We start from the raw sequence: 55,666 nt of genomic DNA, 5'->3' as shown, positions 1-55,666 counted from the left end.
TTCTTTACAAAGATACAAAATATTTTTGGTATAAGCAAATATAAATAGTTAATATTCAATAAGATACAACATTAATATCTATATGTTAAAAGGTAAAAAGTTTGATGCGTTTGCCCTGGTTCGATACTTTAGAACACAAGTTCGATACTTTAGAACATAAGTTCGATACTTTAGAACATAAGTTCGATACTTTAGAACATAGATTTTTATGACTATAAAAGAACATTTATTATAGTCATATTCACAGTTGACTACTTATGCTGAGTAGCGGCAAACATGATTTAAATATATAAAAAAACAAAAAAAGAATGATTTTTGAGTTTTTTATGTTACTTTTGCAAGCTGAAATGAGAATCAAGAAATTAGATATATTCATCGCGAAGCAATTCGGACTGCTTTTCGTGGGAACATTCTTCATCTGCCAGTTTGTGCTGATGATGCAGTTCCTGTGGAGATACATCGACGAACTGATAGGTAAAGGGTTGTCGGTGGAAGTCATGGCGCAGTTCTTCTGGTACATGGGACTCATGCTTGTACCACAGGCCCTGCCTTTGGCCATTCTGCTCTCTTCGCTTATCACCTTCGGCAACCTGGGAGAAAGTTCTGAGCTGACAGCTATCAAGGCCGCAGGCATCTCGCTGATGCAGGCTTTCAGGTCGCTCATCATCATCACTGTCCTTGTGATGGTCAGCTCGTTCTACTTTCAGAACAACATCGGACCCAGCTCCAACATGAAGCTGGCACAGCTTCTCATCTCGATGAAACAGAAGAGTCCTGAGTTGGAAATCCCTGAGGGAATCTTCTATGACGGAATCCCCAACTGCAACCTCTACGTACAGAAGAAAGACCTCAAGACGGGCAAGTTGTATGGCATCATGATCTATCGCATGACCAACAGCTATGAGGATGCCGCCATTATCCTCGCCGACTCGGGTATGCTGCAGAGTACGGCCGAGAAGAAACACCTTGTACTGAGCCTGTACAGCGGAGAATGGTTTGAGAACATGCAGAGCAGCGAGCTTGCCAACAGCGCCGCAGTGCCCTACCGAAGAGAGACCTTCATCTCGAAGAAAATCGTGCTCGACTTCGACAACGACTTCAGCCTCACCGATGCCAGTTCGCTGTCAAACAATGCCAAGGCGAAGAGTCTTGCCAAGATAGAACACGACATCGACTCCATCAACCAGTCGTACGACTCGATAGGAAGAATGTACCTGGCTGATGCCAGAATAAGATACTATCACCAGCCATTCATGAGCAAGCAAGACTCGCTACAGGCTGTGAAAAAAGCTGCTGCAACAAAGGTGAATATCGACTCTCTGTTCGAGAAGATGCCTACAGAGCGCAGGCTGTCGGTAGTAAACTACGCTTCATCCGACGTGCAGCAAGCCATGAACGACCTCGACTTCAAGAGTATGATCACCAATGTGGGCGACCGACTGATAAGAGACCACAAGATAGAGGCCATCAACAAGTTCACGCTGGCGTTGTCGTGCCTCATTTTCTTCTTCATCGGAGCACCGCTGGGTGCCATCATCCGAAAAGGAGGATTGGGATTCCCTGTCATCATCTCGGTGCTGGTTTTCATCACCTTCTTTATTCTCGACAACACTGGATACCGAATGAGCCGAAGCGGAATTTGGGCTATTTGGTTTGGAAAAGGACTTGCCACTGCCGTACTGGGACCTTTAGCGGTATTCGTCACCTACAAGGCAACCAACGACTCGACGGTGTTCAACATAGATATGTACAAAGAGTTTATATTCAAGCTTTTGGGAATACGACTCAAACGACATATCTTTGGCAAGGAGGTCATCATCAACGACCCAGCATACACTGAGGACGCCGTCAAGCTGAAACACATCAACGAAGATATCGAGGCATACAACAAGGAGCACAGACTCAAAAAATGGCCCAACTTCATCAATGTGTTCTTCAAATATCAGCCCGATCATGAGATAGAGCGCATCAGCAACGAACTGGAAGCAGTGATAGAAGACTTGTCGAATACAAAGAACAAATATATCCTGCACAACATCAACCAGTATCCCGTACTCTCGCCCAAGGCTCACACACGTCCATTCGAACGTAAATGGCTCAATATCCTGGCAGCCCTCATCGTTCCTTTAGGCACTGTGCTCTACCTTAGAATGTGGAGTTTCCGCCTACGACTGTACAGAGACCTGAAAGTGGTGACGCAGGTGAACAACGACATCATCATGAGAACTAAAGAAATGTAACTATATATATAATAAGGTATCAATTAGAAAATGGAAGACGTAAGATTGAATAGCATAGAAGAAGCCGTAGAAGACTTCAAAGAAGGAAAATTCGTTATCGTAGTAGACGATGAAGACCGAGAAAACGAGGGCGACCTCATCATAGCAGCAGAGAAGATTGATGCAGACAAGGTAAACTTCATGCTCAAGCATGCACGTGGCGTGCTCTGCGCACCTATCACCATCAGCCGATGCGACGAGCTGGATCTGCCTCACCAGGTTTCAGAGAACACATCCATGCTTGGAACTCCATTCACCGTCACCATCGACAAACTCGAAGGATGCAGCACTGGAGTATCTGCTCACGACAGAGCTGAGACCATCAAAGCCCTTGCCGACCCCAACTCCACATCCAAGACCTTTGGACGTCCAGGACATATCAACCCACTATATGCACAAGACAACGGAGTGCTGCGCAGAAGCGGACATACCGAGGCCGCCATCGACCTTTGCAAGATGGCGGGACTCTACCCTGCCGGCGCACTGATGGAAATCATGAACGAAGATGGCACCATGGCCCGCCTGCCACAACTCCTGAAGTTTGCTAAGGAATGGGGTTTGAAAATCATCTCCATCAAAGACATGATAGAATACCGACTCAAGAAAGAGTCGCTGATAGAAATAGGTGAAGAGGTAGACCTGCCTACAGAATACGGTCACTTCCATCTCATTCCTTTCCGCCAGGCAAGCAACGGACTGGAGCACATGGCCCTCATCAAGGGAGAATGGAAAGAAGACGAGCCTATCCTCGTACGTGTTCACTCATCTTGCGCCACCGGCGACATCCTGGGAAGCAAGCGCTGCGACTGCGGTCAGCAGCTTCACAAAGCCATGGAGATGATCGAGAAAGAAGGCAAGGGAGTACTCATCTACATGCAGCAGGAAGGAAGAGGCATCGGTCTGATGAACAAGATTGCCGCCTATAAGCTTCAGGAAGAAGGCTACGACACCGTGGACGCCAACACCCATCTGGGCTTTAAACCCGATGAGCGCGACTATGGCTGTGGAGCACAGATGCTGCGCCATCTCGGTGTACACAAAATGCGCCTGATGACAAACAACCCCGTAAAACGTGTCGGACTGGAGGCCTACGGACTGGAAATCGTAGAGAATATCGCCATCGAGACCACTCCCAACAAATACAATGAGCGATACCTCAAAACCAAGAGAGACCGCATGGGACATGTGCTTCACCTGGGTTAAACATGGCAGAATGTAACAATTTAGATACAAAAAGTTAAATAATAACATGTTTCTTTCCGCAAAAGAAATAAAATAATTACTTTTGCAGTCGAATTATAAACATTGATATAAATTATGGCACAATTATCAGATCGTCTTAACAGATTGGCACCATCAGCAACGCTGGCGATGTCGCAGAAAAGCAGTGAAATGAAGGCTCAAGGAATCGACGTGATCAACATGAGCGTGGGAGAACCCGATTTCAACACACCTGACAACATCAAAGAGGCAGCCAAAAAGGCTATCGACGAAAATTACTCTCGTTACTCTCCTGTTCCAGGATACCCTGACTTGAGAAAAGCAATTGTTGCCAAACTGAAAAACGAGAACAATCTTGACTATACTGCCAATGAGGTAATCGTAGGTACTGGCGGCAAGCAGTGCGTCTGCAACGCAGTACTCGCCTTGGTAAATCCTGGTGATGAGGTCATCATCCCTGCACCTTACTGGGTAAGCTATCCACAGATGGTGAAACTGGCTGGCGGTGTACCTGTCATCGTAAACGCAGGTTTCGACCAGGACTTCAAAATGACAGCCGAGCAGTTGGAACAAGCCATCACTCCCAAGACCAAGATGCTCATCCTCTGCTCACCAAGCAACCCTACAGGTAGCGTCTATTCTAAGGAAGAGTTGGCAGCACTCGCTGATGTACTGAGAAGACACAAGGAAGTTTTCGTATTGGCTGATGAAATTTACGAACACATCAACTATATCGGCAAGCACCACAGCATCGCACAGGAACCTGACATGAAGGAACAGGTCATCATTGCCAACGGTGTATCAAAGGCTTATGCCATGACAGGTTGGCGTATCGGATTCCTCGCAGGTCCTGAGTGGATCATCAAGGGATGTAACAAACTGCAGGGACAGTACACCAGCGGTACATGTTCTGTGAGCCAGAAAGCAGCCGAGGCAGCCTACACACTCGACCAAAGTGCCGTAGAGAACATGCGCCAAGCTTTCGAACGCCGTCGCAACCTCATCGTAAAGTTGGCTAAAGAAGTACCAGGTCTTGAGGTGAATATGCCACAGGGAGCCTTCTATCTCTTCCCAAAATGCAGCAGCTTCTTTGGCAAGAGCACAGGCGACCGTACCATCAACAATTCCACAGACCTGGCTATGTATCTCTTGGAAGAGGCTCACGTGGCTACAGTGGGAGGTGACGCTTTCGGAGACCCAGATTGTTTCCGTATGAGTTACGCCACAAGCGATGAGAATATCGTAGAGGCAATACGCCGAATCAAGGAGGCGTTGGGCAAGCTCAAGTAATCGAAAAGAAACAACAGCAAACGAATAAGAAATCGGTAAAAACTCGCAATAAAAGCGTAGAAAACGACTTAAATAACGAGATATTGATTAAATACATTCAATATCTCGTTAAAACTTCTTAAATGCGTTTCGTGTTTTATTTTTAATTATTATCTTTGCCCTTAGTAACAGAAAAAACCAAACTTTGTCTTGACACAAATAAGGTCTACAAAACATTAGAGAAAAAACATTCAAATAATTTATTAACTAATAATTTAAAAAAAGTAAAATTATGGCAACTACAAAACAAGCAGCCCCTAAGAAAAAATCTGAGGGCTTTCAGGGAGTAAGAGGCGCATTCTGGATCATCGTGGTATGTGCTATCATCGCATTCACTTTGTTCTTCACATGGTTCGGAAACGACATGCACTTCCAGGATCCAGGTGTACAGGATCACCCAGCAGACATTTGGGGTACAATCTACAAAGGTGGTGTTATCGTACCTGTAATTCACACATTGTTGCTCACCGTATTGGCAATGACTATCGAGCGTTGGATGGCCCTCAAGACCGCTACTGGTAAAGGTGCTCTTCCTAAGTTCGTTGCAAACATCAAGGCAGCTTTGAACGCTAACGATTTCGCTAAGGCTGAGCAGCTCTGCAACAAGCAGCGCGGTACTGTAGCCAACGTTGTTATGGCTTCTTTGAACGCTTACAAGTCAATGGAGTCTGGCGCTAACGCTTCTTTGAAGAAGGCTCAGAAGGTAGCTAAGATCCAGCAGGCTCATGAGGAGGCTACTCAGTTGGAGATGCCTACTCTGACAATGAACTTGCCTATCATCGCTACAATCGTAACTCTTGGTACACTTACTGGTCTTCTCGGTACTGTAACCGGTATGATCAAGTCTTTCCAGGCCATGGGTGAAGGTGGTGGCGCTGACTCAGCAGCACTTTCTGTAGGTATTTCTGAGGCGTTGATCAACACCGCATTCGGTATTTTGACATCTTGGTGTGCTGTTGTATCTTACAACACATTCACCAACAAGGTTGATAAGTTGACATACGCACTCGACGAGGTAGGTTACTCAATTGCTCAGACATACGAAGCTAACCACGCAGAAGAGGCTTAATTTTTGCTAACCCTTTAAAATTTTATCGCTATGGGTAAAGTAAAAATTAAGAAGAGTGACATCTGGATCGATATGACGCCTATGTCAGACGTTATGACCCTGTTGCTTACCTTCTTCATGCTCACCTCTACTTTCGTAAAGAATGAGCCTGTAAAGGTAAACACACCAGGTTCTGTGTCTGAAATCAAGGTGCCTGAGAACGGAGTCTTGACTATCTTGGTAAATCCTGAAAAGGACAAGGCTGGTAATCCTACCGGCGAGGGCCAAGTATTTATGAGTATTGATAATACTGATCAGCTGGGTGCTTCACTGAGCACTATGACTGGTGCTTTCGGTGTGGAGCTGACACCTAAGATGATAGAGACATTCAAGAGTGAGGGTACATTCGGTGTCCCAATGAGCGACCTGAAGACTTACTTGGCTATGAATGCTTCTAAGCGTCCACAGTATCTCCAGCAGAAAGGTATTCCTCTCGACAGTATTAATGGTGGTATGAGCGAGTTCCAGCAGTGGGTAAACGCTGCTCGCCAGACAAACGAGGACATCAAGATTGCCCTCAAGGCTGATGCTTCTACTCCATATAAGACAGTTAAGAGAGTGATGAACGAACTCCAGGATATGGACGAGAGTCATTACTATATGATTACACAGTTAAAACAACAGGGGGACGAATAAATGGCTAAGAAAGAAAGCAAACAAAAGAAAATGAATGTCCGCGTAGACTTTACGCCTATGGTGGATATGCTTATGCTTCTTATCACGTTCTTCATGCTGTGTACATCTTTGAGCAAACCTCAGACTATGGAGCTGACAATGCCAAGTAATGATGAGAACCAGAACGACGAGAACAAGAATGAGGCTAAAGCTTCTGAGACTGTGACACTCTATGTAACTGCAGACAACAAGATTTACTATGGTGCTGGTATCCCTAAGTACGACGATCCTACATGGATTAAGGAGACAACATGGGGCACCAATGGTGTCCGTAAGGTCTTGAGAGAGCATGCTACAGAGAACGGTACACGTCCAGTAGAGAGAATCTCACTCGCTGTTAAGGAGTTAAACATGGAGCGTTCTAAGAATCCAAAACAATATCCTGACAGCATCTATCAGAAGAAATTGAGTGACTTGAAGGCAGGTAACTTAAAGGATGGTAAGATCCCAACCCTGACTATCGTCATCAAGCCTACTGACAATGCTTCGTACAAGAATATGGTTGACGCACTCGATGAAATGCAGATTTTGAACATTGGTACGTATGTCATCGACAAGATTAGCGCTGACGACGAGAAGCTTCTCAAGTCAAGAAACGTTAAGATGTAAGATGATTGCTAACAATTAAAACAAGAAAGAAATGGCAAAAATAGATCTATACGATCCTAAATGGGTCGAAATGGTTTTCGCCGGAAAGAACAAGGAGTATGGTGCTTACCAGCTCCGTAAGGGTACTTCTGGTCGAAACATCAAGGCTCTTCTGATCTTGGTCATCGCTGCAGCTCTCGTAGGTGGATTCTTGGCTTGGAAGGTTATCGAACAGAAACAGGCCGAAGAACAGCAAGCATACATGGAAGCTATGGAGTTGGCTAAACTCCAGCAGCAAGCTAAGAAAGAAGAAAAGAAGAAAGAGCCAGTGAAGCCAAAGATTGAACCTAAAAAGGAGATACCTGTGGCTCGCGAGACTCAGAAGTTTACTGCACCTGTCATCAAGAAGGATGAACTCGTAAAAGAGGAAAACCAGGTAAAGCAAATGGATAAACTGGATGAGAAGGTGGCCGTAGGTACTGAGAACAAGGAAGGTACTAAAGACCGTCTGGCTGAAGCTGTAAGAAGCGATATCGCCGTAGCAGCTCCACCACCACCACCAGCTCCAAAGCCTGAGGTTTCTAACAAGGTGTTTGATGTTGTAGAAGAGATGCCTCACTTCCCTGGCGGCGCAGCTGCCTTGCAGGCTTTCCTCTCAAGCAACACAAAGTATCCTGTTGTCGCTCAGGAGAATGGTGTACAAGGTCGTGTAATCGTATCATTCGTTGTAGAGCGTGATGGCTCTATCACTGATGTAAGGGTTGTGCGTTCTGTAGACCCATCACTCGACCGCGAGGCTTCTCGAGTTGTAAGAAGTATGCCAAGGTGGAGTCCAGGTAAGCAGAATGGTTCTGCCGTACGTGTGAAGTACACAGTTCCAGTTGTATTTAGATTGCAGTAATAGAATGAAAAGAACATCTTATATTTTTATAGGATTAATATCACTATCAATGGCTTTCTTCTCATCATGTGGTGAGAAGAAAGCCAAAGATGGTAGAACAGATACTCCTACGTCGGGCACTATTGAATTCTATGCAGACGAAAGTCTGAGCCCTATCATCGACGAGGAGAGAACACAGTTTGAGTTTGAATTTCCAAAGGCAAAACTCAAGCCCATTTATTCAGATGAAGTCACAGGACTTCAGATGATCAAAGATTTCAAGACTACTCTTTTATTCACAACTCGTCATCTGAAAGATGGCGAGATTGCATACTTGAAATCGAAAAGCAATGTTATTCCTTCAGTCTTCCCTATCGGATACGATGGATTGGCTTTTATCGTCAACAAGAACAACCAAGATACTTGTATAACGGTAAACGACATCAAACGTGTCCTGACAGGAAAAGCCACAAAATGGAGCGACATTGTTCCTGGTTCTAAAAGAGGAGACATCGAAGTCATCTTCGACAACACTCGCTCGGCTACTACCAACTGGGTTGTTGACTCAGTATTGCATGGCGAAAAGATGGGTGCCAAAATCATGGCAGCCAAGACAAGCAAGCAGGTAATTGACTTCGTAGACGAGACTCCAGGCGCTATCGGTGTAATTGGTTCTAACTGGTTGAACGACCGTCGAGATTCCACCAACACCACCTTTAAGAAGAATATTCATGTCATGCGAGTGTCTATCAAAGACAAGGCAACTCCATCGAACAGTTGGCAACCCTATCAGGCTTACCTTCTCGACGGAAGATATCCATTCGTAAGAACATTATATGCTATAGTAGTAGACCCACACAAGGCGCTCCCATGGAGCTTTGCCAACTACATCACGAACCCACGAGGACAGTTGATTGTATTCAAATCAGGTCTGCTTCCCTATAGAGGCGACATAACCTACAAGAAAGTAAATATTAAAAAATAAGAATCCAATTAAACTTTCTGGATGAAGGTGTCATCTAATGAATAAAAATAGTAATCACACAAATAAAAATTGAGATTATGAAAGCAATTAAATATTTAGTGGCTGCCGCATTGATGATGGGTTTGTCAATGCCAGCAATGGCTCAGGATGTCAACTATAAGGACATGCTGAAGTCGATAGAGGCAAATATCAAGTCTGGTAACGCAACCTCAAAGGATTTTGATAAGTCCCTGAAGGAGTACCAGAAAGAGTTTAAGAAAGACCCGAAGGCTCTTGTAGCTTTGGGTAACATTCTTGCTATCAACAAGCAGTATGACAAGGCTATGGCTGTAGCAGATGCTATCACCATGAAGTTTAAAAACTTTGGTGACGCCTATATCCTGAAAGGTGATATCTACGCATTGCAGGACAATGGTGGTGATGCTGCTGCAAGCTACAACGACTGTATCGTCATGGATCCTAAGAATCCTCAGGGATACATCAGCTATGCCAATGTATATCAGAAGATTGACCCTGTAAGAAGTGCAGAGACACTGAAGAAGCTGAAGGAAGTGAACCCAGAATATCCTTACGAGGCTATGGCAGGTTACACATTCTACAGCAATGGTAAGTACGACAAGGCTTACGATCTCTTCAAGCAGACTGACCCTAACAAGTTGGAGGAATATATCTATGTAGCTTACGCTATCACCGACTATATGGTCAACAAGAAGGATGAAGCATTGACACTCTCTGAGAGTGGATTGCAGAAGTTCCCTAAGGATGCTACCTTCCACAGAGTTGCTGTATGGTCTGCTGTAGATATCGAGAAATTCGATGTAGCTCTCCAGCATGCACAGGTCATCATGGGTACAGACTCTATCAAGAAGACATCAAGAGACTATACCTACTATGGTATGGCATTGGTAGGCAACAAACAGTACGATGAAGGTATAGCTCAGTATGAGAAGGCATTGCAGCTCAAGGCCGACGATCCTAAGCCATTGCAGTACATCTCTGAGGCATACAAGCAAAAGGGTGATGAGGACAAAGCGTTGGAATACAGCCAGCAGTATATGGACAAAAACCCAGATGCAGCTCCTACAGACTTCATGAAGTTGGCTGAAATCTATGTCAACAAGGCTAAGAAGAATGCAGAAACTAAAGTTCAGAACATAGAAAAAGCCATTAGTGTTTACGACAAACTTGCTGAGAAATATCCTTCATTGAAGGCATTCGCCAAACTACAGGAAGGTAACACTGCATTCCAAAGCGAGTTGGACGATATGGCTATCCCAGCATATGAGGAAGTAATCAAGGAGCTTGAGGCAAAGCAGTGTGACGCTGACGAAGTCGGCTACTTGAAGCAGGCTTATCAGTACATGGGCTTCATCTACAACTACGACAAGCAGGACTTTGAAAAGGCAAAACCATACTGGGAGAAATTGCTCCAGTTGGATCCTGAAAACAAATATGCAAAGGATGCCATCGAAAAGGGCACAAAAGCTACAGCAGAATAATAAGAAACAAGAAATATTCAAGAGCGGAATTCCAAAAGGAGTTCCGCTTTTTTTATACTCGTTTGAGTTATAAGATTGAAGTGAAAAGGTATTATAATAAAATATACACCTACGAGTGAACCTTATAATAAAGGCAGGAATAAAAAATAGATTTCAAAACAAAAGAAACAAAAAAAGAGCGACTCAAAGAGCCGCTCAAGATGTTTTATGTAACTAAAGTATCTTTCCTTAATAATTAAGGAAGACTGATAGCCTCGTTAGGACAAACATCAGCGCAAGTGCCACACTCTGTGCAAGCATCTGGGTCGATAGAATACTTCTCGCCCTCAGAAATAGCACCTGATGGACACTCATCAATACATGTACCACAAGCGATACAATCGTCACCAATTACGTAAGCCATAATAATAAAGTTTAAATATTAATAATGTTTTGTTCAATCTGTTTTAATCTATACCTATTAAGTATGGTGCAAAGATAACAATATTTTTTCAAATACCTACATGTAGGTATCATTTTTTTTGTAATTTATACTCTTTCGAAATAAGTTGAGGGCAATAAGAATCCATGTATTCCGTTATAAGAATATGAAAAAGAAGATATTTATCATCATATCCCTTATCGGATTAGTACTCTTCCAGGCACAGGCTCAGGAACGTACCGTAGAGAATCGTCCTTATACCGACCTTCGTACTTTCCACTTTGGTGTATTGGTAGGCACACACCTGCAAGACTTAGAGTTGGTGAATACGGGTCATCAAACCTATATCAACGAGGAAGGTCAAGAAGTAGAATCATGCGTCACCGTCGATCAAGACAGATGGGATGCAGGATTCACCGTAGGCGTACTGGGTGAACTTCGTCTCAACACCAACTTCCAACTACGAGTAGCTCCTGCCATGTATTTCGGCACCCGTCATCTTACCTATCGCAACCTGCTGGAGAAAGATGCCAACGACCGGCCTACCGAGAAGATGCAAGAGATGAAAACAGCCTATCTCTCTACAGCAGTAGACCTCATCTTTGCAGCTCCTCGCTTTAACAATCACCGACCATACATCATGGCGGGTATCAATCCGATGTTCAACCTGAACAACAGCAATGACGATTATATCAAACTAAAGAAAACAGACCTGTTCTTAGAAATCGGAGTAGGATGTGACTTATATCTTCCGTTCTTCAAATTAAGACCGGAACTGAAATTCATGTATGGAATTAGCAACACAGTTGACAAAGGGCACATTAATAATATAAAGGATAAAAATATGCTACCATATGCTATGGCTTCCCAGAAAGCACACAGCAAAATGATAGCATTAACTTTTTATTTCGAGTAATCCAAGACTATCTTGCCCACCCAAATGGCATTCTTGCCATTTTGGTCGACAGGAACAAGCTTTCCGTCCAAATCCTTCACATATCTCAATTCCTTGAAATAAGTATGTGAATGACCTCCCAATACCAAATCGAGATAGCGAGTGCCGGGTATTGTCTGGACATCATCTGTATTCTCCACATTCCATCCCAAGTGAGAAATACAAATAATGATGTCGCATTTCTTCTTTTTCTTTAAGAAGGTAGCCGTTTCCAAAGCTGTTTTTATAGGGTCAAGATACTTGATCGGCCCATAATTGGCAGCAGTGACAAGTCCTTCCAACTGAGGTCCCAAACCAAAGACTCCGATTTTCACTCCCCCGCGTTTCAATACAACCCAAGGCTTAACAATGTCCTTCAAAGGCGTACCAGTGAAATCATAGTTGGAACAAACTATAGGGAACTTAGCCTTCTTGAAAAGCCGAACCATGTTATCAATACCAAAATCAAACTCATGATTACCTATCGTGGCAGCATCATATCCCATCTCATTCATCAGTCCCACCTCTACATCACCTTTAAAGAGTGTGTAATAAGGTGAACCTTGTGAGAAATCACCACTATCGAAGAGCAGAAGGTCTGGATTCTTCTGTCTTTCCTGCTTCACCATGTTCACCCTACGAAGGAAACCACCTCTGTCTGCAATAGCCGTATCAGCCAAATTTGGATTCAGAGGCATCACACAACTATGTGTATCATTCGTATGCAGCACCACCAACTGTTTCTGTGCCCAAGAACTGAAAGTAATGCAACACATTACCACAGCAAAAAAATATTTCTTCATCATAGATATTATTTGATAACTATCCGACCTTCCACTTTAGATTCCACACACATTCCTTGTGCAGCCTGTTCACGAAAATAATTCATGATAATGAAGCGCACATTATTCTCTCTCTGTTTGGGCGCAAAGACATCCGTTCCTTTCTTAAAGGCAGTCAACTGGTCGTTGCCTTCAGCCAGATAATCAAGCGTTGCCACCCGGTAAGAAGCCTTCTCGTCTATAGGTTGTCCGTTGAGTGTAGCATCCAAAAGCTTCCCATCTTTCGAGATATCCATTTTTACAGCATGACTTACGCCCTCACCACCACGCATGGCAATCTGAGAAAAAAGTTCAAGCACATCCTTACCCGTCAAAGTAAGGAAACATATCTTATTCTCGAAAGGAGCCATATCATTGACATCACCAACCGTTTGTTTTCCCTTAGCCAAGGCTGCACGAATACCACCCATATTATAAACGGAGAACACAGGCTTCTCTTCGAAATCCTTACCAGCCCATACCAAAATATCACAAAGCAGGTTGCTCAATTCACTCTCTGGACGACCAGTAGCCATATAGTGAGCAGTCTCACCCACAACAGGACTCATAATACTGTCCACCTTATGCTTATAAGGTGCTATAAAGACAGCTGCCTGAGCATCAGGATTCTGATCAAATCTCTTATCCACCAAAATACGGGAACGCTGCACCTTTGTAACCTTGTACTTCTGAGCCACGCAAGGAGTAGATATACCCCAAGTAGCCAAAAGAAATGCAGTAATAACTAAACATTTATTTCTCATGATTCAACTTGTTTTATTTATTATTGCAAAGATACACTAAAAAAACAAGAAGAACAAAAAAAATATCATATAAAAATAAAGAAAGTAATTGAAAATTTGGAAGATATAAGAAAAAGTTGTAACTTTGCACCCGCTTTTCGGCGTAACCGCTGGCATGGGCTGACGAGTGGCTCGTCTATGTTGCGTTGGAACGACAAACAATATTTAATTATAAAACAAAATGGATTTAATTAAAGTTGCTGAAGAAGCATTTGCAACCGGCAAGAAGTTCCCTGAGTTCAAGGCAGGTGATACTATCACAGTCGCTTACAAAATCGTCGAGGGTTCTAAGGAGCGTATCCAGCTCTACCGTGGTGTAGTTATCAAGATTTCCGGCCATGGCGACAAGAAGCGTTTCACCGTTCGTAAGATGTCAGGTACAGTAGGTGTTGAGCGTATCTTCCCTATCGAGTCACCTGCTATCGATTCTATCGAGGTGAACAAGCATGGTAAAGTACGTCGTGCTAAGTTGTACTACCTCCGTGCCCTTACAGGTAAGAAGGCTCGTATCGCTGAGAAGAAGACTATTCAGAAGAACGCTGAATAATTTTACTCCGCTTACAATCCTAAGTAAAAAGATAAAGGAGACTCACAATACACATTGTCGAGTCTCCTTTTTCTATATCCATACCTGCAAAGGTTTTCCTTCGGTAACATTCTGACTTAAATATCATCATAGTTGGAGGGATCCGATTTCTTCTCCTCCTCCACTTCGTAATTGAGATTTCCGTCATCATCTCCATGCAGAGCCTCATGGAAATCATCCCAACTCTGATACCCCACAAAAAGCGCCAACTTGTTCAGTGTTTTCTTGGTTGGTTTTTCCTTTCCACTCACATAGTTCCACACCTTATGAAGCGCATCAGCATTCAGTTTGATGTGATGCTTGATAGCAAAGAAAGAGGCCAATTTCTCAAAATCAGCTCCAACCGGAATCTTCTTACCAACCTTCTTTTCGATTTCACTTGTGAGATGAGTCAAATCATTTTTCATAACCTAACGTGTTTGAAATTCTCTATTTTGGTTGCAAAAGTACAAAAAAGTTCTTATGAATGGTACAAAAAGAGAGATTTTTTGTAACTTTGCAGCAAATTCTTAACAAACAGAACTTTGCAATGAAAGAATTAGCATTAAAGTACGGTTGTAATCCAAACCAAAAGCCATCTCGAATCTACATGGAGGATGGCAGTGAACTTCCCCTCGAAGTTATTAATGGCCGCCCTGGCTACATCAATTTTCTCGATGCTCTCAATTCATGGCAGCTCGTCAAAGAGCTGAAGGCAGCTACAGGCATTCCAGCAGCAGCAAGTTTCAAACACGTTTCTCCTGCAGGAGCAGCCATTGGTCTTCCACTGAGCGACACACTGAAGAAAATCTATTTTGTCGATGACGTCAACATCGAACTGTCACCATTGGCTTGTGCCTATGCACGTGCACGCGGTGCCGACCGTATGTGTTCTTACGGCGACTTTGTTGCTTTGAGTGACACATGCGATGCAGCCACAGCCACCCTCATCAAACGAGAGGTTAGCGATGGCGTGATAGCTCCAGACTATACTCCTGAGGCAATAGAAATTCTGAAGGCAAAGCGCAAGGGCACGTACAATGTCATCAAGATAGACCCCGACTTTGTGCCAGCACCTATCGAGCACAAGCAGGTATTCGGCATTACCTTCGAGCAGGGCCGCAACGAGGTGAAACTCGACGATCCAGCCTTGTTTGAGGACATCCCTACCAAAAACAAGACATTCACAGCAGAGGCAAAGCGCGACCTCATCATCTCTCTCATCACATTGAAATACACACAGAGCAACTCTGTATGCTATGTGAAAGATGGTCAGGCCATCGGTATCGGTGCTGGTCAGCAGAGCCGCATCCACTGCACACGTCTGGCTGGTTCCAAGGCAGACGAATGGTGGTTGCGTCAATGTCCCAAGGTGATGAATCTTCCTTTCAAAGAGGGAATCCGCCGTGCCGACCGCGACAACACCATCAACGTATATATCAGCGATGAATGGGAAGACGTGCTGCAGGATGGTGTATGGCAGAACTTCTTCAGCGAGAAGCCAGAGCCATTGACCCGTGAGGAAAAGAAAGCATGGATTGCCCAGAACACAGGTGTATCTGTAGGCAGTGACGCCTTCTTCCCATTTGGTGACAACATCGAACGTGCCCACAAGAGTGGAGTAGAATATATTGCCCAGGCTGGTGGCAGTATCCGAGATGATAATGTTATCGAGACCTGCGACAAGTATGGCATAGCCATGGCATTCACCCACGTACGACTCTTCCACCACTAATCAGTGGTGGGAGTCTGTAACTACCGAGAGAAGAAAAGATTTTTTAAAAACAACATCAACACCATTTAAAGACAAAAGAATATGAATGATATTGATGATATTATCATGGGTGGCATGGTATTCAAAGCCGGAGGAGGCCCCAAGAAGGAGGACGACGGCAAGGTAAAGACCAAGGCCAAGAAAAAGAAATATATCACTGGCGCCCACGGCAGCGGATCTGCACGACAGAAAGCTAAGTATCGCCAGCAGCGGGCCAATCGCCACAAGTAGAATTTCTTCTTGAGACAAGACCACAAAAAAAGAGAGGGCTACCTTCCTCACGGAGGATAGCCCTCATATAGGTCATATCAACATAAAATTATAATTTATATAAGAGAGATTCGATTTGACACATCTTTACAACAAACCCTTGATTTCAGAAAGAGGTTTCTTTTCCATGTTACCGTTCTGGTAAGTTACTGTAAAGAAGTCATGTACTGACTTACCTCCCTTAAACTGTACCACGGCTACACCACCATCGCGAAGCTGCAATGTAAAGTAACCCTCACGTTTGCCATTGACATACTTTCCGTGCCACTTTTCCTTACCATTCTTGTAGTAAGAAGTAACTTCTCCGTTGAAAACGGTGTTACGGTCATCACCCAAGTCGATGAAGCTATATCCGCCCTCGGCTCTGAGGTTTCCATTCATATAAAAGTCCTGGAAGACATTTTTCTTGGTGATGCCACTTCCTGTTGTCATCAAAATACGATAATAAGCAGCCTGATCAGCATTTGCCACATTACTCATATTCTCAGCATAAAAAATGGTGTCAGCAACTACTGTTGCATTTTCCACGTGCTTACGACCAAAACTTGCGATGGTCACGAGCATCATAACTGACAAAAATATAATTCGTTTCATTGTTACTACGTTTTAAAGGTTTATATCTTTTTTCTGATGCAAAGATAGTAATAATTTGAGTAAGTTGTATTTTTCCTTAACGCAATTTTATCATATTTTTTGAGGCTATTTTATTTTGCAATTTGTAACGCACACAAAGTAAGAATTCAAAAGTTTTTCCACGTTTTACTTACACTTTGTCAATTACTACTCCACACATTCTTCTTTACACCCTCTATTTACTAACACTTTGTAAACATCAATTAATCCTCCAGCAAAAATCAAGCAGGAAGATTACAAGCGGCATAAACAAAACAGAAATGATAAGCGAGTAAGTCACCAGCCATATATTATACTGCAGAGCCTGCACTTCCCTGCATCAAGCAGGATACGCCCTTACTGTTTTTAGAAAAATATATCCTCTTTTTTGTATGAATCTACGATATTTTTTGTAATTTTGCAACATTATAATAAATAAGTACGCACGCATGAAACATTATATATATAGCATCCTGTTATGCATAATAGGCGCCACCCTCACTTGCTGTAACAGCAGCACAGAAGAATTCTATGCTGATATAGAGCAAGACCGCGACAACGATGAGATAACAAGCGACGACTATGAATACCAGATACCCGTGATATTCCACGTCCTCTATCAAGACAGTCAGGACAGGAAACAGTATGTAGACTATACTAGAATCAAAGAACTCGTTGCCCATGTCAACGAGCTCTATCAAGGCAACGTCTATACATATCAGGAATACGACAACAGCGAGAATATCCACGTCCGTTTTGTCCTTGCCGAGAAGAACGAGCAAAATCAAACCTTAGCACAACCAGGAGTTGAATATATCAAATGGACTGGCACCTACCCCATTGACTGCGAAAAGTTCATGGGCGACAACTCACGCCGATACACCAAATATGTATGGGACCCCAACGAATACATCAACGTGATGGTATACCCCTTCGAACAGACAAAAGACGAATCTTCTATCACTTTGGGCATCAGCGTGATGCCCTATCAGGGAGCAGGCTATCCCCAGATAGAAGGTCTCAATAACACCAAGCGCACCAAACTGTCCAAAAGCAATCTGAAATACGCTCACTGCCTCTGCATCAACAGTAAGTACATCTACTTTGAGAGCAACCGATACAAAGGCATAACTTCAGAATCCGAGAGCACCGAAAATCTCATCTACGATGCCAATGCCACACTTGCCCACGAGTTAGGACATTATCTTGGTCTGCATCATGTCTTTGCAGAAAAAGACAACAAACCCATCGAGTCGTATGCCGATACCGATTATTGCACCGACACAAAGAGTTATAACCGACCAGCCTACAACACGTGGCTTTCCCAATATATAGAAAACAAACGACAAGAAGCCGAATCGGCAGGTAAAGATGTCATCGTCCTCCTGTCTGATATGATTTCTCGTCAAAACGACACAGGCGATACTTGGAGTTCCATCAACCTGATGGACTATTCCATGAGCCTGAACTATCAGTTCACTGCCCAACAGCGTGAGCGCATACGCCAGGTACTCTACTACAGTCCCCTCATTCCTGGCCCCAAAAAAGAGCGTCCTAACACTCGCTCCACAGAGACAGCTACCGATGAGCCTCTCGACTTACCAGTAATCATCGTCAAATAACACAGAAAACAAAACATAACATGACATATATCATTCAAGCACCCCAACAGATCAACAGTACTATCCAGTTGCCAGCCTCCAAGAGTATCTGCAACCGCGCCCTTGTCATCCATGCTATGGCAGGCTGCACCTTTCCTCTTAGCCATCTGAGCGACTGCGATGATACAGAAGTAATAGTAGCCGCACTTCGTGACATGCCCGAGACCATCAACATCAAGGCAGCAGGCACCGCCATGCGTTTTATGACCGCCTATCTGGCAAGCACACCAGGCTCGCATACCATCACGGGAACCGAGCGCATGAAGAACCGTCCTATAGCCATTCTTGTAGATGCCCTCCGCCGTTTGGGAGCCGACATCGAGTATGTAGAGAAAGAAGGCTTTCCCCCACTCCGCATCGAAGGCAAACCTCTCGAGGGTGGCCAGATAGAGGTAGTAGGCAGTATCAGCTCGCAGTATATCTCTGCCCTGCTGATGATAGGTCCGGTGTTGCAGAAAGGTCTCGAACTGAAACTCACAGGCGAGATAGCCTCCCGTCCTTATATAGACCTCACCCTGTGGACCATGCGTCAGTTTGGTGCCGATGCCAAATGGACTGATATCGACACCATTACCATAGCACCCCGACCCTATGCCAAGATAGAAGACTACACTATAGAAAGCGACTGGAGTGCATCGTCATACTGGTACGAGATCATGGCCCTCAATGCCAATCGTGACTCGGAACTGCAGTTGGATGGTCTGTCAGACTGCACCAAGCAGGGCGACTCTGTGGTGAAATACATCTTCAGCCTGTTGGGAGTGAAGAGCGATTTTGAGTTACGCGACCGTATAGCCCCACTCAAGCTGAAGGCCCACCGCTGTACATTACCACGCCTTGACTACGATTTCACGGGTTCTCCAGACCTGGCACAAACCATCGTAGTAGCCTGTTGTGCGATGGGAGTACACTTCCGTTTCACCGGTCTTGCCACATTGAAGATCAAGGAGACCGACCGTATAGAGGCATTGAAGCGAGAGCTCAGAAAAGTGGGTTATGTCATTCGCGACGAGAATGACAACACCCTCATCTGGGAAGGCGAGACCTGCGAGCCTACCCTTGAGCCTATCGACACCTATGAAGACCATCGCATGGCAATGGCCTTCGCACCTCTGGCATTCAAGTTTCCACAGTTGCAGATCAATCATCCCGAGGTCGTCACCAAGTCATATCCCCACTTCTGGGAAGATCTCCGCTCTGTAGGTTTCATTATCACCGAGAAGGCATAATTCCCTTGTCTTCTCACAAACAGTAAGAATCTATCCGTACATCCCATGCTATATCTCATCATATCCCTCGTGGCCTTGGGCATCATCTCTGCTCTATTAGGCATCTTGAGCCATCGCAATGGTCCCGAATCACCTATTCAGGAAGGAGTTTCCTGCAACACCTGCAATGGCGATAATGCCAAATGCGAGCAAGAATGCCTGATGGAAGCATCGGTCAAAGAAATCGAATATTTCGACGATGAGGAGTTGGACCGTTTTCGAGGTCGCGAGTCCCATGACTATACACCCCAGGAAGTAGAAGAATTCTCCGAAGTCCTCTATACCATGCATCCCGAGGAAGTGGCAGCCTGGAACAGAAGCCTCATTCTCCGGGGCATCAACCTTCCCGACACGCTGAAGGACGAAGTCATAGCATTTATACAGGAAAGCCACGTAGCCTCATGAACATACTCGAATATACATTTTTCCAAAACGCCCTTGCAGGAGCTTTCCTGGCAAGCATCCTTTGCGGTTTCATAGGAACCTACATCGTAACCCGCCGCCTTGTCTTTATCAGTGGCGGTATCACCCATGCTTCGTTTGGAGGCATAGGCATAGGAGTGTTTGCCGGCATCAACCCCATCCTGTCTGCAATGATATTTGCCATACTCAGCGCTTTCGGCGTACAATGGACTTCCTCACGCAAGGACATACGTCAGGACTCCGCTATTGCCATGTTCTGGACTCTGGGCATGAGTGTGGGCATCATCTGCTGTTTCCTTACTCCAGGTTTCATGCCCGACCTGCCATCTTTTCTCTTCGGCAGCATTCTCACCATCGGCACAGGCGATCTCTGGCTGTTGGGCATTCTCACGGCATTTGTCTGCATACTCTTTACTCTTTTTCTACGACCCATCCAAAGTGTGGCATTCGACCGCACCTTTTCTCTTTCGCAGCATCTTCCCGTCGCCCTGATAGAATATATGATGATGGCACTCATCGCCATGACCATCGTCGCCACCCTCAAGATGGTGGGTATAGTCCTTGCCATCAGTCTGCTTACCATTCCACAGATGACGGCCAGTATCTTCACCTACAGTTACAGGCGGCTTATCCTCTACAGCATCATCGTGGGCTGGTTCGACTGCCTCATCGGGCTCCTCGTCAGCTATCAGTTCAATGTTCCCTCAGGAGCCACCATCATCTTTGTAAGTATCCTCACTTTTGCCCTCTGCAAGACAATAAAAGCAGGCATATCTCAGTTTTATAAGAAATAAAAAACATTTATAAGAAACAAAAGCCATCAACGTGAAACAGCATTCTGCCCTTCATATTATCCTCATCCTCGTCATAGCCCTCATCGCCGTGACAGGTTGTTCTACGCAGAAAAATACTGCGCGCAACAGATGGCTGCATGCCTTCCACTCCAAGTACAATATATACTATAATGGCACCTTGGCTTATATCGATGCCTCGCTCGAGAAAGAGCAGGGCAACAAGGACAACTATACCGAAATCATCCCCCTTTATACCGTAGGCAACAAGAACAGCCGCGAATTGGGCAAGGGCAACTACGACCGTGCCATCGAGAAATGTCAGAAAGCCATCCAGCGCCACAGCATCAAGCAGCGCCCCGAATGGAACAAGAGTCGCCGAAAGACAGCCAAGGACATCGAGTGGCTCAACCGCAGAGAGTACAATCCCTTCATCTGGAAGGCTTGGATGCTGATGGGCCGTTCGCAGTTCTATCAAGGCGACTTCGAGAATGCCGCTTCCACCTTTGCCTATATGAGCCGGCTCTTCGAGACCCAGCCTGCCATCTACGGCCGTGCAAAGGCATGGTTGGCTAAATGCTATATCGAACAGAACTGGATGTACGATGCCGAAGACATCATCCGCAATATGCAGCGCGACTCCATCCACTGGCGTGCCCAAAAAGAATGGGACTACACCTATACGGATTATTACATCCACACCCAGCAGTTCGACAAGGCCATCCCCTACCTGCGCAAAGTCATCAAGCATGAGATGCGCCGCAAACAGAAAGCCCGCGAGTGGTATCTCATGGGCCAGCTGCAGGCTGCATTGGGTCATAAGACCGAGGCCTACAAGGCCTTCAAGCACGTGATACGCCTCAACCCACCCTACGAGTTAGAGTTCAATGCCCGCATCTCTATGAGCGAGGTGATGGCATCCACCAATACCAAGCAGGTTCTTTCCCGTCTGCACCGAATGGCTGCCTCCGATAAGAATAAGGAGTATCTCGACCAACTCTATTATGCCATGGGTAATATCTACCTGCTGAAACGTGACACCCTCAATGCTATCTCCTCTTACGAGAAAGGCAACACAAAGTCAACACGCAACGGTATAGAGAAAGGTGTACTGCTCCTCCACTTGGGCGACCTATATTGGGTCAAGGAGCTCTATTCAGATGCACGCCGCTGTTATGGTGAGGCCATCGGCCTGTTGGACAAAGACCGCAAGGACTACAAACAACTGTCCGAGCGTTCCAAAGTACTCGACGAACTCGTACCCTATACCGAGGCTGTCCACTTGCAGGATTCTCTCCAGCAACTTGCCACCATGAGTGAGTCCGACCGCAATGCCGCCATCGACCGAGTGATAACCCTTCTGAAGAAGAAGGAAAAAGAAGAACGCAACCAGCAGGCCGAAGAGAATGCCCAGCGCCATTTGGCTCAGAATGGAGGAATGGGCAATACCTCTGCCAACAACCGTCCGTCACAAACATCATCGCCTGCAGCATCGCAGGTCAACAGTGCCTGGTATTTCTACAACCCCATAGCTGTAAGTCAGGGTAAGACATCCTTCCAGCGTCAGTGGGGCAAGCGCGAGAACGTAGACAACTGGCAGCGTATCAACAAGACCGTTGTAGCCTCAGCTCAGGGAGCAGAGGAGATGACCGACGAGATGCGCGACTCCTTGGCACAGGCATCCATACAGGAAGACTCCATCAAGCAGATAGCCGACAGTGCCCAGAACGATCCTCACAAACGCGAATACTATCTGGCACAAATCCCCTTCACTGCAGAACAGTTGCAGGCAAGCAACGCCTTGCTCACCGATGGTCTGTATCACTCTGGAGTCATCTTCAAGGACAAACTCGACAACCTGCCACTGAGCGAGAAAGCTCTGCGACGCATTGAGGAACATTTCAAGGATTATGAACACATGGACGATGTGCTCTATCATCTCTATCTGCTCTACTCACGCAAGCACATGCCTTCTACAGCCAACACCTATGTAGAGCGACTCAAGCAGGAATACCCAGAGAGTAAGTGGACCACACTTCTTACCGACCCCTACTATGCCGACAATGCCAAGTTTGGTGTCCACATAGAAGACTCGCTCTATGCTGCGTCCTACGAGGCTTTCAAACTGGGGAAATACCAGACGGTACTGTCCAACTCTGATATATCATCCACCCGTTTCCCCATGGGCGCCAACCGTGACAAGTTTATCTTTATCAGCGCTCTGAGCAAGTTGAACCAGGGCGATGCGCAAGGATGCGTGGCTGATATGAAGACCCTGGTCGAGAAATATCCTGAGGGCAGACTCAGCGAGATGGCTGGTATGATAGTCAATGGAGTCAATGCCGGAAAACGTCTCCATGGCGGCAAGTTCGACCTGGAGAACGTATGGGAGCGACGCAGCACTGTACTCAATGAGAACGAGCAGACTGCACAGAAGGCCTTCAGCCCAGAGCGACAGACCGACTTCGTGTTCCTCTTTGCCTATCAACCCGACTCTGTCAACGAGAACCAACTGCTCTTCGAGATGGCGAAGTTCAACTTCACAACCTATCTTGTCCGCAACTTTGATATCAACATCGAAGAACGCGACGGCATCCATCTCATGCAGATCACAGGTTTCCGTAATTACGACGAGGCACGCCTCTATGCCCACGACGTACTGCATCAGACACAAATTGTGCGCCTTCTGAGTAAGTCGCGCACCTATCTCATCAGCCAAGAGAACCTCTCGCTGTTGGGCACCCAGTATGCCTATAGCGACTACGACAAGTTCTATCTGAAGCACTTCGCCCCAGTGAAGCCTATCCAGACAGACTTGCTTGACGAGCCGGCAGAGATCATCACCGAAAAGGAAGAGTCCTCTGTATCCTCTGACGAAAAGGAAACCGATGAGAACCCAGAACTGGAAGAGCAGAACACCTCGACAACCATCGTCGTAACAGAGGAGAAGACTGACAACCAGGCACCTTCCGATAATACGATGACTATACCCGAAGAGCCTCAGCAACAACAGAATGCTCAGGGCACAACCATCATCAAGGAGGAAACGCAGCCTGCCCAAAACAGCAATATCATCAAGGAGGAATCGCAGCCTGCCCAGCCTGCTTCAGGCACTACTGTCATCAAGGAGGAACCCCAACCTGTCAATACAGCAAAGACGAATCAGCCTGCAAAGACGAGCCAACCTGCAAAGACTGACAAGACTGCCCCGTCAAAGACAGACAATAAGAACACAGCAGCCCCCAAGGCTAAAGACAACAAGACAGAAGAAAAGAAAAATCAGAAAGACAACAAGGAGAAAAAAGAAGACTCCTATGATCTGGAAGACGAATATTTTGAATTAGAAGGATTTTAGAAATATGAACAACGGACTATTATTATGGGTAGATGATGAGGTGGAACTTCTCAAGGCCCACATCATCTTCCTCGAGAAAAAAGGTTACCAAGTTGTCACAGTAAGCAACGGAGCCGACGCCATCGAGCAGTGCCGCCAGCAGACCTTCGACCTCATCTTGCTCGACGAGATGATGCCAGGACTCAGCGGTCTAGAGACACTGCAGCAAATCAAGGACATACAACCTGCCACACCTGTGGTAATGTGTACCAAGAGCGAGGAAGAAGACATCATGAACCAGGCCATCGGCTCCAAGATAGCCGACTATCTCATCAAGCCCGTCAACCCCAACCAGATTCTCCTGTCGCTCAAGAAGAACATCCATCAGCGCGAGATTGTCAGCGAGGTAACCCAAAGCAGCTACCAGCAAGAGTACCAGCAGTTGGCAATGCAGATCATGGACAGCCGCACCTGGAAAGACTGGATGGATATCTACCGTCGACTCGTGAAGTGGGAACTGGAGCTCAGCAGCACGAACAGCCCGATGACCGAGATGCTGCAGATGCAGAAGGAAGAGGCCAACTTAGGCTTTGCCAAGTATGTTTCCAAGAACTATCTCGACTGGATGCAGCAGCTCGCATCCCTCAGCCAGAACGAGGAACGCCCCTGCATGAGTCCCGATGTCTTCAAGACCAAGATATTCCCTCACCTCAACCAGGGCGAGAAAGTTTTCCTCATCGTTATCGACAATTTCCGCTACGACCAGTGGAAAGTGTTGGCACATGACATCGGTGACCTCTTCGACATCGAGGAAGATATGTATATGAGCATTCTCCCCACTGCCACCCAGTATGCACGCAATGCAATCTTCAGTGGACTGATGCCAGACAAGATAGCCCAGATGTTTCCAGACCTGTGGGTAGACGAGGAAGAGGAAGAAGGCAAGAACCTCAACGAGGCGCCCCTCATACAGACTCAGTTCGACCGATATCGTCGTCACAACACCTTCAGCTATCATAAGATCAACGACTCCATGGGAGCCGACAAATTTCTTGACAAGTATAATGAGCTGAAAAACTACGACCTGAATGTGGTAGTCATCAACTTCATAGACATGCTCTCCCATGCCCGCACCGAGTCGAAGATGGTCCGCGAGTTAGCCAACAACGAGTCTGCCTATCGCAGCATTACTCAGAGCTGGCTTCACCACTCTGTGCTGTCCGAACTCTTCAAGCTCCTGTCGCAAAGCAATTATAAAGTCATTATCACCACCGACCATGGCAGCATAAGAGCCACCAAGCCTCTGAAGATAGTAGGCGACCGCAACACCAACACAAACCTGCGCTACAAGTTAGGCAAGAACCTTGCCTATAGTGCCAAGGACGTATTTGTCATCAAAGACCCACACAAGGCACTGCTTCCTGCGCCCAACATCAGCACCTCGTATGTGTTTGCCTATGGCGATTCCTTCTTCGCCTATCCGAACAATTACAACTATTACGTTTCCTACTATAAGGACACCTTCCAGCATGGAGGCATCTCCATGGAAGAGATGCTCATCCCTATGATCACCCTCTCACCCCGAAAGCGATAGATGACAGAAGGTTTCATGATCATCGGTCAAGGAGAAAACTCAAGAACAGAACAAATAACACAAAGCCCAACAAGACATAGTCCAAAGGGCACAACTTAATAAAAAATATAGCAATATGGAAATTAAAATCAACTCATTAGAGGACATACACAACGCAGCAAAGGCGTTCATCTCGAACATGGGTGACAGCAAAGTCTTCGCCTTTTACGGCAAAATGGGAGCTGGCAAAACTACCTTCATCAAGGCATTGTGTGAAGAATTAGGAGTAGAAGACGTCATCACCTCCCCCACCTTTGCACTCGTCAACGAATACACCTCAGGCAATGGCGACCCCATATACCACTTCGACTTCTACCGCATCAAGAAGATAGACGAAGTGTACGACATGGGCTACGAAGACTACTTCTATGGTGGCAACCTCTGCTTTTTAGAGTGGCCAGAACTCATAGAGTCCCTTCTACCAGAAGATGTCACCAAAGTTCACATCACCACAGAAGCAGACGGCTCCCGCACCATCTCCCTCTAACCCTGCAGAAAAGCAGGAAAACCAATCGCATATATAATATTTATGCTCACGTTCGCACGCGTACATTATATTATATATGCGTTTTTTCATTTTGCAACATCTCAAGGATGATGTATTCCTCACATTCTGTTCTTCTGACTTTCTCCAGCACCCATAGCCTTATACTTGCTACGAGTGACATAAGTAATTAACTATAAGGATAACTAAAATATAAGTAAGTCAACGTGAATTATAAATAAGCAATAACTGAGTCAACTCATATTATCAATAACACTTAGAGTGGTCAACTAAAATCGTTAAACCACAGCGAAAATTTCGTTGAACCACAGTATATTCTCCGTTCAAAGGCTTTGAACGGACATTCAAAGGCTCTGAACGGACATTCAAAGGCTCTGAACGGAACTTTCATAGGCTAAAAAAAAGAGTTTTATAGTATAAGAGCAAGATTTCTCTCAGTATGAAGTGAAAGTTTTATTGGAGTTCAAGGGTGATAACTCAAGTATCGCATTCGTTATTCATTTATCGTTAATGGGAATGTGAGAGGAGATTTTAGCACTATTTCTATCATAGTCAAAAAAAAAGCATGGCGGAAAGCCATGCTTTTGTATGAAGCGATTGGGGATTAGAGGAGTGCCTGGAACTTCTCGACGAGGGCTGGCTTTTTAGCAGAACCAACAAACTTGTCAACGAGCTTACCATCCTTGAAGAAGAGAAGGGTAGGGATATTACGAACACCAAACTCCATGGCGATATCCTCGTTTTCTTCCACATCACATTTACCTACTACTATCTTGCCATCATACTCTGAAGCAAGCTCAGACACGATGGGTGCCAACATACGGCAAGGACCGCACCATGTTGCCCAAAGGTCAACTACCAAAGGCAGCGAACCATTCTTATAACTCTCGAAATTCTCGGTTGTAATTGTAACTTCCATTTTTTCTTAATTTTAATTGTTTGTATTGTTCACTCAACTTTCGCAAGTTCAGAAGTCATATAGAAGTTAAAGAAGTTATCACTTCCTTCGTTCATTAGAAGTTATAGCCAACAGCCTTTTGGGTTAATACTTAACCATACAGCATATGGCTTTAACTTCTCCAACTACTATAACTTCCCCATCTGCGAAACATCAGTTGTTCATATAAATACTGCAAATAATATGCCAAAGTTCATAACCCGTACAGCAGTTGAGACAACACCCAAAAGGCTATGACTTTTCGAAACATCAGTTAATGCTATACGACATTTTGGGATTGTCCTCGATGAACTGGATGAGGTTCTTGTCTACATTCACCGTCTTGTCTTGGGCCCTCATAAGGATATAGTCGTTGCTCTCCACTTCGTGTATGCGGAGGAAGAGCTGGGTACGACTTTCCTCATTGTCGCGGGCAAGGAGTGTGCTCAAGTCGCTCACCAACGTATCGTTGATGATATCACTATCTATCGTGATGGTGAGTTTGTCCAACTTTTTCTCCTTTACCGTCTGGAGATACTCCACACTCGAAACCTTGAAGTCGAGATACTGGTCGTTGCCATAACGTGACTGACACTTCGCAGTAACAAAGACGGTACAGCCCTCGGTGAACATACCCTTCCACTGTCCCCAGTCCTCACCAAAGAGAGCCAACTCGCCGGAGCCTTCGAAATCTTCTATCGTGACGAAGCCGCAGGGATTTCCCTTCTTGGTGAACTTCGACTTCACTCCGGTGATGATGCCGCCAAAGACTATATTCTCTTTCTTGGCAAGCGAGGGCTTGTCGCCTAACTCAGCGCAATGGGTGTTGCACATAGAGTTCAGCACCACACTATAGTCGTCCAAAGGATGAGCCGAGAGATAAATACCCACCAAGTCGCGCTCCTTGTTCAGTCGTTCGATGGTGCTCCATCCTTCGGCATGAGGAATGGGAGGTGTGGCTATCTCTATGGCGTCGAGTCCTCCAAAGAGAGAGGTGACAGCCTCGTGCTGCTCGCGCTGATAAAGCTGACCATATCTTACCAAGGTGTCGAGGAACATCTCGTTCTTGTTATTGACACCAAAGAAGTTCTCGCGGGGTATTCCGAAACTGTCGAAGCCACCACTCAGCGCCAGGCTTTCGAATGCCTTTCGGTTGACATTGCTGAAGTCAACACGCTGGGCAAAATCAAAGATATCTTTGTAAGGTCCGTTCTTCTCGCGTTCTGCCACAATGGCATCGGCTGCAGGAGTTCCCATACCCTTGATGGCAGAAAGGCCAAAACGTATCTCGCCATGCTCGTTCACACCGAATGCACGATAACTCTCATTGACATCAGGCCCCAGGGTCTTGATATTCATCGACTGGCACTCCTCCATGAGTTTGGTAATCTCGGTAATCTGAGAGAAGCGGCGGGTCATCAGCGCAGCCATGTATTCGGCAGGATAATGTGCCTTGAGATAGGCTGTCTGATAAGCTACCCATGAATAGCAGGTGGCATGCGACTTGTTGAAGGCATAGGAGGCGAACTTTTCCCAATCGCCCCATATCTTCTCGAGCACCTTAGGGTCGTGACCGTTCTCTTGTCCCTGCTTGATGAACTTAGGTTTCATCGCGTCTACAATGTCCTTCTTCTTCTTACCCATCGCCTTACGAAGGGCATCACTCTCACCTCGGGTGAAGTTTGCCAACTGGCGTGAGAGAAGCATCACCTGCTCCTGATATACAGTAATGCCATACGTGTCCTTGAGGTATTTCTCCATGCAGGGGATATCGTACTCGATAGGTTCCTTTCCGTTCTTACGGGCAATGAACGAGGGGATATAGTCCATAGGACCCGGACGGTAGAGAGCATTCATGGCGATGAGGTCCTCGAAGACGGTAGGCTTCAGCTCACGGAGATACTTCTGCATACCGGGCGACTCAAACTGGAAGGTTCCGATGGTCTGTCCACGCTGATAAAGCTGATAGGTCAGTTCATCATCGATGGGCAACGTATCAAGATCGATGACATCACCAGTGGTCTGCTTGATAACCTTGCAAGCCTCCTTCATCTCTGACAGGGTCTTAAGACCCAGGAAGTCCATCTTGATAAGTCCCGTGGTCTCGATGACATGGCCATCATACTGGGTCACGGCTGTCTTCAGACCAGGGAAGTCTGGGTCGTCGGCAGTAGATACCGGTACCCAGTTGCTGATAGGGTCACGACAAATAATGAAGCCACAGGCATGAATACCTGTTCCTCGCACGGTGCCCTCGAGCATCTTGGCATATTTGATGGTGTTGCTCTCGCGTATATCAGAAGAGAATTCTGCCTGCTGCAGTTCGGGGGTGTACTTGATGGCATTGGTCAGATTCATCTTCGCTCCATCAGGCAGTCGGTCAGGAATCGCCTTACAAAGGGCATTCGCCCTGTCGAGTGGCAGCTTCTCCACACGCGCCACATCCTTGATGGAGTTCTTGGTGGCCATACTGCCATAGGTAATGATATGGGCACAATTCTCGTGTCCATACTTATCCATCACCCATCGCAGCACCTTGCCTCGACCATCGTCATCGAAGTCGGTATCAATATCAGGCAGGTTGACACGGTCAGGATTCAAGAAACGCTCAAACAGCAAGTCATATTTCAAAGGGTCAATCTTGGTAATGCCCAAGCAATAAGCCACGACAGATCCTGCCGCCGAACCACGGCCAGGACCTACCATGACACCCAACTCCTCGCGGGCAGCCCTGATAAAGTCGGACACGATGAGGAAGTAACCAGGGAAACCCATGGTCTTCATCACATGAAGCTCGAAGTTGACATGCTCGTCGACATTGGCAGGAAGCGGGTCGCCATAGAGTTTCTTGGCTCCCTCGTAAGCAAGGTAGCGCAGGTACTCTGCCTCAAACTTGATGCGGTATATTTTGTCGTAGCCTCCCAGACGGTCGATTACTTTCTGCCCTTCCTCGGGCGAGAGTGGATTCTGCCCATTCTCATCGGTGGTGAACTCATGATAGAGTTCCTCCTCGGAAACTCGCTCACGCAACTGCTCCTCGGTACCGAAGCTCTCCGGAATGGGGAAGAAAGGCATAATGGGGCCATGGTCGATGCTATAGACCTCCACCTTGTCGAGCACCTCCAAGGTATTGGAAAGTGCCTCGGGAACATCAGAGAAGATGGCGTTCATCTCCTCACGGGTCTTGAACCACTCCTGCTTGGAGTAGCGCATACGGTTAGGATCATCAAGGTCCTTGCCCGTTGCCAGACAGAGCAGATGGTCGTGAGCCTCTGCTGTCTCCTTGTCCTCGAAGTGGCAGTCGTTGGTACAAACCAACTTGATGCCATACTCCTTTGACATCTCTATAAGTACCTTGTTGGCCCGTTGCTGCATGGGGAAGGCCTCGCGGTTGGCAAGGACAGAAGGGTCGGTCACCTCGTGGCGCTGCAACTCCAGATAATAATCATCGCCAAAGACACGATGATACCACTCGCATGCCTCACGGGCTCCTTCGATATCGCCGTTCAGTATCTTGCGTGGCACTTCTCCTGCGATACAGGCCGAACAGACAATGAGGTCTTCATGATACTTTTCCAAATCAGCACGGTCGGTACGTGGACGCATATAATATCCGTCCACCCACGAGTTACTCACCAGCTTGATGAGGTTCTTATATCCATTATAATTCTTTGCCAGCACGATGAGGTGATAACCACTCATATCGCCTTTATCCTTCTCACGGTCTTCCTTGCGGCGATGGGCTACATACATCTCACAGCCTATGATGGGCTTGAAAGGTTCCAATCCCTCTTTCTTTCTGCCTTTGTTCACCTTGGCGCAATAGTCGCAAAGCTCCTTGATGCCGAACATCACACCATGGTCGGTAATGGCCATACCCTTCATGCCATCAGCAATAGCCTTGTCCACAAGACGGGGAATCCTGGACTGACCATCGAGAATGGAATACTGGGTATGAACATGTAAATGAATGAAATCTTCCATTTTTATGCGTAAAACTCAAAATTTGAGTTCAAAGTTACGGGTAAAAGTTGACATAACCAAAAGAAAAAGGAGAAAAATTTGCAAAAACGACAAAAATGGTGTACCTTTGCAGCATAAAAAACTCAATCCTACCTTATGGGACAAAGAATAAAGAAACTAAAGAAAATTAGATTACACCGTGAAGGTACAGACCAACTCGTGTATGGGATGATAGCAATAGTAGCAATCGCCGCAATCTTATGGAGCACCATTGACAACAAGATTCCTTTCTGGATTTTCGTAGTAGTCTTTGGTACGGTATATGGTATCGTACTCAACTTTTACAGATGTCCAATAAGATACTTGAATATCGAAGACACCGACAACTTGGTGGTGGCACCGGCAGATGGCAAGATTGTGGTTATTGAAGAGGTGGACAATGCGCCCTACTTCAACGACCGCCGACTGATGATTTCCATCTTCATGAGTCTTTGGAACGTACACGCCAACTGGTTCCCCGTTGACGGAAAGGTGAAATTCGTGAAGCACGTAGACGGCAACTACCACAAAGCCTGGTTGCCAAAGGCAAGCGAGGAGAACGAGCATGCCGACACAATGATTACCACGCCCAAGGGGGTGGATGTGTTGTGCCGACAGATTGCTGGTGCCGTAGCACGCCGTATCGTAACCTATGCCAAGGAGGGCGAGGAGTGCTATATTGATGAGCACCTGGGATTCATCAAGTTGGGCTCACGTGTGGATGTTTACTTGCCTTTGGGCTCTGAGGTATGCGTAAAGATGGGACAATCAACTACTGGTGATCAGACAATCATCGCAAAACTGAAATAAATGAGTATTAAGAAACATATTCCAAACACGATAACTTGCTGCAACCTGATTTCGGGCTGCATCGCGACATCGTTTGCCTTTGGCGGTTCACCAAAGCTGGCTTTATTGTGGATTATCATTGGTGCCATGTTCGATTTCTTCGACGGCATGAGCGCCCGATTGCTGCATGTATCATCGCCTATCGGCAAGGAGCTCGACTCTTTGGCTGACGACGTGACATTCGGTGTGGCTCCTGCCACTATCGTATTTTCGCAACTGTATGTGATGGAATACCCATCCTTCTTAGAGAGTTTGCGACCTGTGTTGCCTTATGCAGCATTTATCATCGCGGCATTCTCGGCACTGAGACTGGCGAAATTCAATCTCGACGAGAGACAGTCTACCTCTTTTATTGGTGTGCCTACTCCTGCCAACGCTCTCTTCTGGGGCTCGCTGATTGTCTTCAATCCAGAATGGCTCACCGTCCACAGTTGGTCGGTATTCATCATCTTGGCACTCATCCTTATCACCAGCTACCTGTTGGTATGTGAGTTGCCATTGTTTGCCCTTAAGTTCAAACAATGGTCATTCAAGGGCAATGAGGTGAAATATGTTTTCATTGCCTTCACCGTTATCGTATTGGCATTAGCCATTGTCAGCGAAGGGGCTATTGGATTCCTGCAGGCATGGTGGCTTATCATCTTGGTGTATGTCCTGACATCACTCTTCCTGTTCTTAAAGAAGAAAAAATAAAAACATATCATCATAACAAAGGGCTTGTTTCATTACGAAACAAGCCCTTTTTATATTTAATGCTCTCAAATCGGCAAGAAAGAAGCCAATTCCCAACTCCTATTCTCTCATCCTAAGAGAGCAAGTATGCTTTACGAGCAGGACTAATTGTGAACGAGAGTACCAATCTCCTCGCCTTCCATGACCTTCTTAAGGTTGCCTACGACATCCATATTGAAGACATAAATAGGAAGGTTGTTCTCCTTGCACATAGTGGTGGCGGTGAGATCCATCACCTTCAAGCCCTTTGTGTAGATTTCGTCGTAGGTAATCTCACTAAACTTCGTGGCAGTTGGGTCTTTCTCCGGATCAGCGGTATAGATGCCGTCTACTCGGGTTCCCTTGAGCATCACGTCGGCCTCGATCTCGATGCCACGCAATGAAGAACCAGTATCTGTGGTGAAATATGGACTGCCGGTACCTGCAGAGAAGATACAGATATAGCCAGCCTCCATTGCCTCGATGGCTTTCCACTTGCTATAGAACTCGCCAATGGGCTCCATACGAATGGCTGTAAGCACTTTGTTCTTTACGCCAATAGCGCCTAAGGCACTACTCAGAGCCAAGGAATTGATGACGGTAGCACACATTCCCATCTGGTCGCCCTTTACACGGTCGAAACCCTTCTGACTTCCGCTGAGTCCTCTGAATATGTTGCCTCCGCCTATCACGATACCAATCTGCACACCCATCTCGTGTACTTCCTTGATTTGGCGTGCATAGTCGCTCAATCGTTCTGGGTCGATGCCATAGCTCTGGCTTCCCATCAAACTTTCTCCACTCAACTTCAGGAGAATTCTCTTAAATTTTGCCATATTCGTTGAATATTTTAATTAATAATGTTTTCTCTTTTTGTGTAGACAGAAATAATCTCTTGCCCTGCTTACAACTTGATCTTGATTTCGCCAAAAGAATAGGAGCGGATGTGGCCTTGCTTATCGTGCAGAATGAGATGTCCATCATCCTCTACCTCTACGATGGCACCCTCGAACTCACCATCCTTGTCCTCATACCAATGATAACCCTTACGGCGATAAAGCGACTGATGGTAAATACCGGAAACATCCATATAGTCAGCACGACGCAGAAGTTCGTAATAACCGGCAAAGGCATCCAAGATCTTCTGCAACAATTCTTCGCGGTCTACATCATGTCCCAAAATCTGACGCAGCGACACAGGATTGGGAGCATCACTCACAAACTCTTCTTGGTTCACATTGAGTCCTATGCCAAAGACGCATCGCTTGATGCCCTGCGAACATACCGAAGTCTCTATCAGCGTTCCACTTATCTTTTTGTCATACCAGTATACGTCGTTGGGCCATTTCAAGGTAATGCCCTCGGTATAGGTATCAAGAACATCTTTCAAGGCTATGACTCCTGCCATAGACAAAAGAAACTGACGGGTTACCGGCACCCACACCGGACGCACCAAGATACTGAAGAGGAGGTTCTTTCCGCGTTCACTCTCCCATGCATGTGTGCCTTGACCGCGACCAGCAGTCTGGTAGTCGGCTACAGCTACCACCATCTCCTCATCATCTGAAGGAGAATAGTTCTTCAAATATGTATTGGTTGAGTCTGTCTCCTCTAACTTGATTATCTTTGTATTCATTATAATAAAATATGTAAATATAAGTTTCAAAAATCACTCAGTTCTGCCAACAACAGGGAAGCCCCCTGTCAAAAAGGAGCTGACTGTTCATCCACTGCTATAAGACCAGTAATGGATTGAAGGCATCAACCAGATGGTCGATGCGCTCTATCTTAGAGGGAGAGCCCACAATAGAGATGATGTCGAAACGCAACTCCTGAGCTACTGCATGCCCCTTGACATAAGCATTGGCTGCCACGGCAAGATTACGCATTTTACGTATATCAACAGCCTCTTCGGGAGCCCTCATATCATCAGAGGCACGAGTCTTCACCTCTACGACCACCATGGTGCAAGCATCCTCCGAAAGAGCTACGATATCCAGGTCGCGCTTGCCGAAACGCCAGTCACGATCCAATATCGCATAGCCCTTCGACTCTAAGTATCGCGAAGCCTCAGCCTCGCCCCACTTCCCCAAATCGTTATGTTCCGCCATGCTGTCCTAACTTCTTCACCGCCTTTTGTGCCTGCGGCTATCTTGTGCAAAAATAACACTTTTATCTCTAAACTCAAACTTTTTCATCCATATTTTCTTTTCACTCTCATTTTTTTATAGTACTTTTGTACCAAAGCAATGAAGATACAATGAACGAGACAGAAAAGAAAGACGAAGAGTTTATGCGGAAAGCGCTGGCAGAGGCCCAGGCTGCATTCGACGAGGACGAGATACCTGTGGGAGCCGTCATCGTATGTCAGGGAAGAATCATATCAAGAGCTCACAACCTGACGGAGATGCTGCACGATGTTACCGCCCATGCAGAGATGCAGGCCATCACAGCTGGTGCCAATATGTTGGGAGGAAAATATCTGAAAGACTGTACACTCTATGTCACCGTAGAGCCATGCACCATGTGTGCCGGAGCCATAGGATGGGCACAGATAAGCAGGGTGGTTTATGGAGCAGGCGACGAGAAGAGGGGATATACAAAATATGCGCCCGAAGCACTGCATCCTAAGACTACAGTCACTTCGGGCGTATTGGAAGATGAGTGCCGGGCACTCATGATAAACTTCTTTGAGCGTAAAAGATAGACCGGATTACTTGACAAGTACTACCAAATACTTGCTGGTGCTCCAGAATATCTGTGGATTGGTGATGCGCAAAACATACTGCTTGCTGGCATCATGAGTAAGCGAATAGCTGCTTGCAGGATGTGCTGTGAGCAACTTGGCAGACTTGGAATAGAGCTTGATTTCTGTAGTGTTGCGAATATCAACCTTGGTAAAATAGTTCTTATTGAAGTTGCCATTCATCACCTTGCCACCTTCCAGGATATGCTGACCCTTAAGTTCCTTCTTGGTACCAAAAACATACCATGCAGTATTGAGTTGCTTATCTTGAGCGTTGATGGTCTCTGCCTTCTGCTGATTGTCGGCAGAAAGATTACTTACATTAGTATTCAAGTTGCCAATAGTTTCATCGAGTTCTGAGATATGGATATCTTTCTTGTCCAACTCCTCACGCAAAGCCAGCAACTGCTTGTCTTTCTCTTCCAACTGAGCTGTGAGGTTATCGATGGTCTTCTTGAGTTGTCCACCCTTCAAGGTACTGCTTTCCAACTGTTTCTGCAACTTAGCAATCAGCTCTCTGTTCTGCTTCATGCGCTCGGCAATAAACTGGATGTTTTCCTTGAGATTTTGTTTTTTGCTTGTACCCTCGCCATTCTTCAACAAGGCGACACGATTTTCTGCCTCATTAATCAAGCGGAATCCTTCTTCGATGTCATTCAGCGTGCCCATCATTTCATTGATTTCACTGTCTTTCTGAGCGATAACATCGTTCAGCGAGTCTGTCTGTTGAACACTCGCCAGTCCGGGAGCATTCTTGCCGTCCTTACAACCTGTCATCAACAAGGCTGCGCAGCAAACCATAAAAAATAACTTTTTCATAATTATTCTCCTTTATCACTTTGTTTATAATGCTTTTTCTTTTCCTCGCGCTTGCGCTCTTTCATTTCCTCCTTCAGCTGCTTGGGATCCTTGCCTGCCAAGACAATGACAAACTCGCCACGCGGCTCCGTCTCCATGAAATGAGAGATGACTTCCGACAAAGTGCCACGTACACTCTCCTCGTGAAGCTTGGAAATCTCGCGACAACAACTCACCTGACGGTCTTCACCGAAAACCTCAGCAAACTGCTGCAAGGTCTTCACCACACGGTAAGGCGACTCATAGAATATCATCGTGCGAGTCTCGTCCTTGAGTGACTCCATATAGGTCTGGCGCCCTTTCTTCTGTGGCAGGAAGCCCTCGAAACAGAAACGGTCACAGGGCAGTCCTGACGAGACGATAGCAGGGATGCAAGCTGTGGCTCCCGGTAAAGTCTGCACGGTGATGCCTGCCTGAGCAGCCTCACGGGCCAGATAGAAACCAGGGTCGCTGATACCTGGCGTACCTGCATCGCTGATAAGTGCGATGGTCTCGCCTGCTTTCAACCGATCGACTATGGCAGCCGTTGTTCCATGTTCATTAAACTTATGATGCGCCATCAAGCGATTGCGGATATCGAAATGCTTCAGCAGAACACTCGATGTACGAGTGTCCTCCGCAAGCACCAAATCAGCTTCTTTCAGAACTCTGATGGCTCGCATTGTCATGTCCTCCATATTACCTACTGGAGTCGGTACTATATATAATGTGCCCATACAGCGTACAAATGTAGTTAATAAATCTTTCTTAGCAAAAAAAAAAGGATTTTCTTTGCAATTTTTAAAACCTTATTGTTAATTTTGTCACCGAAATGACAGAATACCTAATTGGGGAGACACACCGCCCCGGAAGAATTGAAGTGGTGTGCGGGTCGATGTTCTCTGGAAAAACAGAGGAACTCATCCGTAGAATGAAGCGAGCTAAGTTCGCCAAGCAGAAGGTTGAGATCTTCAAGCCTTCGCTCGACACACGCTATTCGGAAGAAGATGTAGTGAGCCACGACAAGAATACAATCAGGTCGACTCCTATTGATTCTTCTGGAGCCATCCTCCTGTTGGCTTCCGACATCGACGTAGTGGGTATCGACGAGGCGCAGTTTTTCGATGATGGACTGGTTGAGGTTTGTAATCAACTGGCAAATAATGGTGTACGAGTCATCGTGGCAGGACTCGACATGGACTACAAGGGAATTCCCTTCGGACCCATACCTGCCCTGTGCGCCATTGCCGACGAAGTGACAAAGGTGCACGCCATCTGTGTCAAGTGCGGCGCATTGGCTTATGTGAGCCACCGACTTATCCACAACGACAAGCGTGTGCTGCTTGGAGAGAAAGACGAATATGAACCTCTCTGCAGGGAATGCTACCAAAGAAGTATCGACATAGAGATGAAGGCTGAAGCAGCTGAGAAACTCAAACTATAATTTACTCAACTTTCGCAAATAGGGAAGTAAAAGAATTCAAATATCACTATGGCCAAGGAAATTACATTCGACAAGTTCGTACGTTGGGCTGGTATTATCATCCTGATATTAGGAATACTCTACGTCACTAATTATCTGAGCAGTGTGCTGTTGCCATTCTTCATTGCATGGTTCTTTGCATACCTGCTCTACCCCGTCGTGCTGTTTATAGAAAACAAAATGCATGTTCGCATCAGAGCCTTGTCCATCATCATCGCCATGCTGACCATGATAGCCGTCATTGGTGGTGTGATATGGCTCATCATTCCTCCGATGATAGACCAGTTTGACAAACTGGGTGATGTGCTGACAAAATGGCTCCATCAAACGACTCATACCAATAACCTCACGGCATTGATCAAGGAATGGATGCAAAACAACCAGGACCAGATAGAGCGGTTCTTGAGAAGCAAGGATTTCTCGGATACCATGAAGTCAACCATGCCCAAGCTGTTTGCCGTAGTGGGACAGACAGCCAACGTACTGCTGAGCATCATCGCCTCGATGATTACCTTATTATACATGTTCTTCATCCTGCTCGATTACGAAACACTTACAGCCAACTGGGTGCGTATCTTCCCTAAGAAGAACCGCCCATTCTGGCAGGCGCTGATGAACGATGTGAAAAGGGAACTCAACAACTACATACGCGGTCAGGGTATGGTGGCGCTTTGCATGGGCATCATGTTCTGTATAGGTTTCACCATCATCGGTTTCCCGATGGCCATCGGATTGGGTATACTGATAGGTATTCTCGACCTTGTACCCTATCTGCATACCTTTGCCCTGATTCCTACAGCTTTCCTCGCTATGCTGAAAGCTGCCGACACAGGACAGAGTTTCTGGTTAGTCTTCGGTCTTGCATTCCTGGTGTTCTGCGTGGTTCAGGTGATTACCGATATGGTGGTTACACCTAAGATTATGGGTAAAGCGATGGGACTGAATCCAGCCATACTGTTGCTCAGTCTTTCGGTATGGGGCGCTCTGTTGGGCTTTTTAGGTCTTATCGTTGCCCTGCCGCTGACCACTCTTCTCATCGCTTACTGGCAGAGGTATGTGACAAGAGAAAAGCCTCATTATCTTGGCAAAGAACCACAAGATACGGAAAAAACAATAGCAGAAAGTTCCGAAAATAAAGAAAAATAGCAAAAAATAAGATAAATATTTGGTAAATTCAAAAAAACATCGTACCTTTGCACTCGCTTTCGTACAGAAGGTTGGAGATTGACTCGCTAGCTCAGCTGGTAGAGCACAACACTTTTAATGTTGGGGTCATGGGTTCGAGCCCCATGCGAGTCACATAACGAAAAGGACTTTACTTCGGTAAAGTCCTTTTTGTTTTATGTATCGTTTGTTTGATGTACGCTCTTATTTGATGATTCTGCCTGATTATCCTACGCGTTTAGTCGTCTTGCTTACTCATTATTCCTGCGTTTGGTCATCTTGCTTACTTGTAAAAAAGAAAGCTGGTACGTGCTCATATTCTTATATAATAATTAGGTACGCGCACGTACGCGTACCTTTGTTATATAAGTATTAACTATTCTTCTTCGACTTGACACCGCTACCCTTGGTCAAGGTCAAGGTGGAGCGTTGAAGTTTCTTGCTGCCATGGTCGAAAACTACAGCGGGATTCATGCGGCGGCCATGGAAGGAGATTTCGAAATGAAGATGTTCTGTCGTTGCCCTACCAGTACGGCCGGTAAGACCAATGACCTGACCAGCCTTCACCTTATCGCCGCGCTTGACAAAGTTTTTGGACTGATGGCTATACAAGGTCTCAAAACCATAAGCATGCTTGATACGTATACAGTTACCATAACCATAGAAAGGCCCCGAAGCCACTACAGTACCATCGAAAGCTGCTAAAATTTTATCGTTGGGACGAGTCTTGAGGTCTACACCAGAATGGCAGCGCTTGCCACCGTAAGGACTGATCACCTTGCTGCCTGGAAGTGGATAAGCCCAATGAGATGCTGAGATCTTCTCTAAATCCAACTTAAAAGTATTAGACTTCTGGAAGGGATCGGCCTCCTCTTCCGGATCGAGAGTAAACTCCCTGTCCTTTTTGTCAGAAGAAGACACCTTGCCTCCCACGACAGTCACACTGATACGGTTGCCCGTCTTGCGAAACTGCATGGTCTGACGACGCAGCCTGTGACTTTTCAACTCTATCACTGTCTCAGGATTGATGCGGGCTCCGTTTACCATAACAGAAAACTCACAAAACACGTCTGACCCCTTTCCTCCGACAATAGCTATGGTCTGTCCAGCCTCAACGCCCTGTCCCACCTTCACCAGGTTTTCGGCATTGAAAGCATAAACTGTCTCTAAACCGTTATCGTGACGGATCACAATAACATTACCATAATTTACTGTCTTGCGGGAAAGGCGCACATAACCATCAAACATCGCCTTGACGGCATCGCCCTTCTTGGTCTCTATATGCAGGATGCTATTATTATTCTCCAACGTAGCCTTACCCACTGGAAGAGGAAAAGAATACTCCTTCTCCCGAAAGTTCTCAAAGTCTACATTGAAAGCATTGCTCCGTTCAAAAAGTCCTGGCGTGGCAATACTTATCTGTTGCTGTTCGGCAGCAGTAAACTGATTTTTGCCTGGCATGAAAGACGAAACGATGATGAAGCCACAGCATAATAAGGCCGCAACCATCGTTACCGCATAAATATGGCTAAGTTTATTGATTAGGTTCTTATACATGACTGTTTTATAGAAATTAGAAAAGTATGATTCCGGTGAAGATTCTTCCAGACTGAATGCCCAACCTACGGGCAGAGAAGAAATCATCACTGTGCTGATAGGTGCAAATACCTGACTGATGGATATGGACAGCAGGAATGCCCGACTCTTGTAATAAAAGTGAATTGCAAAGAGGTAAATCGATGTGCCACTTCATGGGCTGATCCACATTTCCCTCTTTCTTCATGTTAGGACGCTGGTCGGCAATAGCAGGCATATCAAAACCGCCCTGCACGAACTCCTCATAAACCTCATCGCCTACCTCAAAAGCTTCTTTGGATATACCTGGACCAATGACAGCCTTCAATTCTGAGGGACGTGTGTGAAAAGAGGTGCACATCATCTCAATGGTTTTCTGCACTATACGCTGTACGGTGCCTCGCCATCCAGCATGAATAGCAGCCATGGCATGATGAACCTCATCATAAAGAAGCACAGGAATGCAATCGGCAGTAGAAACACCTATGCACACACCCCGCAGGTCGGTAATCAGCGCATCGACTCCTTCGAGAATCATCTTGCGGACAGGATCAGGTTTTGAGAAAAACTCCCCGTCAACCCTTCGCACTTCTATGCCATGCACCTGATGAGGCATGACGATATGGTCGGCAGACACACCTAAGCGTTCTGCCAAAAGGCGACGGTTCTCCCAAATATGTTCGGAAGAATCGCCACAATACTCATTGATATTGAATTCGCTATAGTTGCCCAAGCTCACTCCGCCTTTTCGCATGGTAGAGAAAGCCAGGACTCCTTCAGCAACTGTATATTCTTTCAGCATCTGCAGAGAATTTTTACTCGTATTCAAAGTCATCGAGGTCGTCTACATCCTCAATCTCCGACTCATCGATATACTCTACAATATCCTCGCCTTCGGCAGCCAACTCCTGCTGGAATCGGCTCATATCCTTATCACGATGCACGAGAGTGTCTTCAGAGGTAATCTCCTGGAGTTTGTTACTCTCCGAATTGAGTTCACGCCAAAGCACATCCTTCAACTCCTGGATACCCTGTCCGGTAACCGAGGATATGAAGACCACCGGCAAATCGTCAGGCAGGTTTTCCTTCAGCATCTCGATGAGCTCTTCGTCAAGCAAATCGCACTTGGTGACAGCCAGCACGCGATGTTTGTCAAGCATCTCTGGATTGAAGTTTCTCAACTCGCCAAGAAGCACTTCGTATTCCTTCTTGATATCATCGGTATCACCTGGCACCATGAAGAGCAAGAGTGAGTTGCGCTCTATGTGGCGCAGAAATCGCAATCCCAGGCCTTTACCCTCGCTGGCACCCTCGATGATACCAGGAATGTCGGCCATCACAAAAGACTGATGGTCACGATAATCGACAATTCCCAAAGAGGGCTCAAGGGTGGTAAACGGATAGTTGGCTATCTTGGGACGGGCACTGGAGACCGAAGACAGCAGGGTGGACTTGCCCGCATTGGGGAATCCCACCAATCCGACATCTGCCAGGAGTTTCAGCTCCATGATAATAGTCATCTCCTGCATAGGCTCGCCTGGCTGTGCATAACGGGGAGCCTGGTTGGTAGAAGTGCGGAACTGGAAGTTTCCCAATCCTCCACGACCACCTTTCAGCAGCAACACCTCTTGTCCATCGTATGTAACGTCGCACACGTACTTTCCTGTTTCGGCGTTATATACCACGGTTCCACAAGGCACATCAATATAGATGTCCTTGCCATCGGTTCCATGACACTTGTCTCGTCCACCATTGCCTCCATGTTCGGCAAAGAAGTGACGCTGGTACTTTAAGTGCAATAAAGTCCAGTAATTATGATTTCCACGCAGATAAATGCTTCCTCCGCGTCCGCCGTCACCACCGTCAGGACCACCATTGGGTTGGTACTTTACGTGGCGCAGGTGCATGGAGCCCTTGCCACCCTTACCAGAGCGGCAGTTAATTTTTACGTAGTCTACGAAATTGGATTCAGCCATTTTAATGTCTTATGTTTAATGTTTAGTAAAAAATATCTTGCTATCTTGAGGCTGGCAAAAGGGCAAATGTGTAATGTCGAACATTTACTGAAGCATGACCTCGATGGCACAAGCCTTACTAAATATTAAACATTACACATCAAACCTTATATCTTAGAGATTGTCAATGACATTACAAACACGAGCGAAGATCTCGTCTACAGTACCCAAGCCCTCGATGTGGTGATGGATACCTTCCTTCTCATACCAGTCGATGAGTGGAGAAGTCTGTGTGTGGTAAACATTCAAGCGCTTCTTGATAGTTTCCTCATTGTCGTCAGAACGACCACTCTCCTTACCACGGTTGATAAGACGTGCCATCAACTCATCCTCAGGAACAGAAAGTTCAATCATGGCAGCCACCTTATGACCACGCTCTGCCAACATCTTCTTCAAAGCCTCAGCTTGTGGAATAGTACGTGGGAAACCATCAAAGATGACACCCTTGTGCTCCTTACCGAAGCTGTCGTACACACTTGCCAGGATATCAATCATCAACTCATCAGGAATCAACTGACCATTGTCGATGAAGCCCTTGGCAGTCTTGCCGAGTTCTGTACCGTTTTTGATTTCGCTACGAAGTACATCACCTGTTGAGATATGACCCAATCCGTACTTCTCAATCAGCTTGTCGCTCTGAGTGCCTTTACCTGCACCTGGCGCACCGAAAATTACAATATTCTTCATTACTATTTTATGTTGTTGAAATAATTATCCTTAAACTAATCTTCTACTATCGTATAGATGTCGCGCAGGTTACGGCCCTGCTGGTCGTAGTCAAGTCCATAGCCTACAATAAAATCATTAGGAATTTCCATCACCGCATACTTGATATCGAGAGGCACACGAAGATTGCCTGGCTTCACAAGCAAAGAGCAGACATTGATCGAAGCAGGATTTTTCTCCTTCAGACTGTCGATCATCTTCTGCATGGTGAATCCGGTATCTACGATATCTTCAACGATGATGATATGACGACCCTCCACTTCCTGATTGATTCCCAACAGTTGTTTCAGATTGCCCGTAGAACTGGTACCCTCGTAAGAAGCATACTTCACAAAGGATATCTCGCTGGGGATTGTCACCATACGCATCAGATCGGCAGCAAACATAAATGCACCATTCAACACAGCCAAAAACAAAGGATTCTTACCATCCATGTCCTGGTTAATACGGTCGGCAACAACTTGCACTTTCTTCAAAATTTCCTCTTCTGGAATAGAGGTTTTAAAAGTCTTGTCCTTGATTTTAACTATACTCATAGTTCCAAAAATAATATTTTCTGCAAAATTACTAAAAAAATACGGAATATCTTATAGTTATCGAGCATTTTTTCGTATTTTTGCAGAAGTATGAAGATTTTTACGAGTACTCAGATACATGAGCTGGATAAATATACCATCGACCATGAGCCTGTCTCCTCTATCAATCTGATGGAGAGAGCTGCCAAGGCCATCACCCACTGCATAGAAGCAGAATGGTCGAACAGGACACCTATTGTGGTCTTCGCCGGACCAGGAAACAATGGAGGTGACGCACTTGCCGTGGCCAGACTGCTGGCTGACGACGGCTATCAAGTTTCAGCATTCTTATTCAACATTCACAACAAACTCTCCAACGACTGCGCCTTGAACAAGAAGCGTCTCATTGAGAGTAAACGCATCAAACAATTTACAGAAGTCTCGGTCAACTTCGAGCCTCCCACGCTGACACCAGACACCGTGGTCGTGGACGGACTCTTCGGCAGCGGACTGAACAAGCCGCTTACCGGAGGTTTTGCCGCCATGGTGAAATACCTGAACTCATCGCCAGCCAAAGTGGTCAGCATCGACATTCCGTCGGGACTGATATGCGAGGACAACACCTACAACATATCTGCCAATATCCTGAAAGCCGACCTCACGCTGACACTGCAACAAAAGAAGTTGTCGATGCTGATGGCGGACAACCAGAAATATTTGGGAAGGCTCAAGGTGCTGGACATCCGCCTGTCTCCCGAATACATACAAAACACCGACTGCAGGTATCGCATCCTGGAGGAAAACGACATACGGGGCATCATGCAACCCCGTGACGACTTTGCTCATAAAGGAAGCATGGGGCACGCACTCCTCATAGCCGGCTCTTACGGAATGGCGGGAGCTTCTATCCTTGCCACCAAAGCCTGCCTGAGAGCAGGAGCAGGAAAAGTCACCGTGCATTCACCCAAGCGCAATTACGACATCATGCAGATAAGTGTGCCAGAGGCCATACAGCAGATGGACCCTGAAGAAACCCTGTTCAGTCATCCTGTAGATACCGAACCTTATAATGCGCTCGGAATAGGTCCGGGGTTAGGCAGCAACGAGACAACAGCCATCGCCCTGATAGCACAGATCAGACGAAGCACCTGCCCCTTGGTCATCGATGCCGATGCCATCAACATCCTTTCAAGTCACCGGGCATGGATGCAACAGTTGCCCAAGGACATCATCCTCACTCCCCATCCTAAGGAACTCGACCGTCTGGCGGGCACCACAAGTTCCTGCTGCTACGAAAGACTAATGAAGGCAAGCGAACTGGCAGAAAGGCTGCAGGCTTACATTCTGCTGAAAGGACATTATTCTGCCCTGTGCCTGCCCAACGGACACATAGACTTCAACTCCACTGGCAACAGCGGCATGGCGACAGCAGGAAGCGGAGATGTGCTGACCGGAATCATCACTGCCCTGCTGGCACGAGGTTACGACGCACCTTCTGCCTGCAGGATCGGAATGTACCTGCACGGACTGGCCGGCGACTTGGCTGCCAAAGACTTAGGAAAGGAAAGTCTCATTGCCGGCGACATCATCAATTATCTGCCCAAAGCTTTCCTGAGAATGGAAGACTGAGGAGAAAAATAAGTTTTTTTGAACATATTAGAGAAATAAATGAACATTTTTGTTGTTCATTTATTTTTTTTTAGTATATTTGCCACATGAAGGGGGAAATTATAACCTAATCACAAATTTATAAACTACTCAAAGTATGTTAAATCACAATCTAAAACACCATCTGTTACCATCAGCATTATTGGTGGCAGGTTTCCTGACCTTAACAGGATGCACGAACAACGACTATGACCTAAACAACGTTGACGCTACTATGGGATTCGGAAGTGAGTCTTTGGTAATTCCCAACAGTTCAACCAAAGACATTCAGCTGAAAGATGTTCTCGACCTCAAGGAAGGCGGTTGCGTAGTGACAGATGCAGCAGGCAACTACCTGTTCCAGCTGGCTGGAGGAGATGTAGAGGCAGCCTATCCAAACATTTCGCCTATCATCCTCGACGTTACCAACGTGTTCGATGGCGATATTTCACTGAGCAACGCAGCTTCTACGGGTGCCAAGGCAAGACGCACTCCCGGCAGCAGCCTCCATATTGCTTCACCCAAGGTCATGATGTTCGAATATCATGGCAACGACAAGGCTGTGAAAAGTCTTAATGAGGCTGAGATTAACGAGAACGAGAACGGGACCGAAATCAGTATCAGACTCGACTTCAGCAACATCTCGACAGCTGTCTCCAACATAGAGTCGGCTACACTCACCTTGCCCGCATACCTCAGCATCAATCATCTGGAGATAAAAAACGGCAACGGAGTTCCCACACACAATGGTTCGAAAGTTACCATCACAGACATCTCTACCGCACGCCCCCTTGAGCTGAGCCTCAAGACACAGAAACTGGACTTCACCAATCAGAACGACCACGGACACCTCAGCATCAACAACGGAGCGATAGACCTAACTGGATACTTCAGCATAGCAATGCAATGCAATGTGACAGGTGCAATGCCCGACAATCCTACAATCAAGGCAAAAATAGGCGTAGCCGACAGAACCATCACGATGAACAGTGCCACAGGTATCTTCGACCCGAAGATCAATCTGAACACTTTGGGAGAAGTTGACGTGACAGGTCTTCCCGACTTCCTGGATGACGACGACGTTGTGGCCGATCTCGACAATCCTCAGATATTGCTGACCGTAAACAACGACATGGATGTGGCTGCTACTGTTAGTGCGACAGTCATCTCGACAAAGGAAGGCAGAGAACTGGCACGCGTCACTCTGCCGGAGATGAGTGTAGCGAAGAACGGACTAAGCAAGATCTGCATCTGCCGACAGAAGACAAGCGAACTGACCCAGCAGTACGGCGAAGCCAACGTGTATGCCGTGAGCAACCTGTTGACACTCATCAACCGCATACCCGACCACATCAAAATCGTAGACGTGAACGCTCATGCCAAGGCAGAGGTGGCTACCATAGTATTTGGAAAAGAATACCATGTGAAGCCAAGTTATAAGGTCAATGCCCCATTGGCTTTTGGCGAAAAGGCAAACATCGTTTACGAAGACTCTTTTACTGGATGGAACGACGATATCGACAAACTCGACCTGGCCGAGGGAACCTACATCGAGGTGACAGCCAACGTAGAGAACAAGGTTCCAGCCTACCTCACCGTAAAAGCATATCCAGTAGACGCACAGGGCAACAAGATAGAAGACAAACTGCTCATCGAGATTCCCGACGAGGTGGCTGCATCGACAGACGGAACAACAGCCGTAACAACACCTATCACCATGAAAATTACACCCAAGGTAAAGAACTCGCTCAAGCAGTTGGACGGACTCGTATTCCGACTGGAAGGCTCCGCCAAGTCAGCCAATGGCAACAAGGTGACGGGCATCAGCCTCAACGAGAGAGAGCATACCCTGAAACTGAACGACATCAAGGTGAAAATTGTCGGAAAGATTATCGGCGACTTCAACTAATGAGAGTGTCAGACCAAACATACCTATTTTATATATAATAAATAAGAAAGCCCTATGAAATTACAACATATCAAGAAACAATTGTTCACAGTGGCACTGACTACTGTTGCAATGGGTGCCATGGCACAGAGCCTCAACTCGGCATATTACACTGAAGACTATAAGTTCCGTCACGATCTGAACCCTGCCTATGGAAACGACCAGAACTACATATCCATTCCTGCTCTGGGCAACGTGAGTGTAAACACACATGGTAACTTCGGATACCAGGATGTGGTGATGAACAATCCTATGTATGGCGTGGAAAACGGAGCCAAGAAAATGACCACCTTCATGAACCCCTACATCTCAACAAGTGATGCTCTCGACGGATTCAGTACAGGCAACAACCGCATCACGGGTGACGTGAACATAGCCCTGCTGTCGGCTGGCTTCAAGGGCTTCGGCGGATACAACACCATCGAAGTCAACGCCAAGACCTCTTTCGGCATCGCCCTGCCCTACGAGCTCTTTGAGTTTGCCAAGAACACAGGCAACAACTCTTATGACATCGGCGACATCAGAGCACACGCCATGTCGTATGGCGAACTGGCTTTGGGTCACTCCCGCCAGATCAACAAGAAACTGCGACTCGGTGCCAAACTGAAATTCCTCTTCGGTATTGCCCGTGCTGATGTAGAGATGAATGACGTAAAGGCAGACCTGACAGCCAACGACAAATGGCTGATAAGCGCAAAGGCCAAGGCCAACATGTCGATGAAGGGATTCTGCTACAAGCAGGAAACCAAGGAATACAACGACCCATCAAAGGGAGAATATGAATATGTGAACGATGTGGACGTAGACGGCGCCGGACTGAGCGGTTTTGGTATGGCGATAGACCTCGGTGGAGAATATAAAATCAACGACAGCTGGACAGTGAACGCCTCGGTTCTCGACTTGGGTTTCATGCACTGGAGCAACAACATGCAGGCTGCCAACCGACAGGACACATTCGTCTTTGACGGTTTCACCGACATGGATGTGAAACAAGGCAATGGAAACGAAGTCTTCGATGACAAGGCTGATAAATATGGAGACCAGCTGGCCGATTTTGCCAACCTTACCGACGAGGGTGACCAGGGCAGCAGAACAACAGGCATAGGTGCCACCATCAACGTGGGTGCAAGCTACAAGCTTCCATGCTACAAGAAAATGACCTTCGGCTTCCTGAGCTCTACACGCATCAAGGGTGCCTACTCATGGACAGAAGGCAGACTAAGTGCCAACTGGGCTCCTCTGAAATGGATTGACGGTGGTGTCAACTTTGCTGTCAACAGCTTCACAGCCAGCATGGGCTGGGTGCTCAACATCCATCCTAAGGGATATAATTTATTCATCGGCATGGACCACTTGCTGGGCAAGATGAGTAAGGAATGCATCCCACTGAGCTCGAACGCCAGTGTGGCTGTCGGTATGAATATTACCTGGTAAAGAAAAAACTGTGTTCATAACCCCCAAACGCAAGTACTTGCGATGACCAACGAAAGTACTTTCAATACCTACGAAAGTACTTTCAACAGCCAACGAAGCTATATTCATTTTTAGGCCTCTTAGGTGCAAAAAGACATTATGAAATATTTTATTTTAAAGTGGTCATTAGAAAAAAAACAGAACAATAAAACAAAACGAAGCTTATGGTGTCGTTTGCTGCATAAGATGATCGCTCCACTCAGTGCAAATCCTGATTTTGATGATAAAATAGAGGATGTTACTCTATGGTTTATTGAATATGACGATGTGGTAAATCATATTGCAAACAGAGAAATTGGATTTGCTAAAGATGGTAGGATTATTGTAAAAATGCCAGACGATAGAAATTATGGTTATTGGCTGGATACAAATTGCGAATTGGAAGATTTCAAAAAGATGGGTATAAATATGATAACCGAAAAAGAATTTAACGACTTATGGAATTCGGTCTATTACGATAGAGTAGCAAAAGAATTCAAGCAGACTGTTATCAAAAATGGAGACTAAAGAATGTATGCAATCTTGCTTTCACGGACATTTTGGGCAGCATCCTTTACGTTACGTATGAGAAGGGCACGAAAGTCTTCGATGCTTCATACGATGCGTGGGGGCAAGCAGACGGTAACGCTCAACACCATTGGGTCTGCACCGTGGTTGCATGGGGCATGAGATGTTGAATGAGTTCAGCCTCATCAATATGAATGGGCGTGAATAGAAAAGCCTCGAAATATGAAAGCGGCTTCGATAGTCAATGAAGCCTATTTCGTAGAGCAATGAAAGCGGCTTCGTAAGCAGTTGAAGCCTATTGCTATTGGCTATACAATTCCCGCTATTAGGGCTTGTTAGGGACTTGCACCCATTAGAATAGGCTCATGCCGAGCATACCAAAAAGAAAGAGCGGAAATCCTTTCGGACTTCCGCTCTTTTTATGTCTTAGCGACCTACGATGATTAGTCGAGGTTAGCCAACTTGTTGTCAGAATGAAGAACATCCTTGATCTTGTGGCTATAGAGGTCAACCATGTACTCACGAGCCTTACCGCAGTACTGACGTGGGTCGAAGTACTCTGGGTGCAAAGCAAATGTCTCACGAACACCAGCAGTGAAGGCAAGACGAGAGTCAGAGTCGATGTTGATCTTGCAAACAGCGCTCTTAGAAGCCTTTGTCAACTGCTCCTCTGGAATACCTACTGCGTCTGGCAACTTGCCACCGTACTTGTTGATGATGTCAACATACTCCTGAGGAACTGAAGAAGAACCGTGGAGAACGATTGGGAAACCAGGAAGCTGCTTCTCTACTGCCTCCAATACGTCGAATGCCAATGGAGGAGGAACGAGGTGACCAGTCTTAGGATCACGTGTGCACTGCTCTGGCTTGAACTTGTAAGCACCATGAGAAGTACCGATAGAGATAGCCAATGAATCAACGCCAGTACGTGTAGCGAAGTCAACAACCTCCTCAGGCTTTGTATAGTGAGACTCCTCAGCTACTACGTCGTCCTCAACACCAGCGAGGACACCGAGCTCACCCTCTACAGTTACATCGAACTGATGAGCGTAATCAACAACCTTCTTTGTCAATGCAATGTTCTCCTCGTATGGAAGTGCAGAACCGTCGATCATTACAGAAGAGAAGCCGAAGTCTACACAGCTCTTACATGTCTCGAAGCTATCACCGTGATCGAGGTGAAGCACGATTTCAGGATGGTTGCAACCCAACTCCTTAGCATACTCTACAGCACCCTCTGCCATGTAGCGGAGCAATGTAGGGTTAGCATACTTGCGAGCACCCTTAGAAACCTGAAGGATAACAGGTGACTTCAAGTTAGAAGAAGCCTGGATGATAGCCTGAAGCTGCTCCAAGTTGTTGAAGTTGAAAGCAGGAACGGCCCAACCGCCCTTGATAGCTCTTGCGAACATTTCCTTAGTGTTCACAAGACCGATTTTCTTGTAATCTACTGCCATAATAGTTTTAATTTATAAGTTTTAATGAAACATTCAATTCATTTTTTCGAAAGAAACCATCTCCAAGAGGATGGCCTCTCTTCAAACTTCGAGTGCAAAATTACCTTTTTCAAATGAAACGGCAAAATGTTGAGCTAACTTTTCACCCCTCAAACAAGTTAAAAAAGTTTATATTTTACACGAATCCTACTCTGCTTTCATTTTTGCAAAATACAGATAGCAATTTATGCGCTCTCTCCTTTTTGTACGTTCACCTTATTAATATAATACTCACGCATGGCATAAGCCAGCACAACGACAAAACCTGCCAAGGGCACCACAAAAGGCATCACCACATGGGTGCGGTCGGCAATGAGCCCCATCAGAAGGAAGCCACAGCCACCTATAGGGGTCATCATCAGAAGCGAGGAGGCGCTCTTGGTAAGATTGCACAATCCTACAAGGGCTATCGAGAAGATGGTGGGGAACATGATAGCCTCGAAGAGATAGTTGCACAACAATGCCACCAAAGACACTTTGCCTAAACAGCACAAGACCAAGACATTGCACACCACGCAACCCACAGCACAAACAAGGAGCATCGTGGTAGCTGCCACATGGCGCATCACCCAACTGCCCAAGAAGCGACCTACCATAAAGAAAGCCAAAGCCCCCGTCAACACCAATGAGGCGGTGCGGTCGGACATCCAGTGCATGCCGGTGACGAAGTTGATGAAATAGCTGTTGATGGAAATCTCAGCCACCTCATAACTCAGCAAGGCAAAAAGGCCAAAGACAAACATCTTGTGATGGGTGAAGAGCTTGCGGATATTGGAACCGCGCTCCTTATCCTCTGATGTCTGCTCATGACTGATTTCGGGCAGGTTGACACGCGAGAAGACTACGGCTATGGCAAGCACCAAGACACCCAAGATGGCATAAGGCACCACCACATTGCCACCTTCCTCGGTATTGTTGAAGAGAAACTGACCGATGCAGAACGTGGCGAAGATGCCACCCAGTCCATTAAAAGACTGGGACAGATTGAGGCGACTTGTCGCCGTCTCCTTGCTGCCCAACTCGGTGACATAGGGATTGGCTGCCGTCTCCAAGAACACCAGTCCGCACCCGATGATGAACAGGCAAAACAGAAAGGCATAGAAACTGCCTACCGAAGCGCCGGGGATGAAAAGCAGGGAACCGACACCGAAAAGCATCAGTCCGCAAACCACACCACGACGATAACCATAGCGATTGATAAAGATGCCCGCAGGTATCGCCATCAAGAAATAACCCAAATAGGTGGTTACCTGAATCAGGGCGGAGTGAGTGATACTGATATGCAAAGCATTCTGGAAGTGCTTGTTGAGCACATCCAGAATGGCACGAGCGAAGCCCCACAAGAAAAAGAGCGACGTTACCAATACAAAAGGAACAAGATAATTTCTGTCTTTTGTTTTCTGTTGTTCTATTGACATTATTATTTATTTTTCTTCTAAATAAACGATTATTAGTATATAACGTCAAATCGCAAAAAATATTTTATCAAAAGGAGTTTTCTTTGCAACAACCTTCCAAAAGCCATCATTTCTCTTCATAATGGAAATACTGGAACACTCCTGCTCCACTCTGTGCGTTTTTACATTCCGTATGCTATCAGCCCACAAATCCCGATTATTAACATATTTTCAGGCAGACTCCAAATGCTATACTTATGCCATCAGCCTTAAATTCCTGTGAACCGTTTGATTAATACTGGAAAAGGCTTACCGTTATACTATAAAAATTATCATTTTAGCCTACAAAAACAGACTGATCATAGCAATATCTTTACGGTCAAAACGTTACCTATAATATAGATAGTTTTTATTCCACAGAAAACTTCAATACACGGCTTGCTGTGATGTCGGGAAACGGCATCGCATGACAATGCACCATACAAACGAACAAGTTACGACATGAAAGATTTTGCAGCAATAGATTTTGAAACAGCCAACAACGAGCGATCATCGGTATGCTCTGTAGGTATTGTCATAGTACGTGGCGGAGAGATAGTAGACAAGTTCTACTCTCTCATCAAGCCCGAACCGGAGTATTACAACTACTGGTGCAGTAAGGTGCATGGCCTGTGTGCCTCTGATACAGAAGAAGCTCCTGTCTTCCCTGACGTATGGAAGCAGATAGAGCCCAAGATAACAGGGCTCCCTCTCGTAGCTCACAACAAGGCTTTTGATGAAAGTTGTCTGAAGGCTGTCTTCCGCGTCTATCAGATGGACTATCCCGACTATGAGTTTTACTGCACTTGCGTGGCATCTCGCAAAGTGTGGCCCCAAGGCAGTCACACCCTCGATATTATCGCAGCCCGTTGCGGCTATGATTTAACAAGCCACCATCATGCTCTGGCAGATGCGGAAGCGTGTGCAGCCATCGCGATGGAGATATTATAAGCTAAGACTCTGGGCTCTTATTTGAAAGCACAACTATACAAATAAAAGCCCATAAAGCCTCTGTTCGGGATAAGAAACAGCGCACTAAAAACATATAACTTCCTTAGACAGAAAAGTGCTCCTTAAAGGGCACAATACTGCTCTTCGCTGGGCACTATTGTGCCATAAGTAGGCATTTTTACTGCATCTGTATTTATAAAAATGGATTACGAAAAAGCCCTCCACCCTATGAACATAGGATTAAAAGAATACAGAAAAAACTATTTTTTTTCATAATCAAAATAAATAAATAAAATTGTTATAATAAATGTAAAGATCACGCTCTTAAAAGTTATAATGTTCTTTAAGCTAATTTCTATTTCGTCAGAAAATAAACATTCAAAAATATTAAATATCCAACATATTAATAATAGAATAATAGGAAATGCCTTTTTTCTCATATATTTTACCTTAATTCCGCAACATTATAAATATTAACTCTTATAACATCCTGAGCAACAAAAAGTTGCCTAGGATGTTGCCATGTCAGAGGATTTACTTAACTTAGTGTTGCAAAAAAAATTAAACAAAACCTCATTAGACATGGCAAAAATACAAATAAAATCCGAGAAACTCACATCTTTTGGTGGTATTTTTCCAATTATGGAGAAATTCGACAGGATGTTGTCTCGTACAATAGACTCCACTTTAGGTTTGCGTAGCAAAGTGTATGGCTATCAATATAGCGAGATAATCCGTTCTCTGATGTGCGTATATTTCTGTGGAGGGTCATGTGTCGAAGACGTGACCTCACACCTTATGGAAGCACTTTGCTTACACCCCCACCTCCGTACATGCAGCGCAGACACAATACTTAGAGCCATTCGTGAATTGACCACACCGAATCTGACCTACAGGTCTGATTCGGGCAAAAGCTACGACTTCTACGTAGCCTCCGACCTTAACAATCTGCTTGTCAATGCATTGCTGGCAACTGGACAGTTGCTGCCAGACAATGAATATGACTTTGATTTTGACCACCAATTCATTGAGACGGAGAAATTTGACGCAAAAATGACCTACAAGAAGTTCACTGGTTACAGTCCAGGAATAGCAACGGTCGGCGACGGCAATACCAATGCCCGTTTCCATCAGGAAGACACTCTAAAACGTATTTTTGAGCGATTGGAGAATGCCGGAATACATATAAACCGTGCGAGGATGGATTGTGGCTCATGCTCTGAGGCTATAGTGGAAATGGTGGAGAAACACTGCCGACATTTTTATATCCGTGCCAACAGATGTGCGTCATTATATGATGACATCTTTGCCTTGCGCGGATGGAAAACCGAATACATAAACGGACACGAGTTTGAGATATGCTCCATCATTGCAGAGAAATGGGCCGGCAAAGCGTACCGCCTTGTCATACAGCGGCAAAGAAGCATCAATAAGGAACTCGACCTGTGGGAAGGGGAATATACATACAGATGCATACTGACAAATGACTATACTTCGACAGACCGTGACATCGTGGAGTATTACAACAAGCGTGGCGGTGCTGAGCGTATATTGGACGACATGAACAACGGCTTTGGCTGGAACCGTCTGCCAAAATCGTTCATGGTGGAAAACACGGTGTTCCTGCTTCTGACAGCTTTGATTCGAAACTTTTACAGACACCTCATATCTGACGCAAACATGAAGAGCTTTGGACTTAAATGCACAAGCAGAATCAAAACTTTTGTATTCAAGTATGTTTCTGTCCCTGCAAAATGGGTTAAGACTGCAAGACAGCACATACTGAACATATACACAAGCAATGATGCATACATGATGGCCGTCAAATTTGATTTTGGGTAGCCGCAAATCTTCGTGGTCTTTTGCGTATTGCCTCAAGTCGCATCATGGGGTAAGGGGATTTTGTCTTTTGCGACTGTGCACCATAAGGATGCTTTACGAAAACGAGTCGTTTTAGAAAGATATCCGCAACCTCAGATATCAAAAATATTACAGGTTGCGGATTTTTGGTTATATTATATAAATGTTTTTTTAAGCCTACAAAATCTATGTTCGAAAGTTTAGAACTTATGTTCGAAAGTTTAGAACTTGTATCCGAAAGTTTAGAACTTATGTTCGAAAGTTTAGAACATAGATTTATCCGCAATTGCAGGGCAAACGCATCAAACTTTTTACCTTTTAACATATAGATATTAATGTTGTATCTTATTGAATATTAACTATTTATATTTGCTTATACCAAAAATATTTTGTATCTTTGTAAAGAATA

The 55,666-nt window shown here is 45.9% G+C and carries 50 protein-coding genes and 1 tRNA gene; 32 read left to right on the top strand and 19 right to left on the bottom strand.

Translation table 11 applies throughout. The features are described 5' to 3' along the window. The first annotated feature begins 347 nt into the window (after nucleotides 1-347). From P3T48_RS12760 to P3T48_RS12720, 9 genes are all read left to right on the top strand, one after another. Nucleotides 348-2,240: an LptF/LptG family permease gene (locus tag P3T48_RS12760; protein WP_217758245.1), complete on the top strand. Its 1,893-nt coding sequence runs from the start codon at nucleotides 348-350 to the stop codon at nucleotides 2,238-2,240. A 30-nt stretch (nucleotides 2,241-2,270) separates the two neighbouring features. Further along, nucleotides 2,271-3,482, top strand: coding sequence for a bifunctional 3,4-dihydroxy-2-butanone-4-phosphate synthase/GTP cyclohydrolase II (locus P3T48_RS12755; protein ID WP_276506917.1), 1,212 nt, complete (start codon nucleotides 2,271-2,273; stop codon nucleotides 3,480-3,482). A gap of 114 nt (nucleotides 3,483-3,596) precedes the next feature. Continuing rightward, on the top strand, nucleotides 3,597-4,790 hold the full coding sequence (locus P3T48_RS12750) for a pyridoxal phosphate-dependent aminotransferase (protein WP_276506916.1): 1,194 nt from the start codon (nucleotides 3,597-3,599) through the stop codon (nucleotides 4,788-4,790). Between the two features lie 271 nt (nucleotides 4,791-5,061). After that, nucleotides 5,062-5,898 (top strand): MotA/TolQ/ExbB proton channel family protein, encoded by an 837-nt coding sequence (locus tag P3T48_RS12745; protein ID WP_158462600.1) that lies wholly within the window; start codon nucleotides 5,062-5,064, stop codon nucleotides 5,896-5,898. 30 nt (nucleotides 5,899-5,928) lie between these two features. Beyond that, on the top strand, nucleotides 5,929-6,573 hold the full coding sequence (locus tag P3T48_RS12740; RefSeq protein ID WP_276506915.1) for an ExbD/TolR family protein: 645 nt from the start codon (nucleotides 5,929-5,931) through the stop codon (nucleotides 6,571-6,573). Beyond that, a complete protein-coding gene (locus tag P3T48_RS12735) occupies nucleotides 6,574-7,221 on the top strand; it encodes an ExbD/TolR family protein (protein ID WP_276506914.1) in 648 nt (215 codons plus the stop codon). Nucleotides 7,222-7,252: 31 nt separating this feature from the next. Further along, the gene (locus tag P3T48_RS12730; RefSeq protein ID WP_217758247.1) at nucleotides 7,253-8,101 is read left to right on the top strand and encodes an energy transducer TonB; all 849 of its coding nucleotides are present in this window, start codon (nucleotides 7,253-7,255) and stop codon (nucleotides 8,099-8,101) included. A 4-nt stretch (nucleotides 8,102-8,105) separates the two neighbouring features. Next, nucleotides 8,106-9,065, top strand: coding sequence for a PstS family phosphate ABC transporter substrate-binding protein (locus tag P3T48_RS12725; protein ID WP_276506913.1), 960 nt, complete (start codon nucleotides 8,106-8,108; stop codon nucleotides 9,063-9,065). A gap of 77 nt (nucleotides 9,066-9,142) precedes the next feature. Beyond that, nucleotides 9,143-10,564, top strand: a complete 1,422-nt coding sequence (locus P3T48_RS12720; RefSeq protein ID WP_276506912.1) for a tetratricopeptide repeat protein — start codon at nucleotides 9,143-9,145, stop codon at nucleotides 10,562-10,564. A 235-nt stretch (nucleotides 10,565-10,799) separates the two neighbouring features. Here the strand turns inward: P3T48_RS12720 and fdxA are convergent, their stop codons facing one another. Beyond that, the gene (fdxA, locus tag P3T48_RS12715) at nucleotides 10,800-10,967 is read right to left on the bottom strand and encodes a 4Fe-4S ferredoxin (RefSeq protein WP_022251564.1); all 168 of its coding nucleotides are present in this window, start codon (nucleotides 10,965-10,967) and stop codon (nucleotides 10,800-10,802) included. Between the two features lie 184 nt (nucleotides 10,968-11,151). Here fdxA and porT point away from each other — a divergent pair, with 184 nt between their 5' ends. Then, on the top strand, nucleotides 11,152-11,901 hold the full coding sequence (porT, locus tag P3T48_RS12710) for a type IX secretion/gliding motility protein PorT/SprT (RefSeq protein WP_276506911.1): 750 nt from the start codon (nucleotides 11,152-11,154) through the stop codon (nucleotides 11,899-11,901). On the opposite strand, the gene P3T48_RS12705 is transcribed toward porT, so the two are convergent. Next, on the bottom strand, nucleotides 11,889-12,722 hold the full coding sequence (locus P3T48_RS12705; RefSeq protein ID WP_276506919.1) for a bifunctional metallophosphatase/5'-nucleotidase: 834 nt from the start codon (nucleotides 12,720-12,722) through the stop codon (nucleotides 11,889-11,891). The genes porT and P3T48_RS12705 overlap by 13 nt on opposite strands. An 8-nt stretch (nucleotides 12,723-12,730) precedes the next feature. After that, complete coding sequence (locus tag P3T48_RS12700) at nucleotides 12,731-13,504, bottom strand: 5'-nucleotidase C-terminal domain-containing protein (RefSeq protein WP_276506910.1); 774 nt, start codon at nucleotides 13,502-13,504, stop codon at nucleotides 12,731-12,733. Nucleotides 13,505-13,724: 220 nt separating this feature from the next. Here P3T48_RS12700 and rplS point away from each other — a divergent pair, with 220 nt between their 5' ends. After that, the gene (gene rplS, locus P3T48_RS12695) at nucleotides 13,725-14,090 is read left to right on the top strand and encodes a 50S ribosomal protein L19 (RefSeq protein ID WP_022251568.1); all 366 of its coding nucleotides are present in this window, start codon (nucleotides 13,725-13,727) and stop codon (nucleotides 14,088-14,090) included. Nucleotides 14,091-14,206: 116 nt separating this feature from the next. On the opposite strand, the gene P3T48_RS12690 is transcribed toward rplS, so the two are convergent. Beyond that, nucleotides 14,207-14,536, bottom strand: coding sequence for a hypothetical protein (locus P3T48_RS12690; RefSeq protein WP_022251569.1), 330 nt, complete (start codon nucleotides 14,534-14,536; stop codon nucleotides 14,207-14,209). A 122-nt stretch (nucleotides 14,537-14,658) separates the two neighbouring features. Here P3T48_RS12690 and P3T48_RS12685 point away from each other — a divergent pair, with 122 nt between their 5' ends. Together P3T48_RS12685 and P3T48_RS12680 are read left to right on the top strand one after the other, a co-directional pair. Further along, nucleotides 14,659-15,843 carry a phosphoribosylaminoimidazolecarboxamide formyltransferase gene (locus P3T48_RS12685; RefSeq protein WP_158462585.1) on the top strand — a complete coding sequence of 395 codons (1,185 nt, stop codon included), beginning with the start codon at nucleotides 14,659-14,661 and terminating at the stop codon, nucleotides 15,841-15,843. Nucleotides 15,844-15,924: 81 nt separating this feature from the next. Further along, a complete protein-coding gene (locus P3T48_RS12680) occupies nucleotides 15,925-16,113 on the top strand; it encodes a hypothetical protein (protein ID WP_022251571.1) in 189 nt (62 codons plus the stop codon). Nucleotides 16,114-16,239: 126 nt separating this feature from the next. Here the strand turns inward: P3T48_RS12680 and P3T48_RS12675 are convergent, their stop codons facing one another. Next, the gene (locus P3T48_RS12675; RefSeq protein WP_022251573.1) at nucleotides 16,240-16,746 is read right to left on the bottom strand and encodes a toxin-antitoxin system YwqK family antitoxin; all 507 of its coding nucleotides are present in this window, start codon (nucleotides 16,744-16,746) and stop codon (nucleotides 16,240-16,242) included. Nucleotides 16,747-17,213: 467 nt separating this feature from the next. Here P3T48_RS12675 and P3T48_RS12670 point away from each other — a divergent pair, with 467 nt between their 5' ends. The 7 genes from P3T48_RS12670 (at nucleotide 17,214) to tsaE (ending at nucleotide 26,361) form a co-directional block, all read left to right on the top strand. Further along, nucleotides 17,214-18,386: a zinc-dependent metalloproteinase lipoprotein gene (locus tag P3T48_RS12670; RefSeq protein WP_276506909.1), complete on the top strand. Its 1,173-nt coding sequence runs from the start codon at nucleotides 17,214-17,216 to the stop codon at nucleotides 18,384-18,386. A 20-nt stretch (nucleotides 18,387-18,406) separates the two neighbouring features. Then, the gene (locus P3T48_RS12665; RefSeq protein ID WP_276506908.1) at nucleotides 18,407-19,654 is read left to right on the top strand and encodes a 3-phosphoshikimate 1-carboxyvinyltransferase; all 1,248 of its coding nucleotides are present in this window, start codon (nucleotides 18,407-18,409) and stop codon (nucleotides 19,652-19,654) included. A 45-nt stretch (nucleotides 19,655-19,699) separates the two neighbouring features. Beyond that, entirely contained in the window at nucleotides 19,700-20,098 is a 399-nt protein-coding gene (locus P3T48_RS12660) for a hypothetical protein (protein WP_217758256.1), read from the top strand. Beyond that, nucleotides 20,095-20,910 carry a metal ABC transporter permease gene (locus tag P3T48_RS12655; RefSeq protein WP_276506907.1) on the top strand — a complete coding sequence of 272 codons (816 nt, stop codon included), beginning with the start codon at nucleotides 20,095-20,097 and terminating at the stop codon, nucleotides 20,908-20,910. The genes P3T48_RS12660 and P3T48_RS12655 overlap by 4 nt, the downstream gene beginning before the upstream one ends. A 31-nt stretch (nucleotides 20,911-20,941) precedes the next feature. Beyond that, the gene (porW, locus tag P3T48_RS12650) at nucleotides 20,942-24,262 is read left to right on the top strand and encodes a type IX secretion system periplasmic lipoprotein PorW/SprE (RefSeq protein ID WP_276506906.1); all 3,321 of its coding nucleotides are present in this window, start codon (nucleotides 20,942-20,944) and stop codon (nucleotides 24,260-24,262) included. Between the two features lie 4 nt (nucleotides 24,263-24,266). Beyond that, nucleotides 24,267-25,835 carry a T9SS response regulator signal transducer PorX gene (gene porX, locus P3T48_RS12645; protein WP_022251579.1) on the top strand — a complete coding sequence of 523 codons (1,569 nt, stop codon included), beginning with the start codon at nucleotides 24,267-24,269 and terminating at the stop codon, nucleotides 25,833-25,835. A gap of 115 nt (nucleotides 25,836-25,950) precedes the next feature. Beyond that, on the top strand, nucleotides 25,951-26,361 hold the full coding sequence (tsaE, locus tag P3T48_RS12640) for a tRNA (adenosine(37)-N6)-threonylcarbamoyltransferase complex ATPase subunit type 1 TsaE (protein WP_276506905.1): 411 nt from the start codon (nucleotides 25,951-25,953) through the stop codon (nucleotides 26,359-26,361). 622 nt (nucleotides 26,362-26,983) lie between these two features. On the opposite strand, the gene trxA is transcribed toward tsaE, so the two are convergent. Further along, the gene (gene trxA, locus P3T48_RS12635; RefSeq protein WP_158462573.1) at nucleotides 26,984-27,298 is read right to left on the bottom strand and encodes a thioredoxin; all 315 of its coding nucleotides are present in this window, start codon (nucleotides 27,296-27,298) and stop codon (nucleotides 26,984-26,986) included. A 288-nt stretch (nucleotides 27,299-27,586) separates the two neighbouring features. Then, nucleotides 27,587-31,300 (bottom strand): DNA polymerase III subunit alpha, encoded by a 3,714-nt coding sequence (gene dnaE, locus P3T48_RS12630; RefSeq protein ID WP_022252811.1) that lies wholly within the window; start codon nucleotides 31,298-31,300, stop codon nucleotides 27,587-27,589. 135 nt (nucleotides 31,301-31,435) lie between these two features. Between dnaE and P3T48_RS12625 the strand changes: the two genes are divergently transcribed. Together P3T48_RS12625 and P3T48_RS12620 are read left to right on the top strand one after the other, a co-directional pair. Beyond that, nucleotides 31,436-32,128, top strand: a complete 693-nt coding sequence (locus tag P3T48_RS12625) for a phosphatidylserine decarboxylase family protein (protein ID WP_022252810.1) — start codon at nucleotides 31,436-31,438, stop codon at nucleotides 32,126-32,128. Continuing rightward, nucleotides 32,129-32,860 (top strand): CDP-alcohol phosphatidyltransferase family protein, encoded by a 732-nt coding sequence (locus P3T48_RS12620; RefSeq protein ID WP_276506904.1) that lies wholly within the window; start codon nucleotides 32,129-32,131, stop codon nucleotides 32,858-32,860. A gap of 143 nt (nucleotides 32,861-33,003) precedes the next feature. Here the strand turns inward: P3T48_RS12620 and pyrH are convergent, their stop codons facing one another. From pyrH to P3T48_RS12605, 3 genes are all read right to left on the bottom strand, one after another. Beyond that, nucleotides 33,004-33,714 (bottom strand): UMP kinase, encoded by a 711-nt coding sequence (pyrH, locus tag P3T48_RS12615; protein ID WP_158462569.1) that lies wholly within the window; start codon nucleotides 33,712-33,714, stop codon nucleotides 33,004-33,006. Between the two features lie 68 nt (nucleotides 33,715-33,782). Next, complete coding sequence (locus P3T48_RS12610) at nucleotides 33,783-34,514, bottom strand: biotin--[acetyl-CoA-carboxylase] ligase (protein ID WP_276506903.1); 732 nt, start codon at nucleotides 34,512-34,514, stop codon at nucleotides 33,783-33,785. Between the two features lie 97 nt (nucleotides 34,515-34,611). Then, the gene (locus tag P3T48_RS12605; RefSeq protein ID WP_022252806.1) at nucleotides 34,612-34,989 is read right to left on the bottom strand and encodes a YraN family protein; all 378 of its coding nucleotides are present in this window, start codon (nucleotides 34,987-34,989) and stop codon (nucleotides 34,612-34,614) included. A gap of 149 nt (nucleotides 34,990-35,138) precedes the next feature. Here P3T48_RS12605 and P3T48_RS12600 point away from each other — a divergent pair, with 149 nt between their 5' ends. Next, nucleotides 35,139-35,585, top strand: a complete 447-nt coding sequence (locus P3T48_RS12600; protein WP_022252805.1) for a nucleoside deaminase — start codon at nucleotides 35,139-35,141, stop codon at nucleotides 35,583-35,585. A gap of 6 nt (nucleotides 35,586-35,591) precedes the next feature. On the opposite strand, the gene P3T48_RS12595 is transcribed toward P3T48_RS12600, so the two are convergent. After that, nucleotides 35,592-36,443 (bottom strand): Cbp1 family collagen-binding glycoprotein adhesin, encoded by an 852-nt coding sequence (locus P3T48_RS12595; RefSeq protein ID WP_022252804.1) that lies wholly within the window; start codon nucleotides 36,441-36,443, stop codon nucleotides 35,592-35,594. A 2-nt stretch (nucleotides 36,444-36,445) separates the two neighbouring features. Continuing rightward, nucleotides 36,446-37,198, bottom strand: a complete 753-nt coding sequence (gene rsmI / locus P3T48_RS12590) for a 16S rRNA (cytidine(1402)-2'-O)-methyltransferase (RefSeq protein WP_022252803.1) — start codon at nucleotides 37,196-37,198, stop codon at nucleotides 36,446-36,448. Nucleotides 37,199-37,293: 95 nt separating this feature from the next. On the opposite strand from rsmI, the gene P3T48_RS12585 reads away from it, so the two are divergent. The 3 genes from P3T48_RS12585 (at nucleotide 37,294) to P3T48_RS12575 (ending at nucleotide 39,243) form a co-directional block, all read left to right on the top strand. Further along, nucleotides 37,294-37,905 carry a thymidine kinase gene (locus tag P3T48_RS12585; RefSeq protein ID WP_276506902.1) on the top strand — a complete coding sequence of 204 codons (612 nt, stop codon included), beginning with the start codon at nucleotides 37,294-37,296 and terminating at the stop codon, nucleotides 37,903-37,905. A 48-nt stretch (nucleotides 37,906-37,953) separates the two neighbouring features. Further along, complete coding sequence (locus tag P3T48_RS12580) at nucleotides 37,954-39,090, top strand: AI-2E family transporter (protein ID WP_276506901.1); 1,137 nt, start codon at nucleotides 37,954-37,956, stop codon at nucleotides 39,088-39,090. Between the two features lie 80 nt (nucleotides 39,091-39,170). Continuing rightward, nucleotides 39,171-39,243 (top strand) — tRNA-Lys (locus P3T48_RS12575). Nucleotides 39,244-39,480: 237 nt separating this feature from the next. Here P3T48_RS12575 and P3T48_RS12570 read toward each other — a convergent pair. The 5 genes from P3T48_RS12570 to hpt form a co-directional block, all read right to left on the bottom strand. Then, complete coding sequence (locus tag P3T48_RS12570) at nucleotides 39,481-40,617, bottom strand: M23 family metallopeptidase (RefSeq protein ID WP_294881182.1); 1,137 nt, start codon at nucleotides 40,615-40,617, stop codon at nucleotides 39,481-39,483. Between the two features lie 64 nt (nucleotides 40,618-40,681). Next, complete coding sequence (gene pgeF, locus P3T48_RS12565; RefSeq protein ID WP_276506900.1) at nucleotides 40,682-41,485, bottom strand: peptidoglycan editing factor PgeF; 804 nt, start codon at nucleotides 41,483-41,485, stop codon at nucleotides 40,682-40,684. Between the two features lie 13 nt (nucleotides 41,486-41,498). Next, a complete protein-coding gene (obgE, locus tag P3T48_RS12560; RefSeq protein WP_022252195.1) occupies nucleotides 41,499-42,659 on the bottom strand; it encodes a GTPase ObgE in 1,161 nt (386 codons plus the stop codon). A 153-nt stretch (nucleotides 42,660-42,812) separates the two neighbouring features. After that, complete coding sequence (locus P3T48_RS12555) at nucleotides 42,813-43,385, bottom strand: adenylate kinase (protein ID WP_022252196.1); 573 nt, start codon at nucleotides 43,383-43,385, stop codon at nucleotides 42,813-42,815. Nucleotides 43,386-43,420: 35 nt separating this feature from the next. Then, on the bottom strand, nucleotides 43,421-43,960 hold the full coding sequence (gene hpt, locus P3T48_RS12550; protein WP_276506899.1) for a hypoxanthine phosphoribosyltransferase: 540 nt from the start codon (nucleotides 43,958-43,960) through the stop codon (nucleotides 43,421-43,423). Between the two features lie 90 nt (nucleotides 43,961-44,050). Between hpt and P3T48_RS12545 the strand changes: the two genes are divergently transcribed. From P3T48_RS12545 to P3T48_RS12530, 4 genes are all read left to right on the top strand, one after another. Continuing rightward, complete coding sequence (locus tag P3T48_RS12545) at nucleotides 44,051-45,568, top strand: NAD(P)H-hydrate dehydratase (protein ID WP_158463797.1); 1,518 nt, start codon at nucleotides 44,051-44,053, stop codon at nucleotides 45,566-45,568. Between the two features lie 136 nt (nucleotides 45,569-45,704). Beyond that, on the top strand, nucleotides 45,705-47,495 hold the full coding sequence (locus P3T48_RS12540; protein ID WP_276506898.1) for a hypothetical protein: 1,791 nt from the start codon (nucleotides 45,705-45,707) through the stop codon (nucleotides 47,493-47,495). A 54-nt stretch (nucleotides 47,496-47,549) separates the two neighbouring features. After that, nucleotides 47,550-48,968, top strand: a complete 1,419-nt coding sequence (locus P3T48_RS12535; RefSeq protein ID WP_276506897.1) for a DUF5723 family protein — start codon at nucleotides 47,550-47,552, stop codon at nucleotides 48,966-48,968. Between the two features lie 138 nt (nucleotides 48,969-49,106). Then, nucleotides 49,107-49,514, top strand: a complete 408-nt coding sequence (locus P3T48_RS12530; RefSeq protein WP_276506896.1) for a hypothetical protein — start codon at nucleotides 49,107-49,109, stop codon at nucleotides 49,512-49,514. Nucleotides 49,515-49,957: 443 nt separating this feature from the next. Here P3T48_RS12530 and P3T48_RS12525 read toward each other — a convergent pair whose 3' ends face one another. Then, the gene (locus tag P3T48_RS12525) at nucleotides 49,958-50,971 is read right to left on the bottom strand and encodes a class II fructose-bisphosphate aldolase (RefSeq protein WP_158463302.1); all 1,014 of its coding nucleotides are present in this window, start codon (nucleotides 50,969-50,971) and stop codon (nucleotides 49,958-49,960) included. Nucleotides 50,972-51,195: 224 nt separating this feature from the next. Further along, nucleotides 51,196-52,428 carry a sugar MFS transporter gene (locus tag P3T48_RS12520; protein WP_276506895.1) on the bottom strand — a complete coding sequence of 411 codons (1,233 nt, stop codon included), beginning with the start codon at nucleotides 52,426-52,428 and terminating at the stop codon, nucleotides 51,196-51,198. A gap of 480 nt (nucleotides 52,429-52,908) precedes the next feature. Between P3T48_RS12520 and P3T48_RS12515 the strand changes: the two genes are divergently transcribed. Together P3T48_RS12515 and P3T48_RS12510 are read left to right on the top strand one after the other, a co-directional pair. Beyond that, nucleotides 52,909-53,397, top strand: coding sequence for a 3'-5' exonuclease (locus P3T48_RS12515; protein ID WP_276506894.1), 489 nt, complete (start codon nucleotides 52,909-52,911; stop codon nucleotides 53,395-53,397). 582 nt (nucleotides 53,398-53,979) lie between these two features. Further along, nucleotides 53,980-55,239 carry an IS1380 family transposase gene (locus P3T48_RS12510; protein ID WP_276506893.1) on the top strand — a complete coding sequence of 420 codons (1,260 nt, stop codon included), beginning with the start codon at nucleotides 53,980-53,982 and terminating at the stop codon, nucleotides 55,237-55,239. The last annotated feature ends 427 nt before the right edge of the window (nucleotides 55,240-55,666 follow it).

This window comes from Segatella intestinalis, assembly GCF_029348455.1.
In the GTDB taxonomy this organism is placed as follows: domain Bacteria; phylum Bacteroidota; class Bacteroidia; order Bacteroidales; family Bacteroidaceae; genus Prevotella.
This window is presented reverse-complemented; position numbering and strand designations above follow the sequence as displayed.

What these genes read in the sequence shown, in the direction of transcription:
- P3T48_RS12600 (WP_022252805.1), top strand. Translation starts at nt 35,139, where the DNA reads ATGAACGAGACAGAAAAGAAAGACGAAGAGTTTATGCGGAAAGCGCTG.
- P3T48_RS12660 (WP_217758256.1), top strand. Translation starts at nt 19,700, where the DNA reads ATGCTATATCTCATCATATCCCTCGTGGCCTTGGGCATCATCTCTGCT.
- P3T48_RS12665 (WP_276506908.1), top strand. Translation starts at nt 18,407, where the DNA reads ATGACATATATCATTCAAGCACCCCAACAGATCAACAGTACTATCCAG.
- tsaE (WP_276506905.1), top strand. Translation starts at nt 25,951, where the DNA reads ATGGAAATTAAAATCAACTCATTAGAGGACATACACAACGCAGCAAAG.
- rsmI (WP_022252803.1), bottom strand. Translation starts at nt 37,198, where the DNA reads ATGGGCACATTATATATAGTACCGACTCCAGTAGGTAATATGGAGGAC.
- P3T48_RS12680 (WP_022251571.1), top strand. Translation starts at nt 15,925, where the DNA reads ATGAATGATATTGATGATATTATCATGGGTGGCATGGTATTCAAAGCC.
- P3T48_RS12745 (WP_158462600.1), top strand. Translation starts at nt 5,062, where the DNA reads ATGGCAACTACAAAACAAGCAGCCCCTAAGAAAAAATCTGAGGGCTTT.
- P3T48_RS12685 (WP_158462585.1), top strand. Translation starts at nt 14,659, where the DNA reads ATGAAAGAATTAGCATTAAAGTACGGTTGTAATCCAAACCAAAAGCCA.
- P3T48_RS12620 (WP_276506904.1), top strand. Translation starts at nt 32,129, where the DNA reads ATGAGTATTAAGAAACATATTCCAAACACGATAACTTGCTGCAACCTG.
- P3T48_RS12705 (WP_276506919.1), bottom strand. Translation starts at nt 12,722, where the DNA reads ATGAAGAAATATTTTTTTGCTGTGGTAATGTGTTGCATTACTTTCAGT.
- P3T48_RS12670 (WP_276506909.1), top strand. Translation starts at nt 17,214, where the DNA reads ATGAAACATTATATATATAGCATCCTGTTATGCATAATAGGCGCCACC.
- P3T48_RS12545 (WP_158463797.1), top strand. Translation starts at nt 44,051, where the DNA reads ATGAAGATTTTTACGAGTACTCAGATACATGAGCTGGATAAATATACC.
- P3T48_RS12610 (WP_276506903.1), bottom strand. Translation starts at nt 34,514, where the DNA reads ATGAATACAAAGATAATCAAGTTAGAGGAGACAGACTCAACCAATACA.
- P3T48_RS12580 (WP_276506901.1), top strand. Translation starts at nt 37,954, where the DNA reads ATGGCCAAGGAAATTACATTCGACAAGTTCGTACGTTGGGCTGGTATT.
- porT (WP_276506911.1), top strand. Translation starts at nt 11,152, where the DNA reads ATGAAAAAGAAGATATTTATCATCATATCCCTTATCGGATTAGTACTC.
- P3T48_RS12735 (WP_276506914.1), top strand. Translation starts at nt 6,574, where the DNA reads ATGGCTAAGAAAGAAAGCAAACAAAAGAAAATGAATGTCCGCGTAGAC.
- P3T48_RS12535 (WP_276506897.1), top strand. Translation starts at nt 47,550, where the DNA reads ATGAAATTACAACATATCAAGAAACAATTGTTCACAGTGGCACTGACT.
- P3T48_RS12515 (WP_276506894.1), top strand. Translation starts at nt 52,909, where the DNA reads ATGAAAGATTTTGCAGCAATAGATTTTGAAACAGCCAACAACGAGCGA.
- rplS (WP_022251568.1), top strand. Translation starts at nt 13,725, where the DNA reads ATGGATTTAATTAAAGTTGCTGAAGAAGCATTTGCAACCGGCAAGAAG.
- P3T48_RS12700 (WP_276506910.1), bottom strand. Translation starts at nt 13,504, where the DNA reads ATGAGAAATAAATGTTTAGTTATTACTGCATTTCTTTTGGCTACTTGG.
- P3T48_RS12720 (WP_276506912.1), top strand. Translation starts at nt 9,143, where the DNA reads ATGAAAGCAATTAAATATTTAGTGGCTGCCGCATTGATGATGGGTTTG.
- P3T48_RS12755 (WP_276506917.1), top strand. Translation starts at nt 2,271, where the DNA reads ATGGAAGACGTAAGATTGAATAGCATAGAAGAAGCCGTAGAAGACTTC.
- trxA (WP_158462573.1), bottom strand. Translation starts at nt 27,298, where the DNA reads ATGGAAGTTACAATTACAACCGAGAATTTCGAGAGTTATAAGAATGGT.
- P3T48_RS12530 (WP_276506896.1), top strand. Translation starts at nt 49,107, where the DNA reads ATGAAATATTTTATTTTAAAGTGGTCATTAGAAAAAAAACAGAACAAT.
- P3T48_RS12655 (WP_276506907.1), top strand. Translation starts at nt 20,095, where the DNA reads ATGAACATACTCGAATATACATTTTTCCAAAACGCCCTTGCAGGAGCT.
- dnaE (WP_022252811.1), bottom strand. Translation starts at nt 31,300, where the DNA reads ATGGAAGATTTCATTCATTTACATGTTCATACCCAGTATTCCATTCTC.
- P3T48_RS12625 (WP_022252810.1), top strand. Translation starts at nt 31,436, where the DNA reads ATGGGACAAAGAATAAAGAAACTAAAGAAAATTAGATTACACCGTGAA.
- hpt (WP_276506899.1), bottom strand. Translation starts at nt 43,960, where the DNA reads ATGAGTATAGTTAAAATCAAGGACAAGACTTTTAAAACCTCTATTCCA.
- P3T48_RS12740 (WP_276506915.1), top strand. Translation starts at nt 5,929, where the DNA reads ATGGGTAAAGTAAAAATTAAGAAGAGTGACATCTGGATCGATATGACG.
- P3T48_RS12540 (WP_276506898.1), top strand. Translation starts at nt 45,705, where the DNA reads ATGTTAAATCACAATCTAAAACACCATCTGTTACCATCAGCATTATTG.
- P3T48_RS12595 (WP_022252804.1), bottom strand. Translation starts at nt 36,443, where the DNA reads ATGAAAAAGTTATTTTTTATGGTTTGCTGCGCAGCCTTGTTGATGACA.
- P3T48_RS12585 (WP_276506902.1), top strand. Translation starts at nt 37,294, where the DNA reads ATGACAGAATACCTAATTGGGGAGACACACCGCCCCGGAAGAATTGAA.
- P3T48_RS12730 (WP_217758247.1), top strand. Translation starts at nt 7,253, where the DNA reads ATGGCAAAAATAGATCTATACGATCCTAAATGGGTCGAAATGGTTTTC.
- P3T48_RS12525 (WP_158463302.1), bottom strand. Translation starts at nt 50,971, where the DNA reads ATGGCAGTAGATTACAAGAAAATCGGTCTTGTGAACACTAAGGAAATG.
- P3T48_RS12570 (WP_294881182.1), bottom strand. Translation starts at nt 40,617, where the DNA reads ATGGTTGCGGCCTTATTATGCTGTGGCTTCATCATCGTTTCGTCTTTC.
- P3T48_RS12760 (WP_217758245.1), top strand. Translation starts at nt 348, where the DNA reads ATGAGAATCAAGAAATTAGATATATTCATCGCGAAGCAATTCGGACTG.
- pgeF (WP_276506900.1), bottom strand. Translation starts at nt 41,485, where the DNA reads ATGCTGAAAGAATATACAGTTGCTGAAGGAGTCCTGGCTTTCTCTACC.
- porX (WP_022251579.1), top strand. Translation starts at nt 24,267, where the DNA reads ATGAACAACGGACTATTATTATGGGTAGATGATGAGGTGGAACTTCTC.
- P3T48_RS12555 (WP_022252196.1), bottom strand. Translation starts at nt 43,385, where the DNA reads ATGAAGAATATTGTAATTTTCGGTGCGCCAGGTGCAGGTAAAGGCACT.
- P3T48_RS12675 (WP_022251573.1), bottom strand. Translation starts at nt 16,746, where the DNA reads ATGAAACGAATTATATTTTTGTCAGTTATGATGCTCGTGACCATCGCA.
- obgE (WP_022252195.1), bottom strand. Translation starts at nt 42,659, where the DNA reads ATGGCTGAATCCAATTTCGTAGACTACGTAAAAATTAACTGCCGCTCT.
- P3T48_RS12750 (WP_276506916.1), top strand. Translation starts at nt 3,597, where the DNA reads ATGGCACAATTATCAGATCGTCTTAACAGATTGGCACCATCAGCAACG.
- fdxA (WP_022251564.1), bottom strand. Translation starts at nt 10,967, where the DNA reads ATGGCTTACGTAATTGGTGACGATTGTATCGCTTGTGGTACATGTATT.
- P3T48_RS12510 (WP_276506893.1), top strand. Translation starts at nt 53,980, where the DNA reads ATGGCAAAAATACAAATAAAATCCGAGAAACTCACATCTTTTGGTGGT.
- P3T48_RS12605 (WP_022252806.1), bottom strand. Translation starts at nt 34,989, where the DNA reads ATGGCGGAACATAACGATTTGGGGAAGTGGGGCGAGGCTGAGGCTTCG.
- P3T48_RS12520 (WP_276506895.1), bottom strand. Translation starts at nt 52,428, where the DNA reads ATGTCAATAGAACAACAGAAAACAAAAGACAGAAATTATCTTGTTCCT.
- pyrH (WP_158462569.1), bottom strand. Translation starts at nt 33,714, where the DNA reads ATGGCAAAATTTAAGAGAATTCTCCTGAAGTTGAGTGGAGAAAGTTTG.
- P3T48_RS12725 (WP_276506913.1), top strand. Translation starts at nt 8,106, where the DNA reads ATGAAAAGAACATCTTATATTTTTATAGGATTAATATCACTATCAATG.
- P3T48_RS12690 (WP_022251569.1), bottom strand. Translation starts at nt 14,536, where the DNA reads ATGAAAAATGATTTGACTCATCTCACAAGTGAAATCGAAAAGAAGGTT.